The sequence below is a fragment of the Microbacterium pollutisoli genome (assembly GCF_053586795.1).
Window position 1 is genome coordinate 56,292 of sequence record NZ_JBNYWT010000003.1, and the last position, 54,941, is coordinate 111,232.

Here is a 54,941-nt window from a genome sequence, read left to right on the forward strand (position 1 = left end):
CCGCGGCATCGTGACCCACGCGAGCCTGTGGGCGCTCGACCAGTTCAGCGGCACGACCGACCACGCCGACTACTGGAACGAGATCTTCACCCCGAAGGCGATGATCGCCAACTCGCCGCACCGGTTCGTGGCCGACATCGTCACGCCGATGCTCGTCATCCACGGCGACCGTGACTACCGGGTCCCGATCGGTGAGAGCCTGCGGCTGTGGGCCGAGCTCAACGAGCACTTCGCCGCCGATGACGGGTCGAGCCCGCACCGCTTCCTCTACTATCCCGACGAGAACCACTGGGTGCTCGCGCCGCAGCACGCGAAGGTCTGGTACCAGACGGTGTTCGCGTTCCTCGACGAGCAGGTGCACGGGCGGGAGTTCACCCGGCCCGAGCTGCTCGGCTGAGGCTCACTCCTCGGCGGGGATGGGCTCGGCCGGGAGCTTGCGCACGCGCGCCCGCCGACGTCGACGCTCGGGGATCATCGAGCGCATCTCGTCGAGCTTGCCGAAGCACAGCATGCGGTCGCCGGCTTCGAGCGTGACGCCCTTGCGCGGGTTGGGGATGACGCTCGTGCCGCGGTGCAGCGTGAGCACGGTGATGTCCCGCTCCCAAAGCCCGGCCTCGCCGAGTGTCTTGCCGACGAACTCGCCGTTGCCGTGCATGACGAGCTCGGCGACGCCGTAGCCGGTCGACACCGACAGGCGCTGCCGCACGTCGATCTCGGGGAAGGCGACCTGGGCGGCGATGTGGTCGATGATGGCGCCGGCCACGTCGAGCTGCGTCGCCGCCTCGATGCCCTGCAGTCCGGGGGAGGAGTTGACCTCCATCACGAGCGGCCCGTCGGCGCCCTCGAGCATGTCGACGCCCGCGACGCGCAGGCCCATGATCTGCGCCGAGCGGACCGCCGCCTGCTGGTACTCGGTCGACAGTTCGACCGGCTCGACCGAGCCGCCGCGGTGCACGTTCGAGCGGAACTCGTCACCGCGGGCGGTGCGCCGCATCGCGGCCACCACCCGGTCGCCCACGACCAGAGCCCGGATGTCACGCCCGCGGCTCTCGGCCACGAAACGCTGGATGAGCACGTTCTGGTTGGTGGAGTGCAGGGTCTCGATGATCGCCTCGGCGACCTTCACCTCGGGGGCGAGGATCACGCCGATGCCCTGCGTGCCCTCCAGCAGCTTGATGACCACCGGCGCGCCCCCGACCTGCTCGATCGCGGGTCGCACATCGGCGCGGTTGCGCACGAACGCCGTGGCCGGCATGCCGATGTTGTGCCGCGACAGGATCTGGTTCGCGCGCAGCTTGTCGCGGGCGTTCGAGATGCCGTTGGCGGTGTTGGGCGTGTACACGTCCATCTGCTCGAACTGGCGCACCACGGCGGTGCCGAAGTACGTGATCGACGCGCCGATGCGGGGCAGGATCGCGTCGTAGTCGCTCAGCTGCTTGCCGCGGTACTGCAGGTCGGGCAGCTCACCCGACAGGTCGATCGCGAAGCGCAGGGTGTTGAGCACCTTCACGTCGTGACCGCGTTGCAGTGCGGCGGCGCGCAGGCGCTGCGTCGAATATGCCCGTGGGGCGCGCGAGAGGATCGCGAGCTTCATGGAAAACCCCTGCCAAGATGGTGCGGTGAGCGAATCCACCCATTCAAACACCCTCGCGGGCTGGCGAGAGTGGGTTCAGCTGCCCGACGTCGGCGTGCCGTGGATCAAGGCGAAGCTCGACACCGGCGCCCAGACCTCCTCGCTGCACGCCTACGACGTCGAGGCATTCGACCGGGACGGCACCGCGTGGGTGCGGTTCGGCATCCGCCCCTGGCAGCGCTCGGACGCCGACGAGGTCGAAGTCGAATTGCCCGTGCTCGACGTGCGCCGGGTGCGCAGTTCGTCGGGCCATGTCGAGGAGCGCTTCGTGGTGCTCATGCGGCTCATCCTGCTGCGGCGCGAGGTCACCGCCGAGGTCACGCTGAGCAACCGTGACGCGATGGGCTTCCGGATGCTCATCGGCCGGGAGGCGCTCAGCCGCGGCTTCGTCGTCGACTCGGCGCGGTCGTTCCTCGGCGATCGCGCACCGCGGCCGATGCGCCGGCGCAACCGCGGGACGGCGTAGCGAATCGGGCCGGGGGTCGGGGGCGCCGCCGGGTTCAGGATGCCGCGTCGGCGGCGAGCCACTCGTCGAACGTCTGCGTGCCGATGACGGCGCCGGCACCGGGCAGGTTGAGTCCTGCGCGCATCCCCTTCATCTGCTTCGTCGGCAGCGACACCGACGGGATCCAGCCGCGCGCGCCGTGGGCCCGCGCGTAGCGGCGCACCATGTCGTCGAGCCGCTCCTCGCGCGGCCCGGCCAGCTCGACCATCGGCTGCGGGTCGCCGGCGGCGATGCGGGCGAGGTGGGTGCCGACCTCGGCGGCGGCGACCGGCTGCGTACGGGCGCGCGGCGCGAGCTGCAGCGGACCGAACTTCGCCCGTGCCGCGACCTGTCCTGCGAACTCGTGGAACTGCGTGGCCCGCACGATCGTCGACGGCACACCGCCGGCGGTCAGCGTGCGCTCCTGCGCGAGCTTGCCGGCGTAGTAGTCGTGCGGGTTGCGGTCCACGCCGACGATCGACAGCAGCACCACGTGCCGCACCCCCGCCGCGTAGGCCGCCGCGGCGAGGTTGCCGGTCGCGGTGGTGAAGAAGGTCGTGGCGGCATCGGCCGACAGGGTCGAGATGTTCACGGCGTCGATCACGGCATCCACCCCGGTGAGCGCCTCCGACAGGCCCGACCCGGTCACCAGATCCACCCCGGACCCGCGGGTGAGCGGCACGACCTCATCGCCGCGGGCGCGCACGGCCGCGGCGATGTGGGTTCCGACGGTGCCGGTGGCCCCGGCGACAGCGATTCTCATGTGTTCCTCCGTGGGGGCCGGCCGACGGGCGTGAGCGGGTCGGCCCGCGGCCACGCGCTCACGCCGTCGGCTCGGCGGTCAGGATGCCGGGCGCACCTCGCAGTCGCTGCCGGGAGACAGGATCGCCTCGTGCCCGTCGTCATAGCGGACGACGAGCAGCGGCGTGTCTTCGTGGCCTCGGATCTCGATCACTTCGCCGGTCCGTTCGGGCGTGCCGACCGTACGACCGTGGATGACGACGCGGTCACCGACACGGGCTCGCATATCGATCACCTCCTGCGGCCAGGATACGAAACGACCGCAGGGTCCGGTAGATGCCGTCAGAGCTGGGCGCCGTCGTCGAAGGGATCGTCGAGGCCGGGCGTCTTTCCGCGCCACGACTCGTAGGCGATGAGCCAGCCGACCGAGATGATGATCGCCAGCAGAAGTCCCAGCCACACGTTGTGGAGGATCAGCCCGGTCACCAGACCGAGGGCGAGCAGCACGACCGTGCCGCCGATCCACCCGATGCGGCCCTTGGGCCAGCCCGTCTTCGCCATGGCATCCACCCTACGCGGGGCCTCGCCCGCTGTGGAGGAGCCGGAGCGGGGCGGCCGTTCTCGGCCGGGACATCAGCGGTCGCGGTGGTCTTCGGGGTGCAGTCGCGGTCCACGCCGGGGCTCACGCGCGCCGCTCAGCCCGATGAGCCGGATCACCCGTTGCCGGTGGCCGCGCCACGGCTCGAGCAGTTCGAGCATGCCGTCGTCATCGGTGCGGTGACCGGTCAGGGCGAAGCCGACCTCGTGCGCGACGTGGTAGTCACCCACGCTCACGGCATCCGGGTCGCCGAACGCGCGGATGCGGGTCTCGGCGCTGGTCCACACGCCGACACCGGGCAAACTCGTGAAGATGCGGTCATGGTCGGCCCCGGGCGTGGTGGCCGCTCGCTCGATCGACCAGCGGCGCCGGGCGGCGGCGACGATCGTGCGGGACTGCGGCGGTTCGAGGCCGGCGCGGTGCCATGCCCAACTCGGGATCCGGTGCCAGTCCGCCGGCGGCGCGAACATCGGGCGGGGCGTCGGACCCGGGGCGCGCTCGCCGAACCAGGTCAGGATCATGCGCCACGCGCCGAACGCCTGCAGGCCGGTGACCTTCTGCTCGAAGATCGCGCCCGCAAGGGCGTCGAACACCAGGTCGGTGCGCCCCAGCCGCAGGTCGGGGTGCCGCCGGTGGACGGCGGCGATGAGGGGATGCCGGGACGCGTCGAACCCGGTCGGGTCGTCGTCGGCGCCGCACAGCCGCGGCAGCTGGTCGAGCGCCCAGTCGGCGCCCGGACCCCAGGCGGCTCCGCGCACGCGGTCGCGGGTCGGTCGGATCGCGAGGGTCGCGACGCCGGCCGGGGTGCGCATCGCCCGCCAGATCACGGATCCCGCGACGGCGTGCGCGGGATCGTGTGCGCCCTGCTGCTGGGCCATGACGGCGCGGCGCGCATCGATCGGGGTACCGGGGCGGTACTCGGTCTCTAGCGGCCGCCCGTCCGCGGGTCGCGGGTCGCGTGTCGGGGCTGCTGCCGGCGATGCGTCGCGTGTCGGACCGTGCGGCTGCGACCTCGCCGGGGCGCCGGTGCGCGGCATCCCCGTCTGCGTCGCCGATCCCATGCCGTCACCCTACGTGACGACCTCCGACATCCCTCGGTCCGCGCTCTGCCGTTCCGCTGACGCGAAGTGCGGGTGCGAGCGACGAGTACCCGCGATTCGCGTCAGGCGAGCGAACCCTGGCCGCGCTCCGCTGACGCGAAGTGCGAGTTCGAGCGAGGAGTACCCGCGATTCGCGTCAGGCGAGCACCCTGGCCTCGCTCCGCTGACGCGAAATGCGGGTTCGAGCGCCCAGTACCCGCGAATCGCGTCAGGCGAGTGGATGCCGGGGCGCCGACGTCAGAACCGGTCGGGCGAGGGGGTGCCGTGGCCGTAGCGGATCACGACGTCGGCGTGCCGGTCGAACCGGTAGCCGATGCCGCGCACGGTGCGCACGATGTCCTCGTAGCGGCCGAGCTTCGAACGCAGCCGGCGCACGTGCACGTCGATCGTGCGCTCGCCGGGCACTTCGTCGCCCTCTGCGTGGCTCCACAGCGACGACACCAGCTCGGTGCGCTCGATCGTGCGGCCCTCGCGCAGCACGAGGTACTGCAGCAGCTCGAACTCCTTGAAGGTCAGCGCGGCGGTCTCCCCGTCGATGTGCACACGGCGGCGCGAGATGTCGATCGTGACGCCGCCGGCGACGTGGTCGTCGACGGGCTCCTCGGGCTTGGTGCGGGCCACCGCGCTGGGCTCGTGCAGGGCGAGGCGCACCACGTCGACGTCACGGCCGCCGGCGCCGGCCGGAGCCAGCGCGACGGTGGCGTAGGTCTCGGCGCTGGGCGCGAGCTCGCTGAGCGTGCGGCGCAGCGCCGACACGATCGTCGACAGTGAGACGCCGTCGGCGGCGGCCTTGATCTCGTCGAGGCCGACGTACAGGGCGAAGCCGCGCGGCGCGGTGCCCACCGGGATCGTGCCGGCGGCGGGCGCGGCCGGGGCGATGTCCTCGACGGCGCGGAGGTGACGGGTGGTGGTCGGGCGGGTGAGAAGAGCGGTGTTCGACATGGAGATGTCCTTCGAGGAGGAACCCGGGCTCGAAGCCGGAAGCGGGTTCGGAGGTGTTGCGCGGCGGCCTTCGATCGGCCGATGTGCGAGGCAGGCGGGTTCCGCGGGGTGGGCGGACGACACCGCTGGCTCGGGGGTCGTGGGGTGCGGCATTCAGAAGCTGCGGGACGACCCGGCGGGGATCACCGTGTCAGCGACACATTCGGCAACACATGACAACACGCTGCGGCATAATCACGCCACAGGTTCCGTTCGCCTCCCGGGCGGACAGAGCGAAGGTGTTGTCAGTCATGGGGTCGATTATGACGAAGCGTGTCCGCACATGTCAAACTGCACGGATGCCGGCGTCACAACGTGACGAAAAATGACAGAGTGCACAGTGGCGCCCGCAGGGCGGGCCCGCCGGAGATAATCGACGGATGTCTCTCGATCCCGCGGCCGCCCGCCGCATCCGCATCGTCGGCACCTCCGGGTCGGGCAAGACGCATCTGGCCAGTCAGGCCGCCCGCACGCTCGGTGTCGCGCACCTCGAACTGGACAGTGTCTTCTGGGATGCCGGGTGGACGCGCCGCGACCCCGACCAGGCCCGTGAGATCGTGCGCCGCTTCGCCGCCGGAAACCCCGACGGCTGGGTCGCCGACGGCAACTGGACCAGCCTGCTGGCGGGCCTGCTCGACCCCGGCACGGCCGGCGGTGCGGACGCGATGGTGTGGATCGACCATCCCCGCCGCGTCGTGATGTGGCGCGTGATCACACGGACGCTGCGCCGTGGCATCCACCATGAGGAGCTGTGGCACGGCAACCGCGAGCGTCCCTCGTCGTGGCTGCGCTGGGACCCCGAGGAGAACATCGTCCGATGGGCGTGGACGTCCTACCCGCGGGTGCGCGAGCGCATGCTCGCCCGCATCGCGGCGGGCGAGAGGATCATCCGCCTGCGCGGGCAGCGCGAGGTCGACGCGTGGCTGGCCTCGCTGGCCGAAAACCGACGTAGCGTGGAGGGATGACCGACTTCATCTTCGCGAATCAGCCCGATGCCTCGCGATACACGCTGCACCGCGGCGACGACCTCGTCAGCGTGCTCGACTATCGCGACGACGGCCGCACGGTGGCGTTGACCCGTGCGTACACGGTGCCCACCTTCCGCGGCCACGGCTATGCCGGCGAGATCGTCGCGCGTGCCGTCGCCGACATCGCCGAGCGCGGCGACCGGGTCGTGAGCCCGGTGTGCTGGTACGTGGCCGACTGGTTCGCCGAGCACCCCGAATACGGCGACCTGCTGGCCCGTCGCGCCGGCTGACACCTGTCGCCCGGCGGCGCCGCGACGTACCGTGTGGGCATGTGCCGCAACATCCACACTCTCCACAACTTCGAACCGGCCGCGACCGACGACGAGGTCCACGCCGCCGCCCTGCAGTACGTGCGCAAGATCGCCGGGACCACCAAGCCGTCGAAGGCCAACCAGGCCGCCTTCGACCGCGCCGTCGCCGAGGTCGCGCACGTCACCCGGCACCTCCTCGACGACCTCGTCGCCGTCTCCCCGCCGAAGAACCGCGAGGAGGAAGCTGCCAAGGCCCGCGCCCGCGCCGAGAAGTCCGGCCGCTACGCCCCGCGCCTGGCATCCTGACGGCCGGCTGACCTCACTGTTGCGGCCGGCGCTCGGCCGCGAACGCGCGCAGCAGGCCGGCCGCGGGCCCGGCATCCCGGATCATCGTCTCGTGCCCGTGTCCGTCGATCTCGGCCAGATGTCCGTCGGCGACGGTGCGGGCGATCTGGTCGCACCACTCGCGCGGGGCGACGATGTCGTTCTCCCCGCGGACGACGAGGGTGGGCACGGTCACCCGGTCGAGGATCCGCTCGGGCCGGTGCACCAGCATGGCCCGCAGCTTCGCCCGCAGATGCGGACCGGCGCGCAGGTATTCGCGGCCCCCGCGCACGATCACCTTCGGGCTCTCCACCGCGATGTCTCGCAGCAGACGCCACAGCTGGGCCCGCGCGGAGCGCGCGGCCGGGTCGCCGGACGGCCCGAGCAGGGCGATCCGGGCGACGACGTCGGGATGCCGCACGGCGACCTCGAGCACGATCTGCGCGCCCATGGAGTGCCCCACCAGCACGACCGGACGAGTCGTGTGCGCGCGCAGGTAGGCGGCGACGAGGTCGGCGGTGCGCTCCATCGTCAGGACCCGTTCCGGTTCGGGCGCCGCGCCGTAGCCCGGCAGGTCGAACGTGACCACCTCGGCGGCGTCGTCGAGGTGGTCGATGAGGTCGCCGAACACGCCGCGGCCCATGCCGATGCCGTGGACCAGCACGAAGGTCGGGCTGCCGGTGCCGTGGCGCTCCGCCAGCAGCGTCGCACCCCCGAACGAGAAGGCCTGGATCGCAGTCACGCCTCCGAGCGTAGAGGGTGACGTCGGACCCGTCGGCTGTGGCGCGATGCGGGCCATCCCCGGTGGGCCTCACGGCGATGTCGGCGGCCGAACATACCGTGGAGACATGCGGATCCTGCACACCTCCGACTGGCACATCGGGCGCACCTTCCACGGGCACGCCACCCTCGATGCGCTGCGCGGCGTGCTCGACGCGCTCGTCACGCAGGTGCGCGACCGTGAGGTCGACGTCGTCATCGTGGCCGGTGACGTCTTCGACTCCGCCACCCCCGCCGCGGCCTGCTACACGCTGCTGACGGACACCCTCCGGGCCCTGGCCGACACCGGCGCGCAGGTCATCGTCACCAGCGGCAACCACGACTCCGCCGCCCGCCTCGGCTTCCAGGCCGGTCTGCTGCGCGAGGGCATCCACGTGCTCACCGACCCGCACGCGATCGGCCAGCCCATCACCGTCTCCGACGCGCACGGCCCGGTCCACTTCTACGGCATCCCGTACCTCGAACCGGCGCTGCTGCGTCACGTGTGGCCCGACGTGCGCACCCAGCACGCCGCGCTCACCCAGGCGATGGGTCTCGTGCGCGCCGATCTCGCCGCACGTGGAGGCCGCTCGGTCGCCATCGCGCACTGCTTCGCGGCGGGCGTCGAGCCCACGCCCCATCTCGAACGCGACATCCAGCAGGGTGGCCTCGACGTCGTGCCGCTGGCGGCGTTCGAGGGCGTCGACTACATGGCGCTGGGGCACATCCACGGGCGGCAGGAGCTCGCCCCGGCCATCCGCTACGCCGGGGCGCCGTTGCATTACACGTTCGGCGAGGGCGACAAGCCCCGCGGTGCGTGGCTGGTCGAGTTGGATGCCACGGGCTTCGCCACCGCCGACTGGGTCGAACTCCCCGTCCCGCGGCGCCTGGTCACTCTGCGCGGCCCGTTCGACGAACTGCTCACGGACGAGCGTCACACCGCGGCCGAGGACGCCTGGGTGAACGTCGAATACACCGATGCGCTGCCGCAGCGCGATGCCATGCGCCGCCTGCAGGAGCGCTTCGCGTATTGCGCGAAGGTGGCGCACACCCCGGCCGTCGCCCCCGCGCGCGACGACAGCACGTACGTCGCGCGCGTGCGCGCCGCGACCGACGACCGCGACCTGGTCGACACCTTCCTCCGCCACGTGCGGGAGGGCGAAGGTGCCGACGAGCGCGAAGCCGAGCTGATCGCCGAGGTGTTCGCCGAGCGCACCCGTGCGGAGGCGGCGGTATGAAGCTCCACCGCCTCGAACTCACCGGGTTCGGGCCGTTCCTCGACACCCAGGTGGTCGATTTCGACGCGTTCGACGCCGACGGGGTGTTCCTCATCTCCGGGCGCACCGGTGCGGGCAAGTCCAGCATCCTCGACGGGGTCAACTTCGCGCTCTACGGATCGGTGCCGCGCTACGACACGGGCGAGCGGCGTCTGCGCAGCGACCACTGCCACCCCGGCGACCCGACCGAGGTGCGGCTGGAGTTCACGACCGGTGACACCCGCTGGCGGGTCACCCGCGCGCCCGAGTACGAACGGCCGGCCAAACGCGGCGACAAGCTCACGACCGAGCCGCCGCGCGCCGTGCTCGAAGAATGGGTGGACGGCCAGTGGACCGGCCGGGCGGCGAAGCCGCGCGACGTGGGCGTCGAGCTCGACGCGATCCTGGGGCTGAACGCGCAGCAGTTCCAGCAGGTGATCCTGCTCGCACAGAACAAGTTCTCGCGCTTCCTGCTGGCGGCCAACGACGAACGTCAGGCGCTGCTGCGCACACTGTTCGGCACGCGCCGGTTCGAGCAGTACAAGGAGGAGCTCGAGCAGCGGCGCCGCGACGCGCAGAAGCAGCTCGACACCGCCGGGGAGCACGCCCGCACGCTGCTCGACATGGCCGAGAAGCTCGTCGATGCCCACGCGCTCGGCGGCGAGGAGGAGCCCCCGGCCGATCTGCCCGGCCGCCGCGAGGCGGCGGCGCGCGCCGCGCAGCGCGCCGACTACCGGGTCGAAGCACGCTCGGCGGAGCGTACGCAGGCCGACACCGCGGCCCAGGCCGCCGCCGCCGCACACCAGGCGCTCGTCGACCGTGCCCGCCGGGTCGCCGAACGCACCGCCGCACGGGAGCGTGTCGCCGAGCTCGAGGCCCAGGCTCCCGCACGCGAGACCGACCGGGTGCGGCTGACGCAGGCGGGCGCCGCAGAGGCGCTGCGCGCCCCCCTCGAGGCCGCCGCCCGCAGCGAAGCGGCCCTGGCCGACGCGGTGGCGGTACGGGCCGGTGCCGCGCAGGCGTGGCTCGACCAGGGCGGTGCCGCCGACGACGATCTGGAGCAGATCTTCGACGAGCTCACCGGCGACCTGGCGCGATGGCACGCCGCCGGCGAGCGGGAGAGCGAGCTCACCACCGTGCGGGCCGAGCTCGAGGAATGCCGCCGCCGCGAAGCCGAGGCGCGTGACACCGTGGCGGCGCTCGATGAGCAGCTGGCGCTCATCCCGGACGAACGCGCGCGCCGCGAGGCCGAGCGCGCGGCCGCAGCCGACACGGCCGCGCGGCACGACGCCGTGCGTCAGCAGTGCGATCTGCTCGCCGCCCGCCGCGACGCGGCCCGGGAGGTCGCCCGGCTCGGACCCGAGGTGGAGGCCGCCGAAGCCGCGTACCTCGCCGCGACCACCGCCGCCGCGGACGCGGCGGCCGCCGTGACCGGCCTGCTGCAGCGGCGGCTCGCCGGCTACGCGGGGGAGCTCGCGCAGCGCCTTGTCGAGGGGGAGCCGTGCGAGGTGTGCGGGTCGGTCGCCCACCCGCATCCGGCCGCCGCGGCCGACGATCCCGTCACCGACGACGACCTCGCCGCCGCCGAGCAGACACGCGACCGGGCCACGGCGGCCGAAGCCGACGCCGCCGAGACCGCCCGCACGCTCCGTGAGCGTCGGGCCGCGGCGCAGGCGCGGAGGGGTGACGTGCCGGACGCGGAGGACGGCGATGTCGAGGCGCACCTGGGGGCCCGGCTCGCCGAGGCCGAAGCGGACCTCGCGGCGGTGACCGCGGCCATCGCGACCGCCGAGCGTCTCGCCGCCGAGTTGCGCGAGCTCGATGCGCTGGCCGCCACCGCGCGCGCCGAGCGCGAACAGCAGGCGGAGAGACTGACCGGGCACACCCAGCGCCGCATCGCACTCGAAACCACGGAGCAGACCCTCGAGAACGAGGTCGCCGAGGCGCGCGGCGCACACGCGACGGTGGCCGACCGGGTGGCCGAGGCGACCCTGCGTCGCGACCGTGCGCGCAGCCTGCGTGAAGCCGAGCGCGCCGTGGCCGACCGTGAGCGTGCCCGCACCGAGGCCGTCGCCGACCGCGACGACCGCATCGCGGCCTCCCCGTTCGCCGGTGTCGCCGAGGTGCGCGCCGCACTGCTCGACGACACCGAACGGGCCGCGCTGCAGACCCGCGTCGACGAGCACGCCGCGGCCATGAGCGCCGCCCGCGCACGACTGCTCGAACTCGAACTCGACGCGGACGACGACGTCACCGCCGACGAACTGGCCGCCGCCGAGCAGGCCGCCGCCGACGCCGACCGGGCCCGCAGCGCGGCCATCGGTGCCCTGCGCGACGCGGAGAACGTCGCCGCACGGCTGCGCGAGCTGCTCATCCAGGTCGACGACGCCTACGCCGCCGTGGCCGCCCAGGCCGAGGAGACGGCCGCGGTCACCCGCCTTGCCGACACCGTCGCCGGTCGCGCCCCGAACACCAAGAAGATGGACCTCGAGACGTTCGTGCTGGCCGCCGAGCTCGAAGAGATCGTCGCCCAGGCCAACGTGCGGCTCAGCGAGATGTCGTCGGGGCGCTACACACTGCACCACTCCGACGCGCTCCAGGCACGTGGCCGTGCGTCCGGCCTGGGCATCGAGGTGCTCGATGCGCATACCGGCCGCCTGCGCTCGCCGCAGTCGCTGTCGGGCGGGGAGACCTTCCTGGCCTCGCTCGCGCTCGCGCTGGGCCTGGCCGAGGTCGTCACCGGCCGCGCCGGCGGTCTGCGGCTGGACACGCTGTTCATCGACGAGGGGTTCGGGTCACTCGACCCGGAGACCCTGGAACTGGCGATGCGCACCCTCGACGATCTGCGGGTGGGCGGGCGCACCGTCGGGGTCATCAGCCACGTGGAGGCGATGAAAGAGCAGCTCCCCGCACAGCTGGTGGTCTCCGCGACCCCCGAGGGTCCGAGCGTCATCGCGCAGGACCTCCCGGCGATGGTCGGCTGACGGCGACCGCCGGGGCCTCACACCATCTTGTAGCCGACGCCGCGCACCGTCTCGATCCGACCCGATCCCAGCTTGCCGCGCAGGTAGCCCACGTACACGTCGACGACGTTGGAGCCGGGATCGAAGTCGTACCCCCACACCCGGCTGAGCAGCTGCTCGCGGCTGAGCACCTGTCCGGCGTGGCGGATGAACTCCTCGGCCAGGGCGAACTCGCGGGCAGACAGCTCCACCGCCCGGTCGCTCACCCGGGCTTCGCGCGTGCGGATGTCGAGGGAGATGTCGCGGTGGCTGAGCGTCGCCAGCGCCCCGGTGTCGTCGTCCCGGCGCATCCGCACCCGGATACGTGCCAGCAGCTCGTCGAAGCGGAACGGCTTGCCGAGGTAATCGTCGGCACCGCCCTCGAGGCCGGCCACCGTGTCGTGCAGCTCGACGCGCGCGGTGAGCATGATCACCGGCATCCGCGAACCACTGCCGCGAAGCTGCTCGAGCACCTGGAAGCCGTCCATCCGCGGCATGTTGATGTCGAGCACGAGCAGGTCGAACTCACCCGACTGCGCCAGGGCGAGCGCCTCGACGCCGTCGGCGGCGACGCGGGTGGCGAACCCTGCGGCTCGCAGCCCCTTGTCGATGAAGCCGGAGATCCGCGCTTCGTCCTCGGCGATCAGAATGGATGCCACGGGGTCACTCCTTCGAGGCGTCTGCCGGCATGGGCAGCGGGGGACGGGGCGGGATGGCGATGTCGGACAGGCCGGTGGCCGTCGGCGCGTCGGTGACGGCGCCCGGCAGCGTGATCGTGAACACGGCACCACCGCCGACGGCGTCGTCGACGCGTACCGAGCCGCCGTGCGCGCGGGCGATGACCTGGACGATGTTCAGCCCCAGGCCGCTGCCGTGCCCGGACTGGTCGGCGCGGTAGAACCGCTCGAACACCGCCTGTTTGCGCTCGTCCGGCACGCCCGGGCCGTGGTCGCGCACCCAGATCTCCAGATCACGGCCGCTCACGCGGCTGCCGATCTCGATGTCGCCGCCGCCGTGGGTCACCGCGTTCTGCGCGAGCTGCAACACCGCCTGGGTCACCCGATCGCTGTCGATGTCGGCGACGACGTCGGCGATCGCGCCGGCGGTGACCGCAGCGCCGGCGATCGCCCGCGCCTTGCGGATCACCTGGCGCAGCGTGTCACCGGCATCCACCGGTCGCGGGGTGATCGGAGACGGGCCGTGCAGTTTCGCGGCGTGGCCGAGGTCCTGGACGAGGTTGCCCATGCGGTCGAGCTCGTCGACCACGAGGTCGCGGGTCTCGGTGACATCACCGGGACTGGCGGGGTCCATCACCTCGAGATGGCCGCGGACGATGGTGATCGGCGTCTTGAGCTCGTGCCCGACGTCGCTGAGCAGCTGGCGCTGGGAGTCCAGCGCGGCGTCGAGCCGGTCGAGCATGTCGTTCATCGTCGCCGCCAGATCAGAGACATCGTCGTGCCCGTGGATGGGCAGGCGCTCCGACAGCGACTGCGCGGAGACGCGCTCGGCGGTCTGTCGCATCTGGCGCAGCGGGCGCAGCAGCCGGGTCGAGACGATGAGCGCGACCAGGGCGATGATCGCCAGCGCGATGGCGCCCGCGATCACATACGCCCGTGCGGGCGCGTTGATCTCGGCGAGCTCGGCGTTGATGTCGTAGACCATGGCGAACACGACGTGCTCGGCCTCGTCCCCGCCGGCCACCGCGATCGGGGCGGCGAGATACCGCCAGGCCGCATCGCCCTCGACGAACGTGCCGATGACGGGATCGCCGCCGGCGGACTGTTCCGCCACGTACCCGGCGAACGACGGCACCGACTGCAGATCGACGTCCAGGGGCACCCCCGGCACCAGGACCGCGCGCCCGTCGATGATGCCCAGCGCCCCGGTGTTGTCATCGGGGCTCATCCGCTGCACGACCGCTTTGAGCGCCTCGTCGGCGCCGGTCCACGTGCCCTCGCCGTCGGTGCCCTGCTGGACGAGGAACCGGCCCGACTCGAGGTTGTCCCGGAGCCGCTCGTCGATGCTCTCGAGGATGTTCGCGCGCTCGACGAAATACACCGAGGCGCCGACGATGATCAGGCCCAGCGCGGCGACGAGGGTGATCACCGCGACGATCCGCGTGCGCACCGAGATCGCCCAGCGGCGGCGGGTGCGCGAGGCGTCCATGGCCACAAGTATGGTCAACCGGAGGGGCGCGCGGAGGCCCGTGTAAGAGATGTCTCATCGTCGCGCCTGCCCGAACCCGGCCGGTTCGTGGTGGGATCGGACACGTGGACACCCCTTCTGCTCTGCCCGCCGACACCGAGGCACGCCTCATCGCCGACGCCCTCGACGTGCCACTGGAGGCGGTCACCCTGTTCTCGCGCGAGCCGCTCGGACCGGGCAGCGTCAGCGGATTCACGATCGCCGGCGACCCGCCCGTGCTCGCCTACGTCGACACGTCGCTGCACCGCGTGCCGCAGGAGACCGGAATGGTGCTCGGCGGCGAGGCGCGCGTGTGGATCCATCCCGCCGATCCGCACCTGCCGGCCCTGGCGCCGGCCGCGTTCGGGCACGCCGCCGAGGTGCTCCTGGGACGCGTGGGCATCACGGCGACCGGCGCACCCGAGATGGTCGGCTACCGGCCGGGTCGGCGCGCCGTACTGAAGGTGCCGACGGCGGAGGGCACCACCTGGGTCAAGGTCGTCCGGCCCCGGCGCATCGAGCGGGTCGTTCACGCGCACACCGCCCTGCGCGACCGGGGGCTGCCGGTGCCCGCCGTGCGCGGCTGGTCGCCTGAGGGCCTGCTCATCCTCGATCACGCCCCCGGCGTCGCCGCCACCGACGGAGGCTGGGTGCCGGAGGCCCTCATCGACGAAGTCGATCGGCTGCGTGCGCAGATCGCGTCGACCCGCATCGACGGCACCGCCCGCACGTCGCTCGCGACCCGGCTGCCCTGGTATGTCGACCGGCTGCGCGCCGCACGTCCCGACCGGGCCGACCTCATCGACCGGATCGCACAGCGCGCCGATGCCGAGATGACCCCGAGTGCGGCCGCGACCCAGACGATCCACGGCGACCTGCACCTCGGGCAGCTGTTCCTCGACGCCGACACCGGCGTCGTCACCGGACTGATCGACGTCGACACGGCCGGTACCGGCGACTCCGCCGACGACGCCGCGGCTTTCATCGGCCACGCGATCGCCAGTGCCGTGCTCACCGACGAGGGCGGGGATGCGGGAGCCGTGTGGGCGCTGGCAGATCAGGCGACCGCGCGATGGGCCGGCGAGCCCCGCACTCGCGCGCTGACCGCCGTGCATGTGCTCGGCCATGTGGTCGCCGCCGCCGAATCGGACGCGCAGGCCCGCGCCGACCGGCTGCTCGAGCGCGCGCGGGACCTCGTCGGAATCTAAGAGATCTCTCATCGGCGCCTTCATCGGCGCTTACCGCCCCTGATAAGAATGGATGCCAGACGACGAGACCCCCAGGACCGGAAGGAGCCGTGATGAACGCCAAGTGGATCACGTATTCGGTCTCGGGCGTCGTCGGCCTCGGGCTCCTGGCCGGAGGCGCCACCGCGGCGGCCGCGTCGATGGAACTGCGTACGACGGCGGGTGATGTGCTGCCGGGCGGCATCATCACCGGCAAGGACGGCGCCCTGCTCGATCGTCCGACCCTCCAGCTGAGGGTGACCGACACCTCGGTCACCGTCGTGTCGGCGCCTACCCCGGTGGCGCTGACCAGCGTGGCGTCGGCTGTCACCGCGGCGTCGGTTCCCGCTCCGGTGTCGGCGCCCAGTCCGGTGTCGGCGCCCAGTCCGGTGTCGGCCCCCGCCCCGGCGTCGGCTCCGAGCCCGGCATCCGCCCCCACCCCGGCCTCGGCTCCCAGCCCGGTGTCGGCCCCCACTCCGGTGTCGGCGCCCACCCCGGTGTCGCCCCCGACACCGGCATCACCGGCGACGCCCCCCAGCGCCGCATCCGCCGCCAGCTCCGGATCGGTCGTGTCGGCGAGCTCCTCCTGACCCCCCCCGCAGCGACGGGGCTCCTCCTGGGGAGCCCTGTCGCTGTGTGTCAGCGCGGCCGCCGAGGGTAAGAGATCACTCACGAACGTCTTCGAGGGGCCTTACCCCGGTTGATCAGACTGGAAACAGTAAGCCCCCCGGACGCCCGGACGAAAGGAATCAGAGATGAAGAAGAAGTGGATCGCTTACGGTGTCACCAGCCTCGTCGGGATCGGCGTGATCGCCGGCGGCGCGACCGCGGTCGCCCAGAGCATGGACCTGCGCACGACCGGCGGCGACGTCGTCCCCGGCAGCACCGTCACCGGCAAGCAGAGCACGCTTCTCGATGACTCCGCCGTCAAGCTGCGGGTCAGCGACACCTCGGTGTCGGTGGTCTCGGCGAACAGCCCCGCCGCACAGGTGAGCACGGTCTCGGCCGTTTCGACCCAGACCGCGGTGTCGGCTCCCAGCCCCGTCTCCGCCCCGAGCCCGGTGTCGGCGCCCAGCCCGGTGTCGGCTCCGAGCCCCGTTTCCGCCCCGAGCCCGGTCTCCGCGCCCAGCCCGGTGTCGGCCCCGAGCCCGGCATCGGCCCCCAGCCCGGCCAGCCCGGCGTCGCCGAACAGCCCCGCGTCGGCGAACTCGCCCGGTTCGGTCAACTCCGCGAACTCGAACTGACCGGATCGCGTGGAAGGGCCCCCGAAAGGGGGCCCTTTCGTGTGTGCCCCGGCGTCGGCGCCACACCGTAGGCTGGCGGAGTGAGCAAGAACACCCTCTGGACCATCCTTGCCGTCGTCGCTGCCATCGTGATCGCCTGGATCCTCGTCGACGTCGTGTTCAAGCTCGTCTGGTTCCTGGCCAAGATCCTGGTCGTGGCGGTGGTGGCCCTCGTCGTCTACGGCATCATCCGCCTAGTCATGCGCTCGTCCGATTGACACGGTCGGCGCTCTCCCGGCTCGGGGAGATCTGGGCCAGGATGGAGTCACGGACAAGGGAGCGTGACATGAGCCTGCAGAGCGTAGTCCTCGACACACCCGACGGAATCTCGGCACGACTGGGATGGGACCCCGCCACGACGGTGCATGATCGCCGTCGGATCCTCGCGAAGGAGCTGATCGCCGAACGGCTGGGCTGCGACGTGAAGGACATCTCCGTCGTCCGTGAGGAGCCCCGCGGGTTCGGTTATCACACGCAGCTCATCGCCTCGCGCGACGGCGTCGAGCTGCCGATCGCGATCAAGACCGCGAGCTACCGCGCTGCCACGATCGTCGCGATCTGCGATCCGGGCCTCCCGCTGGGCATCGACATCCGCGACCTGCACCCCGACGCGGACGAACTGCGCCGCATGCGCAAGCACTCGCATCTGCTCGACGAATCCAACGTGCCCGTGCTCGTGAAGCACTGGACGAACGCGCAGGCCGTCCTCGAGGCCGACGGGCGCAACAACCGTGTCGCCCCCGACCATGTGCGTCTGAACTCGACCCACACCAAGGGATGGATCCCCGACCGCTCCATGCAGTACGCGCTCGTCGACGCCTCGCGCGACGCGTGGGTCATCACCCTCGCCTACGGCCTCCTGCCCAAGGAGTAGCCGCGCCGCGCCACGCGCGGCGCGGTCACTCGGCGTACTCGGGCAGCGCGGCGTCGAGCTCGGCCAGCCACGCCCGCGCGTTGCCGTCGGACGGAGCGCGCCAGTCGCCGCGCGGGGACAGCGACCCCGCCGGCAGCACCTTGGGGCCGTTGGGGATGGCCGAGCGCTTGAACTGCGCGAAGCCGAAGTAGCGTTTCAGGAACACCCGCAGCCACCGCACGATCTCGGCGCGGTCGTAGCCGTACCGGTCGGCGTCGGGGAACCCGGGCGGCCAGGCACCGGCCTGCGGGTCGGCCCAGGCGTGCTCGGCGAGGAAGGCGATCTTCGACGGTCGCAGCCCGTAGCGCAGCACGTGGAACAGGGTGAAGTCGTGCAGCGCGTAGGGGCCGATGGTCTCCTCGGTCGACTGCACCTTGCCGTCCTGGCCCGCGGGCACCAGCTCAGGGCTGATCTCGGTGTCGAGCACCGACTGCAGCACCGCCTTCGCCTCGTCGCTGAGCGACGTGCCCGATTCGTCGGAGGCGCTGTGTGCGATGACCCACCGGATGAGGTGCTGGATCAGCGTCTTGGGCACGCCCGCGTTGACGGCGTAGTGGCTCATGTGGTCGCCGACGCCGTACGTCGCCCACCCCAGTGCGAGCTCGGACAGGTCGCTGGTGCCCACCACGAACCCGCCGTTCTGGTTGGCGAGGCGGAACAGGAAGTCGGTGCGGGCGCCGGCCTGCACGTTCTCGAACGTGACGTCGTACACCGGCTCGCCGTCCGCGAACGGGTGGCCGATGCCGGTGAGCAGCTCGGTCGCCATCGGCCGGATGTCGATCGTCGAGATCGTCGCTCCGATCGCCTCGGCCAGTCGGACCGCGTTCGACTTGGTGTGGTCGCTCGTGGCGAAGCCGGGCATCGTGTAGGCCAGGATGTCGCTGCGCGGCCGGCCCATGCGGTCCATCGCCCGCGCGACCACCAGCAGCGCATGGGTCGAGTCGAGGCCGCCGGAGACACCGATCACGGGCTTGGGCGCCCCGATCGCGCGCATGCGCTGCTCGAGCCCCGACACTTGGATGTTGAACGCCTCGTAGCAGTCCAGGTCGAGGCGTGCCAGGTCGTCGGGGACGAACGGGAACCGGTCGAGCGGGCGGCGCAGGCCGATGTCGGACGTCGGCGGTGTGAGAACGAACCCGACCGTGCGGAACTCGGCATCCACCGACTCGACGCGCACGTCGCGGGCGCGGCGGTTGTCGTCGAAGGTGCCCTGGCGCAGGCGGTCCTGCCGCAGCCGGTCCAGATCGACGTCGGCGGTCGACCGGCGCGGCCCCTCCGGGAAGCGCTCGGTCTCGGCCAGCAGGTTGCCGGTCTCGTAGATCATGGTCTGGCCGTCCCACGACACGTCGTTGGTGGACTCGCCCTGCCCTGCGGCGGCGTACACGTACGCGGCCAGACACCGCAGCGACTGCGACCGGCAGAGGTCCTTGCGGTCCTCGGCGCGGGCGACCGTGATGGGGCTGCCGGACAGGTTCACAAGCACGGTGGCACCGGCCAGCGCCGCGCGCGACGACGGCGGGATCGGCACCCACACGTCTTCGCACACCTCGGCGTGCACGGTCAGGCCCGGCACGTCGACGGCGTCGAACAGCAGGTCGGGGCCGAACGGGGCTGACAGCTCGCCGCGGTCGAACCACTGCCCGTGCGTGTCGTCGCCCGGGGCGTACCAGCGGCGCTCGTAGAACTCGCGGTAGGTGGGCACGTAGGACTTCGGCACGATGCCCAGCACCTCGCCGCGGTGGATCGCGACGGCGCAGTTGTAGAGCCGGGAGCCGTGACGCAGCGGCGCGCCCACGAACATCAGCGGCATCAGATCGGCCGTCTCCCGCGCGATCTGCAGCACCGCCTGTTCGACGGCGTCGAGCACCACGTCCTGCATGACGAGGTCCTCGATCGCATACCCGGTCAGGCACAGCTCGGGGAACACCGCCACCGCCACGGCATCGTCGTGGCACTCCCGGGCCGCCGTGACGACCGCCTGGGCGTTGGTCGTCGGGTCGGCGATCGCCACCGGGATCGTGCACGCCGCGACCCGCGCGAAACCGTGACGGTAGGCGCTGCCGAACTCGAAGGTGTCGCTCATCCCCTCAGTCTGTCAGGTGACCGACGCCGGCGATATCGGTGTCGTAGGTCGCGGCTAGGGTCGATGCCGAGAGGGGACAATGCGATACATCCACGATGAGGGCCGGATCGTCTGGAGCGCGAGCGATCTGAAAGCCGCCGCCGAATGCGAGTTCGCGTGGCTGCGGGCGATCGACGCGAAACTGGGGCGGGTGCCCGCGGTCGAAGACCCCGAAGACCTCACCCTGCAGCGCGCGGGGCGCCTGGGCACCGAGCACGAGCGGCGGGTGCTCGACGACTACCGCCGGCGGTTCCCGGGCCGGGTCGTCGAGATCGCCGAGACCCGATCGTCGGATGCCGCGGGCCTGGCGCGCGCGGTCGGCGAGACCACCGAGGCCTTGGCCTCCGACGCCGCCGTCATCTACCAGGCCGCGTTCGCGACCGAGGACTTCGTCGGCTTCGCCGACTTCCTGGTCCGCGACGACGCCGGCCGGTGGCTCGTCCAGGACACCAAGCTCGCCCGGCACGCCCGGGTGACAGCGCTCATGCAGCTGGCGGCATATGCGGATCAGCTCGACCGGCTCGGCGTCGCCGTCGCACCCGACGTCGAGCTGCTTCTGGGCGACGGCACCACCTCCACGCACGCGCTGCGGGACATCGCGCCGGTCTTCTCACTGCGCCGCGCCCGGCTGCGCGCACTGATCGCCGACCGCGACCTGTCCGCCGGCGCGGCCGGGGCGCCCATCGCCTGGGGCGACGAACGCGGCGCGCTGCGTATCGTGGCCTGCGGGCGCTGCCCCACCTGCGACCTCGAGGCGATCGCGCATCGCGACCTGCTGCTGGTCGCGGGCATGCGGCCGGTGCAGCGCGAACGGCTGCGCGCCGCCGGCATCCACACCATCGACGCGCTCGCCGAGGCGAGGGAGGCGCCCGACCGCATGTCGTGGGACACCTTCTCGAGCCTGCGCACCCAGGCCCGGCTGCAACTGGCCAGTCCCGCCGGCGGCCTCGCGCCGATCACCGCGGTGCCCACGGAGGTCGCGGCGGCGACAGCCACGGTCCCCGCGGGCGCGGTGGCGGCCGCATCGGCGACCGCCGTGGCCGTGGCCGATACGGAGACGGTGGCCGACCCGGCCGATGCCGTGGCGCCGCTGCCGCCGGTACCGACGTACGAGGTGGTCTTCGCCAAAGCGCTGGGGGCACTGCCCCGCCCGGATGCGGGCGACCTGTTCTTCGACTTCGAGGGCGATCCGCTGTTCACCGAAGGCGAGGGCCACCAGTGGGGCATCGACTACCTGTTCGGCTGGACCGACGTCCACGACCGGTACAGCGTGCTGTGGGCGCACACGTTCGCGGAGGAGAGGCAGGCGTTCGAGCGGTTCCTCGACATGGTGCAGGCGCAGCGCCAGGCGCACCCGGGCATGCACATCTACCACTACGCGCCCTACGAGCCGACCCACCTGCTGGCCATGGCGGCGAAGTACGGCGTGCGTGAGAGCGAGGTCGACCGGCTGCTGGCCGACGGCGTGTTCGTCGACCTGTACCCGATCGTGCGCCGTGCGCTGCGGGTCGGATCGCGGTCCTATTCGATCAAGAAGCTCGAACCCCTCTACATGGGCGCCGACGTGCGCACCAGCGACGTGCAGCGCGGCGACGACTCGATCGTGCAGTACGTCCAGGCCCGTGCGCTCACGGATGCCGGGGAGACCGAGGCCGCCCAGCGCATCCTCGACGACCTCGCCGATTACAACCGCTACGACTGCGTGTCGACCCGGCGGCTGCGCAACTGGCTCATCGACCGCGCCCGCGAAGCGAACCTGCAGCCCTCGCCCGACCTCGAAGCCGTCGAGAGCGCCTACGAGCCGTCCCCGCGCGCCGAAGCGCTGGCCCGACTGGCGGCCACCGCCCCCGATGAGGCGGCCGCCGAAGCGCTGCGGCTGGGCGCCGCCGCCATCGACTACTACCCGCGCGAGGCGAAGACCTTCTGGGCGACGCACTTCCTGCGACTGCGCGAACCGGTGTCGGTGTGGGAGGACACCCGCGACGTCGTGGTCATCGACCGCGACCGCTGCCGCGTGCTCACCGACTGGCAGCTGGCCGAGGGCGCTCGGGTCACCAAGCGGGTGGTCGAACTGCGCGGTGAGCTCGCCCCCGGCACGCGGCTGAGCGTCGGGGGTGGTCCCGGCGCCGTCTACGAGCTGCCCGCGCCGTTCCCCGTCGAGGCGCATCCCCGGTGGATCCACGTCTCCCGCACCGTCAAGATCGTCGACGTGCTCGACGACGGGGTCGTGGTGGAAGAGAGCGCGGTCCAGGGCTTCACCTGGGACCAGTGGCCGGTCGCGCTGGTCCCCGAGGCGCCGCCGCGGGCCGGCAGCCAGCAGGCGGCGATCGACGAGTGGGCCGACACGGTCATCGCCGCCGCGCCCGCGCTGCCCGCCGACCCGGCCACCGACCTGCTGCTGCGCCGCCGGCCGCGCACCCGCAGCGGCGCGCTCACCCGGTCCGGCGACGACGTGGCCGACATCACCGCTTCGCTGCTCGACCTCGACCGCAGCTACCTCGCCGTGCAGGGCCCGCCCGGCACCGGCAAGACGTACGTCGGCTCGCACGTGGTCGCCCGCCTCGTGCGCGATCACGACTTCAAGATCGGCGTCGTCGCGCAGTCGCACGCGGTCGTCGAGCACATGCTCGAGCGGATCGTGGATGCCGGCGTCCCCGCCGCCCAGGTTGCGAAGGCCCTGAAGAGCGGCACCGCCGCCGGCGGTCAGTCGTTCACCGTCATCCCGAAGAACGGCATGGCCGCGTTCATCGGCGAGCAGCAGGGCGGGTTCGTCGTGGGCGGCACCGCGTGGGACCTGAGCCATCCCGCGCGCATCGGCCGGGGGAGTCTCGACCTGCTCGTCATCGACGAGGCAGGCCAGTTCTCCCTCGCATCGACGATCGCGGTGTCGGTCGCCGCGCAGCGGCTGCTGCTGCTGGGCGACCCGCAGCAGCTGCCGCAGGTCAGCCAGGGCACGCACCCCGAGCCGGTCGACACCTCCGCGCTGGGCTGGGTCATGGGCGGGCTCTCGGTCATCGCCGAAGACCGCGGCTACTTCCTCGCGCAGACCCGCCGCATGCGCCCCGAGGTCGCCGAACCGGTGTCGCACCTGTCCTACGAAGGCCGGCTCGCCGCGCACCCTTGCACGGCCGAGCGCACGCTCGAGCACGTCCCGCCGGGGGTGGTGCCGGTGCCGCTGACGCATTCCGGCAACGCGACCCAGTCGCCCGAGGAGGCCGCCGTCGTCGTGGAGCTGGTGCGCGATCTGCTCGGCCGCTCCTGGCACACGCCCGAGCTGGACCGGCCCCTCACCGCTGCCGACCTCATCGTCGTCACGCCGTACAACGCGCAGCAGGTCATGGTCGAAGAAGCGCTGCAGGCCGCCGGGTTCGGTGAGGTGCCGGTGGGCACCGTCGACCGGTTCCAGGGTCAGGAGGCCGTCGTGGCCATCGTGTCGCTGGCCGCGTCGTCCGGGCGGGAAGCTCCCCGGGGTCTGGAGTTCCTGCTGCTGCAGAACCGGCTCAACGTGGCTATCTCCCGGGCGATGCACACCGCCTACCTCGTGTATTCGACCGGGCTGCTCGATGACGTGCCGCGCACCCCGGACGGTGTTGCGCGACTGAGTGCCTTCGTGCGTCTCGTGGGCGCCGACGCCGACCTGCGTAGACTCGGCGACGACGAGAGGGGTGCGGTGTGACCGACGAGCAGCCGCGGCAGTTCGAGATCGACCTCCCGCCGGAACGGATCGCCGGCAGCTACGCCGACTTCGCGAACGTCTGGCACACCCCCGACGTGTTCGTGCTCGACTTCCTGTCGCTGGCCCAGCCGCCCCACGACGGGGTCGACGAGAACGGCGCACCGGTCACGGTCGTGCCCGCCCGGGTGGTGCAGCGCGTCCGGATCCCCCCGCAGCAGGTGTTCGAGCTCGCCAAGGCGCTCACCCAGCAGCTGGAGTTCTGGGAGCAGGAGACGGGCCGGCGTCCCGAGCACCCGCTGAACCCCGACGCACTCTGACGCCCGCGCGGTGCGACGGGCCGACCACGCCGGAGGGCCGGTCAGACGGTGCCGTAGAGCCGGTCGCCGGCGTCGCCCAGGCCCGGCACGATGTAGGCCTTGTCGTTGAGACCTTCGTCGAGCGCTCCGAGCACGAGCGTCACGTCACGGTCGCCGGAGCGGCTCTTGATCGCCTCGACGCCCTCCGGGGTGCCCAGCAGGCAGATCGCGGTGACATCCTGCGCGCCGCGCGCGAACAGGAACTCGATGGCCGCCCCGAGCGACCCGCCGGTGGCGAGCATCGGGTCCAGCACGAAGCACTGACGGTCGCTGAGGTCGTCCGGCAGACGCTCGGCGTAGGTCATCGGCTCGAGGGTCTCCTCGTTGCGCGCCATGCCCAGGAACCCGACTTCGGCGGTCGGCAGCAGCGTCACCATCCCCTCCAGCATCCCGAGGCCGGCCCGCAGGATCGGCACCACGAGCGGCCGCGGCTCGTCGATCTTCACGCCCGTCGTCGCGGTCACCGGGGTCTCGATCTCGATGGACGCCACCCGCACGTTGCGGGTCGCCTCGTACGCGAGCAGCGTGACGAGCTCCTCGGTCAGCTGGCGGAAGACCGGCGACGGGGTGCGCTTGTCGCGCAGAACCGTGAGCTTGTGGGTGATGAGCGGGTGGTCGGCGACGTGCAAGCGCATGGGAAAAGGGTACCCGGGCATAGTCTGATCCCGTGACTCTGCCCGCACCCGCCGCCGACCTGGCGTCGATGGACCGTGCGCTCGAACTGGCCGCGCACGCCGCCGCCGCCGGCGACATCCCCGTCGGCGCGGTCGTGGTGGATGCCGGCGGGGTGATCATCGCCGAGGGCGCAAACCTGCGGGAGCAGAGCGCCGATCCGCTCGCGCACGCGGAGATCGTGGCGCTGCGGGCGGCCGCCGCGGCCGCCGGGTCGTGGCACCTCGACGACTGCACGCTCGTGGTCACCCTCGAGCCGTGCCTCATGTGCGCCGGCGCGATCCTGCAGGCGCACGTCGGACGTGTCGTGTTCGGCGCGTGGGACGTCAAGGCCGGCGCCGCAGGGTCGAAGTACGACGTGCTGCGTGATCGGCGCCTGCCGCACCGCGCCGAGGTCGTCGGCGGGGTGCGCGAAGCGGAGGCCTCCGCCCTGCTGCGCGCGTTCTTCGAGGCACGGCGCTGAGGACCGGTCGGCCGGCTCAGCGGGGGAGGAGCGGCAGCACCTCGGTGCCGAGGAACGCGACGTGGTCGACGTCGCGCAGATCCATCAGCTGGAAGTGCACCCGGTCGACGCCCAGCGCGCGCAGCCGCTCGACCTTCTCGGCGATGTCTTCGGGCCGCCCGACGATGTCGTGACCGGCTCGGGCCTGCGCGAGCGTGCGACCGACCGCCTCCGCGCGCCGGGACAGCTCGGCGTCGTCGGCGCCGGCCAGTGTGGGCAGCGCCACCGACAGCTTCAGCGTCGCCGGATCGCGGTCGATGCGCTCGCACGCCGCCCGCACCCGGTCGAACGCGGCGGCGATGCGGTCCTCGGGCTGGAACCCGAGATTGAACTCGGTCGCGTAGCGGGCGGCGAGCCGCGGAGTGCGGTGCCGTCCGCCGCCGCCGACGATCACCGGCATCCGCTCCTGCACCGGCTTGGGCAGCGCCGGCGACTCCACCAGCGTGTAGTGCGCACCCGCGAACGAGAAGGTCTCACCGACCGGCGTCGCCCACAGCCCGGTGATGATCGCGAGCTGCTCCTCGAACGGCCCGAACCGCTGGGCGGGGAACGGGATTCCGAGCGCACGGTGCTCCTGCTCGAACCAGCCGGTGCCCAGACCGAACTCGACCCGACCGTGCGACATCGCGTCGACCTGCGCGACCTGGATCGCCAGGACGGCGGGATGCCGGTGCGTGGCGGAGGACACGAGGGTGCCGAGCCGGAGGCGCGAGGTCTCCCGCGCCAGCCCGGCCAGCGTCGTCCAGGCGTCGGTGGGACCGGGCAGCGGGTCGCCGGCGCCCATGCGCATGTAGTGGTCCGAACGGAAGAACGCGTCGAAGCCGGTGCGCTCGGCGGTCTGCGCGAACGCCAGCTGGTCGTCGTACGAGAACCCCTGCTGGGGCTCGGTGAAGATCGTGTACTCCATGGGTCCCAGTGTGACAGTCGGGCCGGCTCGGCCCGGCGTGCGGACGTCAGTCCGACGAGCTCAGGATGATCGTCTCGGTGGGCGGTGCGGGCGAGGCCGGGTGCCCGATATAGCCGATGGTCTCCAGCAGGGCGCGGCGGAAGACCCCCGGCTGCTCGAGGTGCGGCGAGTGGCCGACGCCCTCCAGTTCGAGCTCGGTCACCTCGCCGCCGGCGGCGCGATAGGCGTCGAGCACGTCACGGGTCTGCGACACCATCTGCTGCGGCGGGGCGATCTCGTCACCGGGCCAGTCGGGGATCACGCCCAGCTTGCCGAGCTGGTTCAGATCGAACGACGACGCGTCCGAGACGATGGCATCCAGCGTGCCGTGCACCCACAGCACCGGCGGCTTGACCGGCAGGTCGACGATGCCCGATGTGTCGAAGTACTTCGGCGCCATCGTGTTGAGCACGCCGATGGTGCCGGCGGCGAAGCCGGGCCAGTTCTCGCTCGAGACGCTGTCACCGGGATAGTTGCCCTCGGCGGTCGAGGTGGACAGCATCGACTCGACCCAGATGTCCTCGACGGTGGTGACGTAGCCGGGCGCGACGTAGGTCGCACGGAAGACGCTGCGCGGCGAGGTGGGCTCATCGTCGGTCGTGTCGCCGTCGTTGAGCCGACGGACGAAGTCCGGGTTGGCGCCGCCGCCACCCACGCCCGCGTCGTCGTCGGTCAGTCGCGTGCCGTCGCGGCGGGTGCCGCCGAACCCATAAGGGGAGACGGGTGCCTGCAGGGTCATCGACAGCACCGGGTGCTCGAGCGCGTACTGCATCACGACACCGCCGCCCATCGACCAGCCCACCAGGTGCGCGGTCTGGATGTCGAGGGCGCGCAGGGTGGCGTGCACGTCGTCGCTGTAGTCACGCACGCCCCGCGTGGCGTCGACGGGCAGGTTCTCGGAGTCGCCGAACCCGCGCAGGTCGATCGCGATGACCCGCAGATCGCTGGGCAGGTCCTGCATCAGCTCCTGCCAGAACAGGCTCGACGACACGTTCCCGTGGATGAGGATCACCGTCCTCTCGGCGGGCGTGCGCGGGTCGTCGCCGTCGCGCTCGAGAATGCCCACCGTCAATCGATCCGTGTCGACGAGGCGGCGGGTGATGCCGTCGAGAAGGGTCATTTGCGCTGTCCTCCCGGGTGCCGCGGAGACCTCGACGCCTCCGCTGTCTCGACTATAACGCGGGCGTCCGGACGCTCACCGGGTGCCCGCGGCGGCCGCCCGTAGGATGGCGGCATGAGCGCCTCACTGCCCTCCCTCGCGATCCTCGGTGCCGGCTCGATGGGCGGGGCGGTGCTGCAGGGCGTCGTCGCCTCCGGGCGCGGGGGGCCGGTCACCGCGACCAACCGCACCGCCGCGAAGGCGCGGACGCTCGATGGATTCGCAGGGGTCACGAGCATCGCGCTCGAAGAGCACCCCGACGGCAATCGCGCGGCGGTGGCCGAGGCGGAGGTCGTGCTCGTGGGGGTCAAGCCCGCGATGGTGCCCGATCTGCTGCGCGAGATCGCGCCGGCGCTGCGTCCGGGTGCGATCGTGGTGAGCCTGGCGGCCGGGGTCACCCTCGCGACGTTCGAGCAGATCCTCGGGGCCGACGTCGCGGTGCTGCGGTCGATGCCGAACACGCCGGCGGTCGTGGGCAAGGCCGTCACCGGCCTGGCATCCGGAACCGCGGTCACCGCCGAGGACCGTGCCCGCGTGCGCTCGGTGTTCGAGACCTGCGGCGCCGTCATCGAGGTCCCCGAGGCGCAGATCGATGCGCTGTCGACGATCTCCGGGTCGGGACCGGCCTACGTCTTCCTGCTGATCGAGGCGCTGACCGAAGCCGCGCGCGACAAGGGCTTCTCCGACGCCGACGCGCGCCTCATGGCCGAGCAGACCTTCATCGGCGCGGCGGCGCTGCTGGATGCCACGGGCGACGACCCGGCCGAGCTGCGACGCCGCGTCACCAGCCCCAAGGGCACGACCGAACGCGCGATCGCGGTGCTGGACGACGCGGGCCTGCCCGCGCTGTTCGCCCGCGCGACCGACGCCGCCCTCGCCCGCGCGCGCGAACTGGCCGCCGGGGCCTGACCGGCCGCCTCAGCGGTCGAGCGCGGCGAACCGTTCGATGTCGGAGTTGGTGCCCGACACGATGATGAGGTCGTGGTTGGTCACGACGGTGTCGGCCTCGGCGTAGCGGAACGGCTTGCCGGGGCTCTTCACGCCGACGACCGTGACGTGGTACTTGGTGCGCACGCCGGACTGGTTCAGCCCCACGCCGCGGATGAACTTCGGCGGGTACATCTTGGCCAGCACGAAATCGTCGTCGAAGCGGATGAAGTCGAGCATGCGGCCGCTGACCAGGTGCGCGACGCGCTCGCCGGCCTCGCGCTCGGGGTAGATCACGTGGTTCGCGCCGACGCGGGCCAGGATCTTGCCGTGCGACTGGGAGACCGCCTTCGCCCAGATCTGCGGCACCTTCAAGTCGACGAGGTTGGCCGTGATGAGCACGGATGCCTCGATGAGCGAGCCGACCGCGACGACGGCGACCTGGAAGTCCTGCGCGCCGATCTGCCGCAGCGCGTCGATGTTGCGGGCGTCGGCCTGCACCGTGTGGGTGACCCGGTCCGACCACTTCTGCACGAGTTCGAGGTTCTCGTCGATCGCGAGCACCTCGCGGTCGAGTCGGTCCAGTTCCCCGGCGCAGGCCGCGCCGAACCGTCCGAGGCCGATGACGAGGACGGGGGCGTCGCTGCGCAGCTGCTCAACCAACGATGGGCCTTTCCACGGGCAGCGAGTAGTGCTGCGAACGGGATGTCGCGGCCACGGCCGCGGCGAGTGTCACTGTACCAACGCGCCCCATGAACATCGTCAGCGCCATGACGAGCGACGCCGAGTCGGGCAGGGTGGCGGTCAGCCCCGTGGACAGACCGACCGTGCCGAAGGCGGAGATGACGTCGAACAGCACGTCGGCGATGGGCGCCTGGGTGATCTGCGCGATGGTGATCGTGGCGATCGCGATGATGGTCGCGCCCCAGGCGACGACCGACAGCGCCACCCGCTGCACGTCGCTGGGGATGCGGCGGCCGAACGCCTCGACGCTCTGCCGGCCGCGGGCCTCCGACCAGACGGCCAGCGCCATCACGGCGAGGGTGGTGACCTTGATGCCGCCGGCCGTGGACGCCGAGCCGCCGCCGACGAACATGAGCATCGAGCCGACCACGAGCGACGAGCCGTGCAGGTCGCCGATCTCGACGACGGAGAATCCGCCCGATCGGGTCATCGCCGACAGGAAGAACGCCTGGAAGGTGGTGTCCCACGCGTCCATCGACCCGAACGTGGCGGGGTTGTCGAACTCGAGCAGGAGGAACACGCCCGCCCCGCCGAAGAACAGGGCCATCGTCGTGATGAGGGTGAGCTTGGCGTGCAGCGACCAGCGGTGCACGTGCCAGTGGTGGCGCCACAGGGTGAAGATGACCGGGAATCCGATCGACCCCAGGAACACCCCGGCCATGAGCACGGTCATCAGGAAGTAGTTGTCGGCGAACGGCTCGAGGCCACCGGCGTTCGGGGTGAAGCCGGTGTTCGTGAAGGACATGGCCGCGTAGTAGGGCGCCTCCCACAGCGCCGTGACCGGGTCGACGTCCGACAGCAGCAGTGCGGGGTACAGCAGGAGCGCCAGGGCGGCCTCGATCACGAGGGTGGACAGGGCCACCGTCGACAGCAACTGACCCACTTCGCCCAGGCGCACGGTCTGGCCCTCGTTGACGGGGCCGCCGCGCGCCCGCAACGGGTTGGAGTCGCCGGCGGCCAGCAGCTTCGCGCGCAGGCCGAGCTTCTTCGAGATGACCAGACCCAGGATCGAGGCCAGCGTCAGCACGCCGAGCGCTCCGACGTTGACCCCCAGGTACACCAGCACGTGGCCGAACGGCGACCAGTGGGTGCCCATGTCGACCGTGGACAGGCCCGTGACGCAGATGGTCGACACGGCCGTGAACAGCGCGTCGGGCAGGGGCGTCGGCGTGCCGTCGGCGGAGGCGGCGGGCAGCGAGAACAGCGCCGTGAACACCAGGATCAGTGTGGTGAAGATCAGCACGGCGAACCGCGACGGCGACGCCGTGATGGGTCGGCGCAGACCGTGCCACACCGTGCGCGCCGCAGCGGTCATCGAGCGCGGCGGGCGCCCACCGACGGTCGGACCCGCCATGTCGCCGCCCCCTTTCGCCGCAGAACCGTTGTCATGGTACTCCGGCATCCCGGCGGGCTAACCTATCGTCATGGCGGACATCTTCGACGTGATCGCCGACGGTACCCGTCGGGACATCCTGCAGCTCCTGCTCGACCGCTCCGCCGATGGTCATGACGGCACCAGCGTCTCGCAGATCGTCGCGGAACTCGGGGTCAGCCAGCCGACCGTGTCGAAGCACCTCAAGGTGCTGCGGGAGGCGGCGCTCGTCTCGGTCCGCGAAGAAGGCCAGCACCGCTTCTACAGCCTTTCGCCGGAGCCCCTCGAGACCGTCGAGGACTGGCTCGTGCCGTTCCTCGACGACGGGGCCGTGGATGCCGCCGTCTCGGTCGCGCTGTCGGAGTCGGCCGCGCAGGCCGCCGACCGCCTGGGCCGGGTCGCGGCCTCGGCCAAGCACGCCTTCGAGAGCGCGTTCAAGAAGCTTCCCGGTCGCTGACTCAGCCGCCCGCACGCAGGCGCGCATCGCCGCACGCGCCGCCCGCGAACGGCTGCGCTGACCCGCGCGTGCACCGATCACAGCAGTCACGCAGGTTTACACGTGTCGCGCTGACCCCATAGGATTCTCAGAACAAGAAACGGAAGCCTGGGGGGACACGATGTCGGAGCTGCCTGACGTGCGCTTTCTGACGGTTGCCGAAGTGGCCGAGCTCATGCGCGTGTCCAAGATGACCGTGTACCGGCTGGTGCACGCCGGCGAACTGCCCGCCGTGCGGTTCGGTCGCAGCTACCGCGTGCCCGAGACGGCCGTCACCGACGCCCTGCGTCGGCCGATCGCGGATGTCGGCTAGAATAGCCCGAGGCATTTTTTCGGTTTGCCCGTTCCCGGGCGCGTCCACCACGCGTCCAGACCCCAGACGATGTGAGGTTATCCGTGGGTTCTGTCATCAAGAAGCGCCGTAAGCGCATGGCGAAGAAGAAGCACCGCAAGCTGCTTCGCAAGACTCGCCACCAGCGCCGCAACAAGAAGTAAGCGGCACATGCACTGAGCGCCTGTCCCCGGACGGGCGCTTCGTGTCTGCGCCCCCGCAATGCGCGAAGATGGACCCGTGACCACCCTCACCCTCATCTCCAAGCCCGACTGCCACCTGTGCGACGTCGCACGCGAGATCGTGGAGACGGTCGTGGCCGACCTTCCCGAGGGGACCGTCGAGATCGAGGAGCGGTCCATCCTCGAGGATGCCGCGCTCTACGACGCGTGGTGGGAGAAGATCCCGGTCGTGCTCATCGACGACCGCCTGCACGCGCACTGGCGGCTCTCGGCCGACCGGCTGCGCGCCGCCCTGACCCAGGAGCCACACCGATGATCCGTCATATCGTGACCTTCCGCCTCTCGGCCGCCGACGCCGAGACCCGCGCCGCGCAGGCCACCGAGGCCGCCCGGCGCCTGAACGCCCTGCACGGGGTCGTCCCGACCCTGCGCGCGATGCAGGCCGGCGCGAACGTGCTGTATCCCGACGCCAACTGGGACCTCGTGCTCATCGCCGACTTCGACGACGAGGCGGGGCTGGACGCTTACCAGGTGCACCCCGCCCACGAGGAGGTCGCCGCGTACATCGGCACCATCCGCGCCGACCGGGTCGCGGTCGACCTGGAGATCTGAGCCGCTAGACCCAGGAGCGGCGCACCGCCTCGGCGCCCGCCGCCGGTGTCACGTTCACACAGCAGACCGAACGCGCGGAACGAGAGCAGCTGAGGCCCGGACGATCTCGTCCGGGCCTCAGCCATGCACTCACGGGGCCAGGCGCGTCGGCCCGCGGAACAGGTAGGTGACCTCGCGGATCGAGTCCTGCCCGAGCAGCAGCATCATCACGCGGGCCAGACCCATGCCGAACCCGCCGTGCGGCGGGGCGCCGTAGCGGAAGAAGTCGAAGTAGAAGTCGAGGTGCTCGGGCTCGAGCCCCTTCTCCTTGGCCTGCTCGACGAGCACGTCGACGCGGTGCTCGCGCTGGGCGCCGGTGGTGATCTCGACGCCCTTGTAGAGCAGGTCGTACGACTTGGTCAGCCCGGTCTCGGGATCGCGCATGTGGTAGAACGCGCGGATCTCGGGGTGGTAGTCGGTGATGAACACGAACTCGTGGCCGTAGGTCTCGAGCACGTGGGCGGCGATCTGACGCTCGCCCTCCGGGTCGAGGTCGCCGTCGGCGCGGGGGATCTCGTACCCGCGCGCCTTCACGATCTCCCGGGCCTCGGCCAGCGGGATGCGCGGGAACGGCACCGTCGGCACGACGATGTCGAGGTCGAACAGCTCCTTGATCTCGGCGCCGTGCTTGTCGGCGACGGCCTGGATCGCCGTGGCCAGCAGCTCTTCCTGCATGCGGGCGACGTCCTCGTGCGAGTCGATCCAGCTGATCTCGGCGTCGATCGAGGTGAACTCGGTCGCGTGCCGGCTGGTGAACGAGGGGTCGGCGCGGAACGCCGGCGCGATCTCGAAGATCTTGCCGAAGCCGGCGACCTGGGCCATCTGCTTGAAGAACTGCGGCGACTGCGCCAGGTAGGCGGTCTGGTCGTCGAAGTAGTCGAGCGAGAACAGCTCGGCGTTCGACTCCGAGGCGCTGGCCATCAGCTTGGGGGAGTGCACCTCGATGTAGTCGCGCTCGATCCAGTAGGTGCGCATCGCGTGCTCGAGCGTGGTCTGCACGCGGAAGATCAGGTTGTTGCGGCGCTGACGCAGGTCGAGGAACCGCCAGTCCATGCGCTTGTCGAGGCCCGAGTCGGCGGCGATCGGCGTCTCCGGCAGGGCCGCGGCCGCGACATCGAGGGCGCCGATCTTGATCTCGACGCCGCCGAGCTTGACGCGCTCGTCGTGCTTGAGCTCACCGGTGACGGTGAGGAAGGTGCCGTGGGTCAGCTCGGAGATCAGCGCCGTGAGGGCCAGGGCCGCGGCATCCTGCTCGGAGCCGTCCTCGGCGGGACGTGTCGCCGGGTTGACCAGCTGCACCGAGCCGGTCTCGTCCCGCAGGATGACGAACTGCACCTTCTTCTGATCACGGACGGTCTCGACCCATCCCGATACCGAGACGGGGCCGTCTTCCCGTGCATGCAGCTGCTGGACCAATACGCGTTCGCTCACGAGCAGACAGTCTACGTGGGGCGCCCGCGCGGACCGGGCGCCGGCGCGGAGGCGGAAGCGCCGTTCGCGCAAGGGGGCTGACAACACGCGCCGGTGTGCGCAGGCTCGGGACGCACACCCGCTCTCAGAAAGGTGCGAACCATGTCCCTGGTCATCGAACACGAACCCCCGTACCGGGTGGGCTACTTCGTGGGCAGTCTCGCGAAGGCCTCCATCAACCGGACGCTGTCGAAGGCCCTGATCCGGCTCGCGCCGGACGACCTCGAGTTCACCGAGATCCCCATCGGCGACCTGCCGCTGTACAGCTACGACTATGACGACGACTATCCGCCGGTGGCCCGCGAGCTCAAGCAGGCCATCGAAGCGTCCGACGCGATCCTGTTCGTCACCCCCGAGTACAACCGGTCGATCCCGGGCGGGCTGAAGAACGCGATCGACTGGGCGAGCCGGCCGTGGGGCGAGAACTCCCTCGCCCGCAAGCCGTCCGCGGTCATCGGTGCCTCGCCCGGCGCGATCGGCACCGCCGTGGCCCAGTAGAGCCTGCGCAGCGTGCTGTCGTTCTGCAACTCGCCGCAGATGAACGCCCCCGAGGCCTACATCTCGATGACCCCCGGCCTCATCACCGACGACGGCGAGGTGACCGACGAGGGCACCGCCGAGTTCCTGCGCACCTTCATGACGGAGTTCGACACCTTCATCCGGCGGGTGCTCACGGTCGTGCCCCGCGACTGACGCGATCGAGGCGCCGGACGTCGCCGTCGCGTTCGGGATACCCCGCGTCCGGACCGGGGGACACCTCCCATGAACCGTTCACCCATGTCCTCTACCGTGGACGGGTGACTTCATCTGCAACCGACGGCTCCTGGCTGAGCACTCTGGTCGACGGGATCGTCTCACTGATGGAGGTCATCGGACCGGTGGGGGCGGGCATCGCGATCGCGCTCGAGAACCTCTTCCCGCCGCTCCCCAGCGAAGTGATCCTGCCGATGGCGGGCCTCGCGGCCGGCCAGGGGTCGTTCTCGCTGCTCGAAGCACTGCTGTGGACCACGGCCGGCTCGGTCGTGGGCGCCCTCGTCCTGTACGGGCTGGGCGCCTGGCTGGGCCTGCGCCGGGTGCGCGCCATCGCCGACCGGATGCCGCTGATCAAGGTGCAGGACGTCGACCGCACCGTCGAATGGTTCGGCAAGCACGGCGGCAAGGCCGTGTTCTTCGGGCGGATGATCCCGATTTTCCGCAGCCTCATCTCCATCCCCGCCGGCGTCGTGCGCATGCCGCTGTGGCGGTTCACCCTGCTGACCCTGGCCGGCTCGGCCATCTGGAACTCGGTCTTCGTGCTGGCCGGCTACATCCTGGGCGACCAGTGGCACATCGTCGAGACCTACGCCGACGTGCTGCAGTACGTCGTGATCGCCGTCGCGGTCATCGCCGTGGTCGTGTTCCTCACCGTGCGGGTGCGGCAGCTGCGCGCCGGCCGCGGTGCCCCAGACGCCGACGCCGCCTGACCGCCCGCCACCGGCATCCACCCAGCCTGCACTCAGGCCGCCCATAGCGACCGCCCACGTAGACTGGTGCGGTGCCCGCCGCCCGCCTTCATCTCGTGCGCCACGGAGAGGTCCACAACCCTCGACGTGTGCTCTACGGACGGCTCCCCGAGTTCCGGCTGAGCGCCGCCGGTCGCCAGATGGCGCGCGCCGCCGCCGAGCACATCCATGCGATGGAACGCCCGGTCGGCGCGCTGGTCTGCTCGCCGCTGGAGCGCACGCGCGAGTCGGCGGTGCCGTTCACCGAGCTGTTCGGCGCGGAGCCGGTCATCGACGCCCGCGTGATCGAGCCGACGAACGTGTTCGAGGGCAAGCGCATGAAGCGCGCCCTCATGAATCCGCTCAACTGGCGGCACCTGCGCGCCCCCGAGCTGCCCAGCTGGGGCGAGCCGTACGCACAGGTCGTGGCCCGCATGGATGCCGCGATGCGCGACGCCTGGCACCGCACGGCCACCGGCGACGTCGTCATCGTGTCGCACCAGCTGCCCATCTGGATCACCCACCTGGCGATCGCGGGCAAGCCGCTGCGGCACGATCCGCGCCGGCGACGCTGCGCCCTGTCGAGCGTGACGAGCTTCGAGCTCGCCGACGACGTGTGGCGCGAGCTGGACTACGCCGAACCCGCGCAGACGGCCTCCGCCGTGGATGTGGGGGCGGTATGACTGTTCTGCGCCGAATCGCGGCGGCCGTGGCCGCGGCCGCGCTCGCCGTGTCGCTCGCCGCCTGTACGAGCGAGAACGACGACCTGGCCTCGCAGTACAAGCAGGGCAGCAACAAGGGCTTCATCTCCAGCGACGGACGGCTCGAGGAGATCCCGGCGTCCGAGCGCGGCGAGCCGGTCGAGTTCACCGCCACCGCCGTGGACGGCTCCACGATCACGAGCGCCGACTACGCCGACCAGGTGCTCGTCCTCAACTTCTGGTATGCGCAGTGCGGGCCGTGCCGCGCCGAAGCCCCGTTCCTCGAAGAGGCGTATGAGGCCACCGCGCCCGAGGCGGCGTTCCTCGGCGTGAACATCTACGACGGCCCCGAGCAGGCGCGCGCGTTCGAGGAGACCTACGGCATCAGCTACCCGTCGGTGCTCGCGCGCGGCGACACCGACCTGAAGCTCTCGTTCGTCGCGTGGACCTCGCTGCAGGCGGCCCCGACGACCCTCGTGCTCGACAGTCAGGGCCGGGTGGCCGCGCGGTTCTTCGGGCAGCTCGACAGCGGCTACGCCCTGCGCGAGATCGTCGAAGACGTGATCGCGGAGGCGTCGTGAACCCCGGCGACGTCGTCTTCGACGGTGCGCTGTGGATCGCGATCCCGATCGCGATGCTCGCCGGCCTGGTCTCGTTCCTCTCGCCCTGCGTGCTGCCGCTCGTGCCCGGCTATCTCGGGTTCCTCGGCGGCGCGGCCGCCGGCCGCGGCACCCGGGATGCCGAGGGTGCGAACGACGCCGAAGTTCGGACAATCGCGTCATCTTCGGACCGATCCGCCGATCCGGTCCGAACTTCGCGCGAGTCTCCGAACCTCGTGGCCTCCGCGCGGGGGCAGAGGCCGGATGCCGCCGGTCGCGGCCGCCTGCTGCTGGGCGTGGCGCTGTTCATCGCCGGCTTCACCATGGTGTTCGTCGCCATGGGCGTGTTCGCCGGCACGGTCGGCCGCGTCTTCCTGGAGTACCAGGACCCGATCACCCGCGTGCTGGGGGTCGTGGTCATCGCGATGGGCCTCGTGTTCATCGGCGTCTTCGGGTTCGCGCAGCGCACCTTCCGGCCGCACATGCGCGAGAACCTGGGCCTGGTCGGCGCGCCGCTTCTGGGCCTGGCGATGGGGCTCGGCTGGGCGCCGTGCATCGGCCCCACCCTGGCCGCGATCCTCACGATGGGCTACAGCCAGGCCGACCCTGCCCGTGCCGGGGTCCTCGCCGTCGCCTACTCGCTCGGCCTCGGCCTGCCGTTCCTGCTCCTGGCCGTCGGCTTCGGCTGGGCGACGCGGTCGGTGGCCTTCTTCCGGCGGCACATCCGCACGATCAACATCGTCGGCGGCATCCTGCTCATCCTCCTCGGCATCCTGATGGTGACCGGGGTGTGGACGGCGGTCATGTCCGAGCTGATGGGGGTGATGAGCAGTGTCGAACTCCCGATCTGACGTCGCGGATCCGCTGCGTCCGACCGACCACGCCGACGCTCCGGCATCCAGCCCCCAGATCACCCAGCCGCAGCTCGGGCTCGTCGGGTGGCTGCGCTGGGGCTGGCGGCAGCTGACCAGCATGCGCACGGCCCTCGTGCTCCTGCTGCTGCTCGCCATCGCCGCCGTGCCGGGGTCGCTCGTGCCGCAGCGCAGCGCCGACCCCAACGGGGTCACCCAGTACCGCGCGGACAACCCCGACCTGTTCCCGGTCCTCGACGCGCTGCAGCTGTTCGACGTCTACACCTCGGTGTGGTTCTCGGCGATCTACATCCTGCTGTTCATCTCACTGATCGGCTGTGTGCTGCCGCGCACCAAGCACCACTTCAAGGCGCTGCGCTCCCGCCCGCCGCGCACGCCCGCGCGGCTGTCGCGCCTCGACGACCATGCCGAGGCCACGGCGCGCCCGGCGCAGGGGGTGGATGCCGGGGCGGCGGCCGCCGCGGCTGTCGACCTGGCCGAGGGGCAGCTCAAGAAGGCCGGATACCGCGTCGAACGCTACGACGCCCGCGGCACGGCGTCGGTGTCGGCCGAGCGCGGCTACCTGCGGGAGACCGGCAACCTCGTCTTCCACGGCGCGCTGGTCGGCGTGCTGGTGGCGGTCGGCATCGGCGGCGGGTTCACCTACACCGGGCAGACCGTGATCACCGAGGGGGAGGGGTTCGTGAACTCCCTGGGCCTCGGGTACTCGTCGTTCAACCCGGGCCGCTTCGTCGACACCGAGAACCTCGCCCCCTACTCGATCACCCTGGACCGGTTCGACGTGTCGTACGTCGAGGTAGGCCAGGCCGGTCAGGGGCAGGCCGGCGACTTCGCCGCGCACGTCACCGTGCGCGAGCCCGGCGGCGAACCGGTCGACGAGGTGGTGCGGGTCAACCACCCGATCACGATGCTCGGCGACCGCATCTACCTCATGGGCAACGGCTACGCCCCGACGATCACCGTGCGCGACGCCGAGGGCGAGGTCGTCTTCCGCGAGTCGGTGCCGTTCCTGCCGCAGGACGGCAATATGACCTCGCAGGGCGTCGTCAAGGTCGCCGACGGGCTGGCCGAGCAGGTGGGGCTGGTCGGGTTCTTCTACCCGACGGCGGTCAACGCCCACGGCGGCGCCATCGCGTCGGGATACGGGGATCTGCTCGCCCCACTGATGACCTTCTGGGTGTACGAGGGCGACCTCGGCATCGATGACGGCACCGCACGGTCGGTGTACACGCTCGACCCGACCGGCATGACCCAGACCGCGGGCGGCGACAGCGAGAACCCGGCGCTCGAGCTCGCACCGGGCGACACCGTCGACCTGCCGAACGGGCTCGGCACCCTCACCTTCGAGGACGCGACCGCCGACGGCGCCGATGAGGTGGTCAAGCGCTACGTGTCGCTGTCGATCCACCGCGACGTGAGCGCGCCGTGGGTGCTCGCCTTCGCGATCCTGGCCGTGGCCGGACTGCTCGTGGCGCTGTTCGTGCCGCGCCGCCGCCTGTGGGTCAAGGCCACCCCTGACGGGGATGCCGTGCGCCTCGAGTACGCGGGCCTCGCCCGCGGTGAGGACCCCGCGATCGCGATCGCCGTCGCCGACCTCGCGCGCGACCACGCGGCGGCGCTGGAGCGTGCCGGGATGCCGGTGGACGCACCCGCCGACCCCACCCTTGAGACCGCTGACGACCGAAAGTAGGATGTGGCCATGCCTGAAACGGGAATGACGCTCGAGGAGATCTCGGTGCTGCTGGTGTGGACCTCGCTGGCGATCTACACGCTCGCGTTCCTGGCCTACGCCATCGACCTCGCCCGCCGCTCGGACCAGGCGATCAAGCAGAAGGATGCGGCTCAGGCGAAGGTCCTGGTCTCCGCGGGCGGTTCGGCGATCGACGACATCCGTGCCGAAGAGGCCGCCGCCCTGGCCGCCCTCGAGGCCGCGCCGGCGCAGCGGGTGCGCTACCTGTGGGCGCGGCTGGGCACTTCGCTGACCGTGCTGGGGTTCCTCTTCCACGTCGGCGCCGACGTCACGCGCGGTGTGGCCGCGGGCCGGGTGCCGTGGTCGAACAACTACGAGTTCGCGCTCACCGGGACGATGCTGATCGTCGCCGTCTACCTCGTCGTGCTGTTCCGCTACGACCTGCGGTTCCTCGGGGCGTTCATCACCGGGATGACGGTGGTGCTGTTGGGCGGCGCGGCGATGGCGTACTACGTCGAGGTGACCCCGCTGGCCGACCCGCTCAAGAGCGTGTGGCTGGTGATCCACGTGTTCGTCGCGTCGCTGGCCAGTGCCTTCCTCGCGCTGGCGTTCGCGCTGTCGGTGCTGCAGCTCCTGCAGGCGCGACGCGAACGGCTCGCGATCGCCGCGGCATCCGCGCGTGACGCCGGCGCCGAGCCCGTGAAGACCGGGCTGCGCTTCCTGCGCACGCTGCCGTCGGCCGACGCGCTCGAGTCGCTCGCGTACCGGTTCGCGATCATCGGGTTCGCGTTCTGGACGTTCACGCTCATCGCCGGTGCCATCTGGGCCAACGATGCGTGGGGCCGCTACTGGGGCTTCGACACCAAGGAAGTGTGGACCTTCGTGATCTGGGTCCTCTATGCCGGCTACATCCACGCCCGCGCGACGCGCGGCTGGCGCGGTACGCGGTCGGCCTGGCTGTCGATCATCGGCTTCGCGGCCGTGATCTTCAACTTCACGATCGTGAACCAGTTCTTCAAGGGCCTCCACGCCTACAGCGGCTTGAGCTGACCCGCGCGGCGCAGGGCGTTCCGGCGCGTCCGCGCCACGCACCGTGCCGGCGCGTCCGCGCCACACACCGACGCTGTGCGCCCGACGGGTCAGGCGGGGGAGGCCAGGAGCACGGCGCGCGCGGTCGTCGAACGGCGGCGGGCGACGGCGAAGATCGTGGCGATGAAGGCCAGGGCGGTCCACCCCAGCATCCCGACCACCGCGGCCCCCACGCCCCCGGCCTCGGTGAGCACGCCCAGCAGCGCCGTGTACACGGGCGTCGTCGGCATGAGCGTCGCGATCGAGGTCAGCACCCCCGGCACGGTCGACACGATGCCCGTGGCCACCGCCAACACGCCGACCAGCGCCGCGATCCAGCGCCCGGCCCCGCCGAACACGGCCACCAGCGCCTGGTTCACCGCGGCGAACGCGATCCCGGCGACGACCGCCAGGCCCGTGAACGCGAGCCAGGCCCCGGTGTCGTAGGCGGCGGCGAGCTGGATGACGCCGGCGACCAGCAGCCCCTGCGCGGCGCCGATCGCGGCGGCGGGGGCGAGGCTGCGCGCGGCCAGCAGAGCCGACGGGCGCCGCGAGCTGAGGGCGTGCCGTGGCACGGCCTGCAGGGCGACGAACGAGGCGAGCCCGCCGAACCACAGCGCGAGCATCGCCAGCAGCGGGATCGCCGACGCGCCGAACAGGTCGGTGCCCACTCCGCCGGCTGACACCGGTTCGGCGACGACGGATGCCAGGTCGGTGGCCTCCTCGTCGGTGTAGGACGGCAGTTCCTCGACCGCGGTGCCCAGGCCGTCGGCCAGGGTGTCGACGCCGTCGCCGAGCTGTCCCACACCGTCCGACAGGTCGCGCGCGCCGTCGGCCAGCTGCCCGATCCCGTCGGCGAACTCACCCGCGCCGTCGGCGGCGGTGCCGGCGCCGGCGGCGAACGACCCCGCGCCGTCGGCGAACTCGGTGGCGCCGTCGGCCAGCTGCCGGGCGCCGCCGGCCAGGTCGGACATGCCGCCTGCCAGCTGCCCGGCACCGGCGGCCGTGGCGGTGGCACCGTCGGCCAGCTCGGTCATGCCCCCGGCCAGCGCGGCGGCGCCGTCGGCCGCATCCTGCAGTCCGGCGGTGAGCGCCGGCCCGAACTGGGCGAGCTGCTCGACCTGGGTGGCGAGCTCGCCGGACTGGTCGATGACGCCGGTGATCGTCGACAGCGATTCGTTCGCGCGCGCCGAGATCGCCGCCAGCGCCTCACACAGTTCGGCGGAGCCGCCCTCGACCGCACACGCGTCCGCGGCCTCCTCGAGCCGGGCGGCGGCGTCGGCGACGGCCGTGTTGATCTCACCGCTGTTGTCGGCGATGCCGTTGACACCGTCGATGATCTCCTGCGGCACCGTCGGCAGCTGCCCGACCTGGTCGGCCATCGTCTGCAGCCCCTGGGCGAGGTCGGTCGTGCCCGCGGAGATGTCGCGCGCGCCCGCCGCCCACGTGTCGAGCCCGTCGGCGGTGGCCCGGGTGCCGGCCGCCAGCTGCGCAGACCCGTCGGCCAGGCCCGCGGCCCCGTCCGCGATACCCGCGGCCCCGTCGGCCAGACCGCCCGCACCGCCGGCCAGCGCACGGATGCCGTCGGCCAGGGAGAGCGCGCCGCCGGCGGCCTCGTCGGCGCCGTCCGCCCACGCGTCGGCCCCGTCGGCCGCCTCACCGGCGCCGTCGGCGATCTGCCGGGCGCCGTCCGCCGCATCGCCCAGCTGGTCGCCCAGCGTCGTGAAGCCCAGGAACACGTTCTCGAGGTACACCGACGACAGCTCGCGGCCCATCAGCGCCGCGGCCGCCTGTGCCACCTGCGCGGTGATGGCGTCGTCGACGATCAGGCTGTCGGGTGCCGTGGTGACCTCGATGGTGGCGCGTTCGGGCGTGCCGCCGGGCGCGGTCGAGGTGGCGGCCGCCGAGAAGTTCGAGGGGATCGTGACAACGGCGTTGTAGGTGCCGTCGGCCAGACCGGCCGCGGCGTCGTCGTCGTTGGAAATCGTCCACGTGAGGTTGGAGTCGAGCTCGTCCGATCCCTCGACCAGGCCCGCGGTCAGCTGGCGGCCCAGCGGCACCATCTGCCCGTCGACGGTGACCGGCTCGTCGTTGTTCACGACGGCGGTGTTCATGGCATCCAGCCGCTCGACGGGGTTGTACAGCGCGGCCACGAGGACGCCGCCGATGAGCACGGGCAGCAGCAGCACGCCGATGACCGTGAGCCAGGTGACAGGCTTGCGCGAGCGTGCGCGTTCGATGGGGAGAGTCATGCGGAGATCACCTGCGAATCGGTGGTGGGGGTGGATGCCGCGTGCGCGGCCAGTGCGAGAGTCGACACGCTCGGACGGTGCGCGTCGGCGAACAGTTCGAGGGCGCCGCCATCGCGCCGCGCGGTGGCGACGATCGTGAGCGGCGTCGGTGCAGGGCTGAGCCGGTCGGCGGCGTCGCGCAGCAGCGCGGCGGCCTGGTCGCGGTCGGCACCGCTGAGCGCGTCGACGCCGTCGACGACCACGAGCCGGGTGTCCCCGGCGAGCGCGCGGCGGAGTTCGGCGACCGGATCGGCGGCATCGTCGAGCAGCGCGAGCCCGACGTGGGCGCGCACCCAGGCGGCACGGCCCGGCAGCAGATGCCCGGCCACCCGCAGGCGGCCCTCGTCGGTGGCCAGGCGCCCGGCGACGGCGAGCGCGAAGGCGCGGGTCGCGCGCGGGTCGGGGCTGGTCGCCACGAGCGTCTCGCCGTGGCGCACCCGGAAGGACGCGCCCTCGAACAGCGTGATCTCGCCGACGCCGCGTCCCCCGTCGACCCGCACCGCGAGGTCGTCCCCGGCCAGCGGTTCGATGTAGCCCGGCTCGGGCCAGTCGGCCAGCTGCAATTCGCGCTCGACGGCCTCGCCCTCGATGTCGAAGTGGGGGAGGATCCGGTCGAGCCAGCGCGGCATCCACCACGCCTTCTCGCCCAGCAGCGCCATGACGGCCGGCACGAGCGTCATGCGCACGATGAACGCGTCGACGGCGATGCCGACGGCGAGGCCCAGGGCGATCGGTTTGATCGACGAGTCGCCTTCGGGCACGAACGCGGCGAAGACGGCGAACATGATCACGGCGGCCGCGGTCACCACGCGGGCCGAGGCGGTGAACCCGCTGCGGACGGCCGCGACGGCGGTGTGCCGGTCGGCGCGGCCGCGCCGGGCGCGCCGCGAGTGGACGTAGTCCTCGCGCATGCGCGAGACCAGGAACACCTCGTAGTCCATCGCGAGACCGAACAGCACGCCCATGAGGATGATCGGCATGAAGCTGATCACCGGTCCGGTGCGGGTCACGTGCAGCAGGTCGGCCATCCAGCCCCACTCGAACACGGCGGCCACGACGCCGAACGACGCGAGGATCGACAGCAGATAGCCCGCGGTGGCCTTCAGCGGCACCCAGATCGAGCGGAACACGATCATCAGCAGGATGAACGAGAGTCCGACCACGAAGACACCGAACGGCAGCAGCGCGGCGCCCAGCCGGTCGGAGATGTCGATGCCGACGGCGGTGAATCCGGTGACCTTGAGGTCGACGCCGTACTCCTCGAGCCACTCGTCGTGGTGCGACCGCAGCTCGCGGACGAGGTCGGCCGTGGCCGGGTCGTCGGGGGCGGTGGTGGGCACGATCTGGATGAGCCCGGTGTCGGCCGTCTCGTTCGGGGTCGACATCGCGACTTCCTTGACGCCGGGGATCTTCTCGACTTCGGCCTGCAGGTCGGCCATCAGGCCCAGCGGGTCGGTCGAGGTCACGATGGTGCCGGTCATGACCAGTGGCCCGTTGAAGCCCGGGCCGAAGTGCTCGGCGGTCAGGTCGTACGCCTGCCGCGCTTCGCTCTGCACCGGCTGCACGCCGGCGTTCGGGAGGGCCAGGGTCAGGCTTGCGGCAGGCACCGCCATCACGCCCAGGCCCACGACGACCGCGACCGTGGTGAGCACCGGATGCCGGGTCACGCCCGTCACCCAGCGCTCCGCGAATCCGCGCTTGGTCCGGGCGGGCCGCTTCGTCGCCGCCGCGGTGCGCGCCGGCTCAGCGGTGCGGTCACCGGCATCCGCCCGCGGCGCGCGGCGCCCCACCCGGATGCCGGCGCCCAGCACCTTGCGCGGCCACCCGGCGACGCGGGGTCCGGCGAAGCCGAGCAGGGCGGGGGTGAGGGTCACGGCCACCAGCACCGCGATGGCGACGGCGACGGCCGCGGCGACGCCCATGGTCGTGAGGAAGGGGATGCCGGCGAAGCCCAGGCCGATGAGGGCGATGAGCACGGTGACGCCGGCGAACACGACGGCCGAACCCGCGGTGCCGGTTGCGCGCGATGCGGACTCCTCCGGGTCCATGCCGATGCGCACCTGGTCCTGATGGCGCGCGACGATGAACAGGGCGTAGTCGATGCCGACCGCCAGGCCCAGCATCACCGCCAGCATGGGGGTGACCGAGGAGATGTCGGCGAACGCGGTCGACAGGTAGATCAGGGCGACCGCGAGTCCCACGCCGATCAGGGCGCTGACCAGCGGGAACCAGGCGACGGCGAACGACCGGAACGTGATGACGAGGACGAACAGGGCGATGAGGACGCCGACCGCCTCGATGATCGACAGCGCCGGCACCGACATCGAGAACAGGTCGCCGCCCATGACCGCCCGCGCGTCGGCGGGCAGCGCGTCACGGGCCTCGTCGGCGATGCCGGTGAGCTCGTCCTTGGTCGCGTCGCTGACGTCGGTGGCCTGCCCGTCGAACTGCAGCTGGATGATGGCGGCGGCGCCGTCTTCGGAGACGAGGCCGTCGACCAGCTCGCTGAAGGGACTGGTGACGGCGGTCACCCCGTCGACCGCTTCGAGGTCGGCCACGGTGTCGTCGATGACGCCGGCCACCGGGTCGTCATCGACGCGCTGGCCGTCGGGAGCCACGACGATCAGCTGCGCACTGGTGCCGCTGGCCTGCGGGAACGTGCGCTCGAGCAGCTCGATGCCCTCCTGGGCCTCGGTGCCCGGGATCGTGAAGGTGTTGCTCGTGCCCTGCATGAACGTGAGCGCGCCGCCACCGGCCAGGCCCAGCAGCACGAGCCACGCGACCAGAACGCGCCAGGGGTGGCGGAAGGACCAGCGGCCGAGCGAAGACAGGATGGTGGACACAGTGACTCCGTACGGTGATCAGGACGATTCGATACAGCGCTGTATCCAATACATTGTTGTATCGTAACGGCGTATCGACCGCCAATTCTGGAGAGTCGGTGTGAATATCTGATGAGCGGATGGCATCATCCGTGACCGGCGACGGAAGGGAGGCGCGCAGCATGAGCGAGACGGCGGCGCGGCCGATGAGTCGTCGGCGCGAGCAGACCCGCACCCGGCTGCTCGACGCCGCCCATGAGATCTTCGGCGAGGTCGGCATGGACGGCGCCTCGGTCGAGGTGATCTGCGAACGCGCGGGGTTCACCCGCGGCGCGTTCTACTCCAACTTCGAGTCGAAGGAAGAGCTGTTCCTCGCCCTCGTCTCCCGCATGGCCGAGGCGAAGATGGACGAGGTCGCGGGGCGCGTGCGCGGACTCAGCCCCGACGCCGGCCTGGCCCCGGCCGCCCTCGTGCGTCAGGTGATCGGCGTCTCGCTGGGCGAGCACCTGGAACCGCAGCTGGTCAGTGAGATCCGCACCCAGGCGCTGCGCGACCCGCGCATGGCGGCCGCCTACCTGGCCTGGCAGGAGCGCATGAGGCGGCGCGTCGAGGTGATCATCGCGACGGTCGTCGAGTCGCACGGCATGCGGCTGCGGCTGAGCGTGGCCGAGGCGGCGCAACTGCTCCTGGTCACCTCGATCGAGGCGTCGATGGCCGCGGCGATCGAGGGGCGCAACCGGCGCGAGAGCGGCGAGCTGCTGGCCGAACGGCTCGAGAAATTCGTGACCCTGCTGGTCGACGTCAGCTGACTCTCGACGTCAGCTGACGCCCGCGAGCACGCCGTGGCAGCGCGTGGCCCGGTCGAGCCACCACTGCCGCCGGTCGGGGGAGGCCGCGTGCGCCTGTAGCAGTGCGGGATCGGCCTCGACGCGCCCCACGGGGAGGACGCCGCCGCGGGCGCGCAGCGGGTCCGGTGTGACGTCGGCGGTGAACAGCGATGCGGTGCCCAGGCCGCAGTCGTAGTCGAGTTCGGGCAGGGATGCCGCCAGAGCGACCCCCATGGCCAGGCCCACGCTCGTGTCGAGCGCACTCGAGACGACCGCGGGCAGGCCCGCCTCAGCGACGATCTCGAGGGCGCAGCGCACGCCGCCCAGCGGCTGGGCCTTGACCACGAGCAGATCCGCGGCCCCGGCGCGGGCGACGGCGAGCGGGTCGGCCGCCTTCCGCACGCTCTCGTCGGCGGCGATCGGGATCCCCATGTACTTCACGCGGCGGCGCAGCTCGGCGAGCTCGTCGACGGTTGCGCACGGCTGCTCGGCGTACTCCAGGTCGAACTCGGCCAGGCGGTGCAGGGCCCGCTCGGCCTCGTCGAGGTTCCAGCCGCCGTTCGCGTCCACCCGGATGCGGCCCTCCGGTCCCATCTGCTCGCGCACGGCGCGCACCCGCGCGACGTCGTCGTCGAGAACCTGACCGCGTTCGGCCACCTTCACCTTGGCCGTGCGGCATCCGTCGAACCGCGCGAGCACCTCGCCGACGCGGGCCGCGGGCACCGCCGGCACCGTCGCGTTGACCGGCACCGTCTCCCGCACCGGCGCGGGCTGAGGCGCCCACCCGTAGTCGATCGCCGCGGCCAGCCAGGCGGCGGCCTCGGCGTCGTCGTACTCGGCGAACGGCGAGAACTCGGTCCAGCCCTCCGGGCCGCGCAGCAGCAGCGCCTCGCGGACCTCGACGCCGCGGAATCGGGTGGCCATCGGCAGGGCCACGACGTGCGCGTCGGCAAGCAGATCGGTCAGGGGCGGGAGCGCGCTCATGTCCTCATCCTCTCGCGTTCGTCCCGGCGGGACCTCCTTGATAATGTGCCTCTTGTCATAGTGTGTGAGACACAGTACAGTGTGAGTCATGACCGGTACCGAAGCGCTCGAGACGCACCTGCAAGAGCTGCGCCGCGGCACCGTGGTGCTGGCCTGCCTGCGACTGCTCGAGGATGCCGGGTACGGCTACGCGCTGCTCGAGGAGCTCACCGCCCGCGGGTTCGACACCGACGCCAACACGCTGTACCCGCTGCTGCGCCGTCTGGAGAAGCAGGGCCACCTCACCAGCGAGTGGAACACCGACGAGGCCCGGCCCCGCAAGTTCTACCGCACCAGCGACGCGGGCCGGCGCCTGGCCGCGGCGCTGTCCACCGACTTCACCGCGATCGCGGCGGCGATCGCCGCACTGCCCGGGGAGGGCTGACATGACCATGAGCCTCACCGACCGCTACATCGACGCGGTCACCCGCTCGCTGCCCGAAGCGCAGCGCGCCGACGTCGCCGCCGAACTGCGCGCGTCGGTCGCCGACCAGATCGACGACCGCACGGCATCCGGCGCCGACCCCGACGCGGCCGAACGCGAGGTGCTCACCGGCCTCGGCGACCCCGACGCGCTCGCCGCCGGCTACGCCGACCGGCCGCTGCAGCTGATCGGCCCGCGCTACTACCTCGACTGGCTGCGCCTGGTGAAGCTGCTGCTGTGGATCGTGCCGGCGTGCGCGGCCTTCGGCGTCGCCCTCGGCCAGGTGCTCAGCGGCGCCGCCCCCGGCACCGTGATCGGCACGACGATCGCCGTCACCCTCAGCGTGATCGTGCACGTCGTGTTCTGGACCACCCTCGTCTTCGCGATCGTCGAGCGGCATGCGGGCGGCGCCGCACAGCCGTTGACCACCTGGACGCTCGACCGTCTGCCCGAACCGCGCGCCGGGGGCACCACGTTCGCCGACATGGTCGTGGTCATCCTCATGCTGCTGGTCGGGGCCGGCGCGGTGCTGTGGGACCACTCCTTCGGTTTCGTGCCCGGGATGCGGCTGTCGGTCCTCGCCGAGGGGCTGTGGCCGTGGTGGATCACCGGCCTGTTCGTCGCCATGGCGCTGGAGGCCGTGCTCACCGTCGTCGACTTCGTGAGGGGTCGCTGGACGGTGTCGCTCGCGGTCGCGAACGCCGTGCTCACCCTGGCCGTCGCCGTGCCCGCGCTCTGGCTGCTGATGACCGGTCAGCTGCTGAACCCGGAGTTCTTCCCGACGCTGATCACCGACGGCGAAGGCCCGAAGGTGCAGCAGATCTTCGAGGTCATCACCGGCTTCGTCATCGCCGGCATCGCGGTGTGGGACATCATCGACGGGTTCCGCAAGGTCCGCCGCTGACGGGTGCGCTCAGGCGATCTTCTGTCCGCACATGCCGCATACGCCGGACGGCGGCACCTCGATGAAGCAGTCCGGGCACAGCACAGCCGGCCGCTCGGGAACACTAGGGGCGGCCGGCTTGCGCGGTGCCGCGGTGCGCGGGCGCCGGGCCCGGGGCTCGGTGGTGGCCGAGGAGGGCTTGGGCAGCGGCCGGTGGGCGCCGCAGTAGAGGCGCACGAAGCCGGCGGGGTTGTTCGGGTGCCGCAGCTTCACCGCCCACAGCTCGGACCGGTCGTGCACCGGAGCCTCGACGGGACAGCCTCCGCACCGCGCCGGCTCGCCGGGCACCGCCTCGGCCGCCGGGACCGGGGTGTCGAAGGGGAGGGCGTCGCGCCAATCGGAGGAAGTTCGGATCTGCACGGCACGGCCCCTCTCCGGCATCCACTCGGAAAGGACGCCGTCCCTTCCAGGATCGCACGGCCGGCTGGGTGCGGCCTGCCCGCGGCGTAGGCTGGACCGGTGACCGTTTCCGAGCTGTTCGACCCCGCCGAATGGATGCCGGCGCCCGGCGCCGAGCACTACACCGACATCACGGCGCACACCTCGATCGACGGGCGCATCGCCCGCATCGCGTTCGATCGCCCCGAGGTGCGCAACGCCTTCCGGCCGCACACCGTCGACGAGCTCCACCGGGCCCTCGACCTCGCGCGGCAGGACCCGAAGATCGGCGTGGTGCTGCTGACCGGCAACGGCCCGAGCCCGAAGGACGGCGGCTGGGCGTTCTGCTCGGGCGGCGACCAGCGCATCCGCGGCCGCGACGGCTACAAGTACTCCGACGACGAGGCCTCGGTCGCCGACCCGGCCCGGGCCGGGCGACTGCACATCCTCGAGGTGCAGCGGCTGATCCGCTTCATGCCGAAGGTCGTCATCGCCGTGATCCCCGGGTGGGCGGCCGGCGGCGGGCACTCGCTGCACATCGTGTGCGACCTCTCGATCGCCGGCGACCGTGCGCAGTTCAAGCAGACCGACGCCGACGTCGGGTCGTTCGACGCCGGCTACGGATCGGCGTACATGGCCCGCCAGGTGGGGCAGAAGGTCGCGCGCGAGGTGTTCTTCCTCGCCGAGGAGTACTCGGCGCAGCGCGCCTACGAGATCGGCGCGGTCAACCGCGTCGTGCCGCACGCCGAGCTCGAGCGCGAGGCGCTGGCGATGGCGCGCACGATCCTCGGCAAGTCGCCCACGGCGATCCGGATGCTGAAGTTCGCGTTCAACGCGATCGACGACGGCATGGTCGGCCAGCAGGTGTTCGCCGGCGAGGCCACGCGTCTGGCCTACGGCACCGATGAGGCCGTCGAGGGCCGGGATGCGTTCCTCGAGAAGCGCGCCCCCGACTGGTCGTCCTACCCCTACCACTTCTGACCATGGGCGGCACGCGGTCTCTGGGCGCGCCCGGTGCGCGGAGTCCGCTCATGCCACCGGACATGTACCGTTCGCAGGACTTTTTGGCGCGGGCGGCGTGTCGCGGGGCTCGACACGCCGTGCGGACGAAAATCCCCTGCGAACCGAACGGGGCCGCGGCGTGAAGCTCGAGGTCGCCGCCTCGGCGGATCCACGCGATGTGCTGCGGGCGCTGCGCCAGGCCGTGCTCGGCGCCGGGCCCGCCGTCGCTCTCGGTGCGTCGCCTGGCCCGCCCGGCGCGGCCCCCGACCCGCCCGGTGCCGCCCTCACCTCCCAGGACACCACCTCCGGCGCGCACGGGGCCGCTGTTGCCGAACCGGGCCATGCCCCGGCGCGCCTGCCCGCCGAAGTGCCCGCCGGCACGGCCGTCGTCCTGACCACCTCCGGCTCGTCCGGCTACCCCAAACGGGTCGTGCTCAGCCGCGCCGCCCTCACCTCCAGTGCCCTCGCCACGGCCGACCGCATCGGCACCGGCGCCTGGCTGCTCGCCCTCCCGGCCACCTACGTGGCCGGCGTGCAGGTGCTCGTGCGCGCACTCGTGGCCGGGCGTGAGCCGAGCATCCTCTCGGGGTCCTTCAGTGCCCAAGCCTTCGCCGCGGCCGCCGCCGGCATGGCCTCGAGCCGGGGCGGGCACCGCATCCCCAGCTACACCTCCCTGGTCCCCGCGCAGCTGCAGACGCTGCTGGAGGCGGAGGACGCCGGCCTCCACACCGGGCTCGACGCGTTCGAGGCCATCCTCGTCGGCGGGCAGTCGCTCCCGCCGGTGCTCGCGGAGCGGGCGGCCGCGGCCGGGGCCCGGATCGTCCGCACCTACGGGTCCACCGAGACCAGCGGCGGGTGCGTCTACGGCGGTCGTCCGCTGAACGGAGTCGGCCTGCGGGTCGAGGACGGGGAAGTGCAGGTGTCGGGGCCGACGCTCGCGGACGGTTATCTGGGCGACCCGCAGCGCACCGCCGACACCTTCGTGCACGGGGCGGACGGCACCCGCTGGTATCGCACGGGTGACACCGGTGAGATCGCGGACGGCGTGCTGCGCGTGACAGGGCGCCGCGACAACGTCATCATCTCCGGGGGCGTCAACGTGTCCCTCGACCGGGTCGAGCACGTGGTGCGCGGGCTTCCCGGCCTGGCCGGCGCCGTCGTCGTCCCGGTCGCCGACGCCCGGTGGGGGCAGGCGTCGGTCGTCGTGGTCCCAGGCGGTTCCGCGCCGGGGGATGAGCGCGACCCTTCGGGCGTCGCAGGGCTGGCCGAGGTGCGTGCCGCGGTCGAAGCCCGTCTGGGCGCCCCCGCGCGTCCGCGCGACCTCGTGCACATCGACCGGCTGCCCCTGCTGACCAGCGGCAAGCCCGACCGCGTCGCGCTGCGCCGCCTCCTGGACGGCTGAGCACTCCTTCTTGCGCGGATGTTGACGGCTTGACTACGGGCGCGGCGCGGGATGTTGGCGTGTATGTGGGGTATCCGGCATCCATTCCCCCTGTTTGCGCCAACTTGAGGGCGCGCCCCGCCCCGCTACCCCTCCGCGTAGGGGCCGGTCTGCACCACGCAGAACCGGTTGCCCTCGGTGTCCTCGAGCACCACCCAGTCCGCGCCCTCGGGGTACTTATGCCAGTCCACCTCGCGCGCGCCGAGCGCGAGCAGACGCGCGACCTCGGCGGCCTGGTCCTCCGCGTACAGGTCGAGATGGATGCGGGGCGGGTAATGCTGCGGGTAACCGGTGACCGACAGGGCGATACTGGCTTCGCGTCCGCTCCAGTGCGTCTTCTCGGGCGGATCCAGAACCGTCCAGTCGTCTGACGGCGTGCCGCGGTGCCGATAGCCCAGGGCGCCGATCCAGAACGCGCTCGCGCGCTCGATGTCTTCGACGCTCAGGACGACGGTGCCGATGCGCAGCATGCTGCCAGTGTGCACCCGTCACCGACGCCGCGCCACGGGTGCCGCCCGCTGCGGGCCTAAGATGACTGGTCGTGGCACGTCATACCCGAAAGCGCGCGCACAGCGCCCCGAAGCACAAGCCCCGCGGCAACCCGCAGAAGCCGCAGGTCTCGCGGGATCCGCGGACGATCGAACCGGCGACGCTGCGCGACTGGATCGGCGCCGCGCGCCTGCGCACCCTGCCGCTCGCGGTGACCCCCGTGCTCATCGGCACCGGCGCGGCGCTGATCATCGACAACCGCTTCCACTGGGTCATCGCCCTGTGCTGCCTGGCCGTGGCCGTCGCCCTGCAGATCGGCGTGAACTACGCCAACGACTACAGCGACGGCATCCGTGGCACCGACGCCCACCGCGTGGGACCTGCCCGCCTCACCGCCTCGCGCAAGGTGCGCCCCCGCACTGTGCTGATCGTCGCCTTCGTCTTCTTCGCCCTCGCCGCGGTGGCCGGCGTGGCCCTGGTCGTCCGCACCCAGCATTGGTGGATGCTGGCGGTCGGCGCCGCGTGCATCGCCGCCGCCTGGTTCTACACCGGGGGCAAGCGCCCGTACGGCTACGCCGGGCTGGGCGAGGTGTTCGTGTTCGTGTTCTTCGGTCTCGTCGCCACGGCCGGCACCACGTTCGTGCAGGTGTCGGCGGTGCCCCAGGAGGCGTGGTTCGGCGCGGTGGCGGCCGGCGCCCTGGCCTGCGCGGTGCTGCTGGCCAACAACCTGCGCGATATCGACCAGGACCGCGTGGCCGGCAAGAAGACCCTGACCGTGTTCATCGGTCGCCGCTGGACGCAGGTGCTCTACACCCTGCTCATGGTCGTGCCGTTCGTCATCGCCGGCGTGCTCGCGCTGTTCTACCCGATCGCATGGCTGGCGCTGCTGGCGCTGATCCCCGCCGCGGCCGCGATCCTCATCGTGTGGACCTACCGCCAGCCGCGCGAGCTCGTCGTCGCGCTGGGCGTGACGTCCTTGACGTCGGTGCTGTACGGCGCGTTCCTGTTCTGGGCGTTCGCCGGCTGACCTGTCCTCAGCCCGCCTGACCTGGCCTCAGCCCGCGGGGTCGCCCTCACACCGAGTGTCGCGCGGGCCGCCTTCAGCCCGCGAGCGCCGGTCTCACTCCGGACGGGTAGGAGCGTCCCCGGTGTCACCGACCGCGGCATCCTCGACGTCCTCATCGGTCGCCTGGGCGCGCGTTGACTGGGCACGCGTGCGCCGCGCGGCCAGCCCGGTGGTGACCTCGTCGAGGGGACGGCGCAGCAGCAGCACCGACAGGCTCAGCCCGATCAGCGCCGCGAAGATGGCCGCCAGCCAGTAGTGCTCGCGCAGGATGGGGAACAGCATCATGATCCCGAACGGCACGAGGAAGCACAGCAGTCGCAGCACCGTGTAGACGAGAACGGAACGGGCGCGCATGCTCCCAGTCTATGCGCGGGTTCGGCGGGGCCCGGCCCCGGTCGCGGCGACTTAGGATGGATGAATGGCGCGGGTCTTGATTCCACTGGCTCTGCTGCTGATCGCGTTCTGGGTCTTCAGCATCGTCGACTGCGCTCTGCAGCCGCCCACGCGGCACCGCGGGGTCAGCAAGCCGGCGTGGATCCTCATCGTCGTCCTGCTGCCGGTCGTCGGCGGTGCGCTGTGGTTCGTCATCGGACGCAGCCGCCCGGTCACTGTGAACGGTCACCGCGCTCCCGACGACGACCCGGAGTTCCTGGGCCGGTTGGGTTGGTTCAGCGACCAGGACGAGCGCATCCGCCGGCTCGAGGCGGAACTGGCCGCTCTCGACGCCGAAGCCGACGACCCGCCGCAGCCGGATCCGCAGGACCCGCCCGTGCCCCGGCCACGCGACCGCTCGGCCGACGGCGACACCGACGACCGCAGCTGAGATGACCGACACTGCAGACCGGCCGCGGCCCGTCGCCGAGGTCGACAGTGCCCGTGCACCGGCGATGGATGCCGCGGCGGCCCTGCTCGCGCAGTTGACCGGCCTGGGGGTCGAACACGTCGTCGTGAGCCCCGGCTCGCGGTCGCAGGCGCCGGCCCTGGTCGCCGCCGAACTCGAACGCCGCGGCCGCATCCGCGTGCACGTGCGCATCGACGAGCGCGTGGCGGGTTTCACCGCCCTGGGCATCGCGCGTGAGACCGGCATCCCTGCCGCCGTGATCTGCACCTCGGGCACCGCCGTCGCCAACCTCCTGCCTGCCGTGCTCGAAGCGCATCACGCCGGCATCCCACTGCTGCTGCTGACCGCCGACCGCCCGCCCGAACTGCGCGGCGTCGGAGCCAACCAGGCCACACGGCAGCCCGGCTTGTTCTCGTCGTTCGTGCGGTTCGAAGCCGATCTCGCCGTCCCGGACCGCGACGGCACCGGCACCGACGAGGCGCGGCAGGCCGCACGGGACGCGTTCGCCGCCAGCCTCGGCACCGCCGGGGCGCCGGCCGGTCCCGTGCACCTGAATCTGCCCTACCGGGAACCACTCGCCGGTGCGCTGCCGCCCTGGCTCGACGACGCGGCAACACCGGCATCCCTTCCGCCGACGCCGGGGCCGACGGTCACCGAACTGCCGCGCGGGCCGCGCACGATCGTGGTGGCCGGCGCCGACGCGGGCGGCGCCGCCGAAGAGCTCGCCCATGCCGGCGGCTGGCCCCTGGTGGCCGAGATCGTCAGCGGCGCGCGCTTCGGTCGTCATCTCGTGCACGGCTACCGCACCCTGCTGCGCGACGCCGACCTCGGCGGCCGCGTCGAGCGCGCCGTCGTGTTCGGCCACCCCACGCTCAGTCGGGAGATCGTCGCGCTGCTGTCGCGGCCGGACGTCGAGATCATCGCCGTGCGCGGACCCGGAGAGACTCTGAACCTCAACGGTGCGACCCGTCCGGTGGATGCCGCGACGCCCGGCCCGGGGGAGACCGACCGGGAGTGGCTCGGCGCCTGGATGCGCGCGTCGCGCGCCGCCGCGGTCGACTTGAGTCCGGCTGCCCCCGACGCGGACGGTCTGAGCTCCGCCGAACCCGGGCGCCGCCTGCCGGCGATCGCCGCCGAGCTGCAGGTGCTGCGCGCCCCCATCGACCGGGAGACGCTCGTCGACGCCGTGTGGCGGGCGACCTGGCCGCACGACCGGCTCATGTTCGCGTCCTCGCGGCTGGTGCGGGTGGCCGATGCGGTGCTCGGCGGCAAACGCGTCCCCGTCCACGCCAATCGCGGGCTCGCCGGTATCGACGGCACCATCGCCACGGCCACCGGCATCGCGGTGGCCAGTCAGGCCGCTGGTGCGGCGGGCGTGACCCGGCTGCTCACCGGCGACCTGGCGTTCCTGCACGACGTCGGCGCCCTGTTGCTGCCGCCCGGGGAGGACGAGCCGCGCCTGCAGGTGATCGTCGGCAACGACGGCGGCGGCACGATCTTCGACGGGCTGGAAGTGGCCGCCGTGGCCCCGGCCGACGCGATGACGCGCGTGCTCTACACGCCGCAGACGGCCCGGCTCGAACAGCTCGCGCTCGCCTACGGCTGGGAGTACCA

General features: G+C 71.9%; 57 protein-coding genes and 1 pseudogene (2 of these 58 cut by a window edge). 36 read left to right on the top strand and 22 right to left on the bottom strand.

Going from position 1 to position 54,941, the window contains the following annotated elements:
* Positions 1–397, top strand: the final stretch of a protein-coding gene (locus ACQ143_RS08140; RefSeq protein ID WP_449570192.1) for a S9 family peptidase. It extends 1,685 nt beyond the left edge of the window; only the last 397 of its 2,082 coding nucleotides appear in the window; the start codon falls outside the window, past its left edge; it ends in the stop codon at positions 395–397.
* Positions 398–400: 3 nt separating this feature from the next.
* Here ACQ143_RS08140 and ACQ143_RS08145 read toward each other — a convergent pair whose 3' ends face one another.
* Positions 401–1,594 (bottom strand): RimK family alpha-L-glutamate ligase, encoded by a 1,194-nt coding sequence (locus ACQ143_RS08145; RefSeq protein ID WP_449570193.1) that lies wholly within the window; start codon positions 1,592–1,594, stop codon positions 401–403.
* Between ACQ143_RS08145 and ACQ143_RS08150 the strand changes: the two genes are divergently transcribed.
* Positions 1,593–2,099, top strand: coding sequence for an ATP-dependent zinc protease family protein (locus tag ACQ143_RS08150; RefSeq protein ID WP_449570194.1), 507 nt, complete (start codon positions 1,593–1,595; stop codon positions 2,097–2,099). The genes ACQ143_RS08145 and ACQ143_RS08150 overlap by 2 nt on opposite strands.
* Positions 2,100–2,133: 34 nt before the next feature.
* Here ACQ143_RS08150 and ACQ143_RS08155 read toward each other — a convergent pair whose 3' ends face one another.
* From ACQ143_RS08155 to ACQ143_RS08175, 5 genes are all read right to left on the bottom strand, one after another.
* Positions 2,134–2,880 carry an SDR family oxidoreductase gene (locus ACQ143_RS08155; protein ID WP_449570195.1) on the bottom strand — a complete coding sequence of 249 codons (747 nt, stop codon included), beginning with the start codon at positions 2,878–2,880 and terminating at the stop codon, positions 2,134–2,136.
* Between the two features lie 78 nt (positions 2,881–2,958).
* Entirely contained in the window at positions 2,959–3,144 is a 186-nt protein-coding gene (locus ACQ143_RS08160; protein WP_449570196.1) for a DUF1918 domain-containing protein, read from the bottom strand.
* 56 nt (positions 3,145–3,200) lie between these two features.
* Positions 3,201–3,419 carry a hypothetical protein gene (locus ACQ143_RS08165; protein ID WP_449570197.1) on the bottom strand — a complete coding sequence of 73 codons (219 nt, stop codon included), beginning with the start codon at positions 3,417–3,419 and terminating at the stop codon, positions 3,201–3,203.
* Between the two features lie 72 nt (positions 3,420–3,491).
* Positions 3,492–4,334 (bottom strand): DNA-3-methyladenine glycosylase family protein, encoded by an 843-nt coding sequence (locus tag ACQ143_RS08170; protein ID WP_449570198.1) that lies wholly within the window; start codon positions 4,332–4,334, stop codon positions 3,492–3,494.
* 459 nt (positions 4,335–4,793) lie between these two features.
* Positions 4,794–5,498 carry a winged helix-turn-helix domain-containing protein gene (locus tag ACQ143_RS08175; RefSeq protein ID WP_449570199.1) on the bottom strand — a complete coding sequence of 235 codons (705 nt, stop codon included), beginning with the start codon at positions 5,496–5,498 and terminating at the stop codon, positions 4,794–4,796.
* 419 nt (positions 5,499–5,917) lie between these two features.
* On the opposite strand from ACQ143_RS08175, the gene ACQ143_RS08180 reads away from it, so the two are divergent.
* From ACQ143_RS08180 to ACQ143_RS08190, 3 genes are read left to right on the top strand one after another with little or no spacing between them, the layout of a single operon-like run.
* A complete protein-coding gene (locus ACQ143_RS08180; protein WP_449570200.1) occupies positions 5,918–6,502 on the top strand; it encodes a toxin in 585 nt (194 codons plus the stop codon).
* A complete protein-coding gene (locus ACQ143_RS08185; protein WP_449570201.1) occupies positions 6,499–6,795 on the top strand; it encodes a GNAT family N-acetyltransferase in 297 nt (98 codons plus the stop codon). Before ACQ143_RS08180 ends, ACQ143_RS08185 begins: the two co-directional genes overlap by 4 nt.
* Positions 6,796–6,834: 39 nt before the next feature.
* Positions 6,835–7,122, top strand: coding sequence for a DUF2277 domain-containing protein (locus ACQ143_RS08190; RefSeq protein ID WP_449570202.1), 288 nt, complete (start codon positions 6,835–6,837; stop codon positions 7,120–7,122).
* A 13-nt stretch (positions 7,123–7,135) separates the two neighbouring features.
* Here the strand turns inward: ACQ143_RS08190 and ACQ143_RS08195 are convergent, their stop codons facing one another.
* Positions 7,136–7,882, bottom strand: coding sequence for an alpha/beta fold hydrolase (locus ACQ143_RS08195; RefSeq protein WP_449570203.1), 747 nt, complete (start codon positions 7,880–7,882; stop codon positions 7,136–7,138).
* Between the two features lie 106 nt (positions 7,883–7,988).
* Here ACQ143_RS08195 and ACQ143_RS08200 point away from each other — a divergent pair, with 106 nt between their 5' ends.
* Positions 7,989–9,137: an exonuclease SbcCD subunit D gene (locus tag ACQ143_RS08200; RefSeq protein ID WP_449570204.1), complete on the top strand. Its 1,149-nt coding sequence runs from the start codon at positions 7,989–7,991 to the stop codon at positions 9,135–9,137.
* On the top strand, positions 9,134–12,139 hold the full coding sequence (locus ACQ143_RS08205) for an AAA family ATPase (protein WP_449570205.1): 3,006 nt from the start codon (positions 9,134–9,136) through the stop codon (positions 12,137–12,139). Before ACQ143_RS08200 ends, ACQ143_RS08205 begins: the two co-directional genes overlap by 4 nt.
* 17 nt (positions 12,140–12,156) lie before the next feature.
* Here ACQ143_RS08205 and ACQ143_RS08210 read toward each other — a convergent pair whose 3' ends face one another.
* Positions 12,157–12,816 carry a response regulator transcription factor gene (locus tag ACQ143_RS08210; protein WP_449570206.1) on the bottom strand — a complete coding sequence of 220 codons (660 nt, stop codon included), beginning with the start codon at positions 12,814–12,816 and terminating at the stop codon, positions 12,157–12,159.
* A gap of 4 nt (positions 12,817–12,820) precedes the next feature.
* A complete protein-coding gene (locus ACQ143_RS08215) occupies positions 12,821–14,323 on the bottom strand; it encodes a sensor histidine kinase (RefSeq protein WP_449570207.1) in 1,503 nt (500 codons plus the stop codon).
* A gap of 104 nt (positions 14,324–14,427) precedes the next feature.
* Between ACQ143_RS08215 and ACQ143_RS08220 the strand changes: the two genes are divergently transcribed.
* The 5 genes from ACQ143_RS08220 to ACQ143_RS08240 all read left to right on the top strand — a co-directional run bounded on the left by ACQ143_RS08220 (position 14,428) and on the right by ACQ143_RS08240 (position 17,724).
* Positions 14,428–15,549, top strand: a complete 1,122-nt coding sequence (locus ACQ143_RS08220; RefSeq protein WP_449570208.1) for a phosphotransferase family protein — start codon at positions 14,428–14,430, stop codon at positions 15,547–15,549.
* A gap of 92 nt (positions 15,550–15,641) precedes the next feature.
* Positions 15,642–16,157: a hypothetical protein gene (locus ACQ143_RS08225; RefSeq protein ID WP_449570209.1), complete on the top strand. Its 516-nt coding sequence runs from the start codon at positions 15,642–15,644 to the stop codon at positions 16,155–16,157.
* A 165-nt stretch (positions 16,158–16,322) separates the two neighbouring features.
* Positions 16,323–16,811, top strand: coding sequence for a hypothetical protein (locus ACQ143_RS08230; RefSeq protein WP_449570210.1), 489 nt, complete (start codon positions 16,323–16,325; stop codon positions 16,809–16,811).
* An 80-nt stretch (positions 16,812–16,891) separates the two neighbouring features.
* Positions 16,892–17,068: a hypothetical protein gene (locus tag ACQ143_RS08235; RefSeq protein WP_449570211.1), complete on the top strand. Its 177-nt coding sequence runs from the start codon at positions 16,892–16,894 to the stop codon at positions 17,066–17,068.
* 68 nt (positions 17,069–17,136) lie between these two features.
* Complete coding sequence (locus ACQ143_RS08240; protein ID WP_449570212.1) at positions 17,137–17,724, top strand: hypothetical protein; 588 nt, start codon at positions 17,137–17,139, stop codon at positions 17,722–17,724.
* 25 nt (positions 17,725–17,749) lie between these two features.
* On the opposite strand, the gene ACQ143_RS08245 is transcribed toward ACQ143_RS08240, so the two are convergent.
* The gene (locus tag ACQ143_RS08245) at positions 17,750–19,846 is read right to left on the bottom strand and encodes an NAD(+) synthase (protein ID WP_449570213.1); all 2,097 of its coding nucleotides are present in this window, start codon (positions 19,844–19,846) and stop codon (positions 17,750–17,752) included.
* Positions 19,847–19,925: 79 nt separating this feature from the next.
* Here ACQ143_RS08245 and ACQ143_RS08250 point away from each other — a divergent pair, with 79 nt between their 5' ends.
* Together ACQ143_RS08250 and ACQ143_RS08255 are read left to right on the top strand one after the other, a co-directional pair.
* The gene (locus ACQ143_RS08250) at positions 19,926–23,561 is read left to right on the top strand and encodes a TM0106 family RecB-like putative nuclease (protein WP_449570214.1); all 3,636 of its coding nucleotides are present in this window, start codon (positions 19,926–19,928) and stop codon (positions 23,559–23,561) included.
* A complete protein-coding gene (locus ACQ143_RS08255) occupies positions 23,558–23,878 on the top strand; it encodes a DUF3467 domain-containing protein (RefSeq protein ID WP_449570215.1) in 321 nt (106 codons plus the stop codon). The genes ACQ143_RS08250 and ACQ143_RS08255 overlap by 4 nt, the downstream gene beginning before the upstream one ends.
* Before the next feature lie 41 nt (positions 23,879–23,919).
* On the opposite strand, the gene upp is transcribed toward ACQ143_RS08255, so the two are convergent.
* Positions 23,920–24,552: a uracil phosphoribosyltransferase gene (gene upp / locus ACQ143_RS08260; RefSeq protein WP_449570216.1), complete on the bottom strand. Its 633-nt coding sequence runs from the start codon at positions 24,550–24,552 to the stop codon at positions 23,920–23,922.
* Between the two features lie 68 nt (positions 24,553–24,620).
* On the opposite strand from upp, the gene ACQ143_RS08265 reads away from it, so the two are divergent.
* Positions 24,621–25,052, top strand: a complete 432-nt coding sequence (locus tag ACQ143_RS08265) for a nucleoside deaminase (RefSeq protein ID WP_449570518.1) — start codon at positions 24,621–24,623, stop codon at positions 25,050–25,052.
* 16 nt (positions 25,053–25,068) lie between these two features.
* Here ACQ143_RS08265 and ACQ143_RS08270 read toward each other — a convergent pair whose 3' ends face one another.
* Positions 25,069–25,998, bottom strand: coding sequence for an LLM class F420-dependent oxidoreductase (locus ACQ143_RS08270; protein ID WP_449570217.1), 930 nt, complete (start codon positions 25,996–25,998; stop codon positions 25,069–25,071).
* A 46-nt stretch (positions 25,999–26,044) separates the two neighbouring features.
* Entirely contained in the window at positions 26,045–27,157 is a 1,113-nt protein-coding gene (locus ACQ143_RS08275; RefSeq protein ID WP_449570218.1) for an alpha/beta fold hydrolase, read from the bottom strand.
* A gap of 114 nt (positions 27,158–27,271) precedes the next feature.
* Between ACQ143_RS08275 and proC the strand changes: the two genes are divergently transcribed.
* Positions 27,272–28,105: a pyrroline-5-carboxylate reductase gene (gene proC, locus ACQ143_RS08280; protein WP_449570219.1), complete on the top strand. Its 834-nt coding sequence runs from the start codon at positions 27,272–27,274 to the stop codon at positions 28,103–28,105.
* A 9-nt stretch (positions 28,106–28,114) separates the two neighbouring features.
* On the opposite strand, the gene ACQ143_RS08285 is transcribed toward proC, so the two are convergent.
* Both ACQ143_RS08285 and ACQ143_RS08290 read right to left on the bottom strand, forming a co-directional pair.
* Complete coding sequence (locus ACQ143_RS08285) at positions 28,115–28,786, bottom strand: potassium channel family protein (RefSeq protein ID WP_449570220.1); 672 nt, start codon at positions 28,784–28,786, stop codon at positions 28,115–28,117.
* Positions 28,779–30,221, bottom strand: coding sequence for a TrkH family potassium uptake protein (locus ACQ143_RS08290; protein WP_449570221.1), 1,443 nt, complete (start codon positions 30,219–30,221; stop codon positions 28,779–28,781). Before ACQ143_RS08290 ends, ACQ143_RS08285 begins: the two co-directional genes overlap by 8 nt.
* Before the next feature lie 70 nt (positions 30,222–30,291).
* Between ACQ143_RS08290 and ACQ143_RS08295 the strand changes: the two genes are divergently transcribed.
* The 5 genes from ACQ143_RS08295 to ACQ143_RS08315 all read left to right on the top strand — a co-directional run bounded on the left by ACQ143_RS08295 (position 30,292) and on the right by ACQ143_RS08315 (position 31,860).
* Positions 30,292–30,696 (top strand): ArsR/SmtB family transcription factor, encoded by a 405-nt coding sequence (locus tag ACQ143_RS08295; protein WP_449570222.1) that lies wholly within the window; start codon positions 30,292–30,294, stop codon positions 30,694–30,696.
* A 160-nt stretch (positions 30,697–30,856) separates the two neighbouring features.
* A complete protein-coding gene (locus ACQ143_RS08300) occupies positions 30,857–31,048 on the top strand; it encodes a helix-turn-helix domain-containing protein (protein WP_449570223.1) in 192 nt (63 codons plus the stop codon).
* Between the two features lie 83 nt (positions 31,049–31,131).
* A complete protein-coding gene (locus ACQ143_RS08305; RefSeq protein WP_003792170.1) occupies positions 31,132–31,230 on the top strand; it encodes a 30S ribosomal protein bS22 in 99 nt (32 codons plus the stop codon).
* A gap of 76 nt (positions 31,231–31,306) precedes the next feature.
* Complete coding sequence (locus tag ACQ143_RS08310; protein WP_449570224.1) at positions 31,307–31,564, top strand: glutaredoxin family protein; 258 nt, start codon at positions 31,307–31,309, stop codon at positions 31,562–31,564.
* Positions 31,561–31,860 carry a Dabb family protein gene (locus ACQ143_RS08315; protein ID WP_449570225.1) on the top strand — a complete coding sequence of 100 codons (300 nt, stop codon included), beginning with the start codon at positions 31,561–31,563 and terminating at the stop codon, positions 31,858–31,860. Before ACQ143_RS08310 ends, ACQ143_RS08315 begins: the two co-directional genes overlap by 4 nt.
* 129 nt (positions 31,861–31,989) lie before the next feature.
* Here the strand turns inward: ACQ143_RS08315 and aspS are convergent, their stop codons facing one another.
* On the bottom strand, positions 31,990–33,330 hold the full coding sequence (aspS, locus tag ACQ143_RS08320) for an aspartate--tRNA(Asn) ligase (protein WP_449570226.1): 1,341 nt from the start codon (positions 33,328–33,330) through the stop codon (positions 31,990–31,992).
* A gap of 141 nt (positions 33,331–33,471) precedes the next feature.
* On the opposite strand from aspS, the pseudogene ACQ143_RS08325 reads away from it, so the two are divergent.
* From ACQ143_RS08325 to ccsB, 7 genes and pseudogenes are all read left to right on the top strand, one after another.
* Positions 33,472–34,062: pseudogene (locus ACQ143_RS08325) on the top strand (NADPH-dependent FMN reductase).
* Positions 34,063–34,229: 167 nt separating this feature from the next.
* Positions 34,230–34,832, top strand: a complete 603-nt coding sequence (locus ACQ143_RS08330) for a DedA family protein (protein ID WP_449570519.1) — start codon at positions 34,230–34,232, stop codon at positions 34,830–34,832.
* A 71-nt stretch (positions 34,833–34,903) separates the two neighbouring features.
* Positions 34,904–35,533, top strand: coding sequence for a histidine phosphatase family protein (locus ACQ143_RS08335; protein ID WP_449570227.1), 630 nt, complete (start codon positions 34,904–34,906; stop codon positions 35,531–35,533).
* Positions 35,530–36,132, top strand: a complete 603-nt coding sequence (locus tag ACQ143_RS08340) for a TlpA family protein disulfide reductase (RefSeq protein ID WP_449570228.1) — start codon at positions 35,530–35,532, stop codon at positions 36,130–36,132. The genes ACQ143_RS08335 and ACQ143_RS08340 overlap by 4 nt, the downstream gene beginning before the upstream one ends.
* Positions 36,129–37,001, top strand: coding sequence for a cytochrome c biogenesis CcdA family protein (locus ACQ143_RS08345; protein WP_449570229.1), 873 nt, complete (start codon positions 36,129–36,131; stop codon positions 36,999–37,001). The genes ACQ143_RS08340 and ACQ143_RS08345 overlap by 4 nt, the downstream gene beginning before the upstream one ends.
* On the top strand, positions 36,982–38,712 hold the full coding sequence (gene resB / locus ACQ143_RS08350; RefSeq protein ID WP_449570230.1) for a cytochrome c biogenesis protein ResB: 1,731 nt from the start codon (positions 36,982–36,984) through the stop codon (positions 38,710–38,712). Before ACQ143_RS08345 ends, resB begins: the two co-directional genes overlap by 20 nt.
* Positions 38,713–38,721: 9 nt before the next feature.
* Positions 38,722–39,762: a c-type cytochrome biogenesis protein CcsB gene (gene ccsB / locus ACQ143_RS08355; RefSeq protein ID WP_449570231.1), complete on the top strand. Its 1,041-nt coding sequence runs from the start codon at positions 38,722–38,724 to the stop codon at positions 39,760–39,762.
* 89 nt (positions 39,763–39,851) lie between these two features.
* Here the strand turns inward: ccsB and ACQ143_RS08360 are convergent, their stop codons facing one another.
* The gene (locus ACQ143_RS08360) at positions 39,852–42,032 is read right to left on the bottom strand and encodes a YhgE/Pip family protein (RefSeq protein WP_449570232.1); all 2,181 of its coding nucleotides are present in this window, start codon (positions 42,030–42,032) and stop codon (positions 39,852–39,854) included.
* Positions 42,029–44,914, bottom strand: coding sequence for an MMPL family transporter (locus tag ACQ143_RS08365; RefSeq protein ID WP_449570233.1), 2,886 nt, complete (start codon positions 44,912–44,914; stop codon positions 42,029–42,031). Before ACQ143_RS08365 ends, ACQ143_RS08360 begins: the two co-directional genes overlap by 4 nt.
* A gap of 161 nt (positions 44,915–45,075) precedes the next feature.
* On the opposite strand from ACQ143_RS08365, the gene ACQ143_RS08370 reads away from it, so the two are divergent.
* Positions 45,076–45,702, top strand: a complete 627-nt coding sequence (locus ACQ143_RS08370; RefSeq protein ID WP_449570234.1) for a TetR/AcrR family transcriptional regulator — start codon at positions 45,076–45,078, stop codon at positions 45,700–45,702.
* Positions 45,703–45,711: 9 nt separating this feature from the next.
* Here ACQ143_RS08370 and ACQ143_RS08375 read toward each other — a convergent pair whose 3' ends face one another.
* Complete coding sequence (locus tag ACQ143_RS08375) at positions 45,712–46,704, bottom strand: o-succinylbenzoate synthase (RefSeq protein ID WP_449570235.1); 993 nt, start codon at positions 46,702–46,704, stop codon at positions 45,712–45,714.
* 88 nt (positions 46,705–46,792) lie between these two features.
* Here ACQ143_RS08375 and ACQ143_RS08380 point away from each other — a divergent pair, with 88 nt between their 5' ends.
* Together ACQ143_RS08380 and ACQ143_RS08385 are read left to right on the top strand one after the other, a co-directional pair.
* Positions 46,793–47,128: a PadR family transcriptional regulator gene (locus ACQ143_RS08380; protein WP_449570236.1), complete on the top strand. Its 336-nt coding sequence runs from the start codon at positions 46,793–46,795 to the stop codon at positions 47,126–47,128.
* A gap of 1 nt (position 47,129) precedes the next feature.
* Positions 47,130–48,071 carry a permease prefix domain 1-containing protein gene (locus ACQ143_RS08385; protein WP_449570237.1) on the top strand — a complete coding sequence of 314 codons (942 nt, stop codon included), beginning with the start codon at positions 47,130–47,132 and terminating at the stop codon, positions 48,069–48,071.
* Positions 48,072–48,080: 9 nt separating this feature from the next.
* Here the strand turns inward: ACQ143_RS08385 and ACQ143_RS08390 are convergent, their stop codons facing one another.
* A complete protein-coding gene (locus tag ACQ143_RS08390) occupies positions 48,081–48,470 on the bottom strand; it encodes a glucose-6-phosphate dehydrogenase (protein WP_449570238.1) in 390 nt (129 codons plus the stop codon).
* 99 nt (positions 48,471–48,569) lie between these two features.
* Between ACQ143_RS08390 and ACQ143_RS08395 the strand changes: the two genes are divergently transcribed.
* Entirely contained in the window at positions 48,570–49,469 is a 900-nt protein-coding gene (locus ACQ143_RS08395; protein WP_449570239.1) for a 1,4-dihydroxy-2-naphthoyl-CoA synthase, read from the top strand.
* 160 nt (positions 49,470–49,629) lie between these two features.
* Positions 49,630–50,892 carry an AMP-binding protein gene (locus tag ACQ143_RS08400; protein WP_449570240.1) on the top strand — a complete coding sequence of 421 codons (1,263 nt, stop codon included), beginning with the start codon at positions 49,630–49,632 and terminating at the stop codon, positions 50,890–50,892.
* A gap of 125 nt (positions 50,893–51,017) precedes the next feature.
* On the opposite strand, the gene ACQ143_RS08405 is transcribed toward ACQ143_RS08400, so the two are convergent.
* Positions 51,018–51,401, bottom strand: a complete 384-nt coding sequence (locus tag ACQ143_RS08405) for a VOC family protein (RefSeq protein WP_449570241.1) — start codon at positions 51,399–51,401, stop codon at positions 51,018–51,020.
* A gap of 71 nt (positions 51,402–51,472) precedes the next feature.
* Between ACQ143_RS08405 and ACQ143_RS08410 the strand changes: the two genes are divergently transcribed.
* Complete coding sequence (locus tag ACQ143_RS08410) at positions 51,473–52,447, top strand: 1,4-dihydroxy-2-naphthoate polyprenyltransferase (protein WP_449570242.1); 975 nt, start codon at positions 51,473–51,475, stop codon at positions 52,445–52,447.
* A gap of 93 nt (positions 52,448–52,540) precedes the next feature.
* Here the strand turns inward: ACQ143_RS08410 and ACQ143_RS08415 are convergent, their stop codons facing one another.
* Positions 52,541–52,840 carry a DUF4229 domain-containing protein gene (locus ACQ143_RS08415; protein ID WP_449570243.1) on the bottom strand — a complete coding sequence of 100 codons (300 nt, stop codon included), beginning with the start codon at positions 52,838–52,840 and terminating at the stop codon, positions 52,541–52,543.
* A 64-nt stretch (positions 52,841–52,904) separates the two neighbouring features.
* Here ACQ143_RS08415 and ACQ143_RS08420 point away from each other — a divergent pair, with 64 nt between their 5' ends.
* Together ACQ143_RS08420 and menD are read left to right on the top strand one after the other, a co-directional pair.
* Positions 52,905–53,309, top strand: a complete 405-nt coding sequence (locus ACQ143_RS08420; protein WP_449570244.1) for a PLD nuclease N-terminal domain-containing protein — start codon at positions 52,905–52,907, stop codon at positions 53,307–53,309.
* Between the two features lies 1 nt (position 53,310).
* Positions 53,311–54,941, top strand: the 5' portion of a protein-coding gene (gene menD / locus ACQ143_RS08425; protein WP_449570245.1) for a 2-succinyl-5-enolpyruvyl-6-hydroxy-3-cyclohexene-1-carboxylic-acid synthase. The gene runs 88 nt beyond the window's last position; 1,631 of the gene's 1,719 nt are visible here — the first part of the coding sequence; its start codon is at positions 53,311–53,313; its stop codon lies beyond the right edge, outside the window.

Bases quoted from the DNA above. Each gene is read 5' to 3' on its own strand.
- ACQ143_RS08165 (WP_449570197.1), bottom strand. From the start codon at position 3,419: ATGGCGAAGACGGGCTGGCCCAAGGGCCGCATCGGGTGGATCGGCGGC.
- ACQ143_RS08270 (WP_449570217.1), bottom strand. From the start codon at position 25,998: ATGGAGTACACGATCTTCACCGAGCCCCAGCAGGGGTTCTCGTACGAC.
- proC (WP_449570219.1), top strand. From the start codon at position 27,272: ATGAGCGCCTCACTGCCCTCCCTCGCGATCCTCGGTGCCGGCTCGATG.
- ACQ143_RS08190 (WP_449570202.1), top strand. From the start codon at position 6,835: ATGTGCCGCAACATCCACACTCTCCACAACTTCGAACCGGCCGCGACC.
- ACQ143_RS08405 (WP_449570241.1), bottom strand. From the start codon at position 51,401: ATGCTGCGCATCGGCACCGTCGTCCTGAGCGTCGAAGACATCGAGCGC.
- ACQ143_RS08225 (WP_449570209.1), top strand. From the start codon at position 15,642: ATGAACGCCAAGTGGATCACGTATTCGGTCTCGGGCGTCGTCGGCCTC.
- ACQ143_RS08150 (WP_449570194.1), top strand. From the start codon at position 1,593: ATGGAAAACCCCTGCCAAGATGGTGCGGTGAGCGAATCCACCCATTCA.
- ACQ143_RS08385 (WP_449570237.1), top strand. From the start codon at position 47,130: ATGACCATGAGCCTCACCGACCGCTACATCGACGCGGTCACCCGCTCG.
- ACQ143_RS08375 (WP_449570235.1), bottom strand. From the start codon at position 46,704: ATGAGCGCGCTCCCGCCCCTGACCGATCTGCTTGCCGACGCGCACGTC.
- ACQ143_RS08175 (WP_449570199.1), bottom strand. From the start codon at position 5,498: ATGTCGAACACCGCTCTTCTCACCCGCCCGACCACCACCCGTCACCTC.
- ACQ143_RS08180 (WP_449570200.1), top strand. From the start codon at position 5,918: ATGTCTCTCGATCCCGCGGCCGCCCGCCGCATCCGCATCGTCGGCACC.
- ACQ143_RS08330 (WP_449570519.1), top strand. From the start codon at position 34,230: ATGGAGGTCATCGGACCGGTGGGGGCGGGCATCGCGATCGCGCTCGAG.
- ACQ143_RS08185 (WP_449570201.1), top strand. From the start codon at position 6,499: ATGACCGACTTCATCTTCGCGAATCAGCCCGATGCCTCGCGATACACG.
- ACQ143_RS08215 (WP_449570207.1), bottom strand. From the start codon at position 14,323: ATGGACGCCTCGCGCACCCGCCGCCGCTGGGCGATCTCGGTGCGCACG.
- ccsB (WP_449570231.1), top strand. From the start codon at position 38,722: ATGCCTGAAACGGGAATGACGCTCGAGGAGATCTCGGTGCTGCTGGTG.
- ACQ143_RS08200 (WP_449570204.1), top strand. From the start codon at position 7,989: ATGCGGATCCTGCACACCTCCGACTGGCACATCGGGCGCACCTTCCAC.
- upp (WP_449570216.1), bottom strand. From the start codon at position 24,552: ATGCGCTTGCACGTCGCCGACCACCCGCTCATCACCCACAAGCTCACG.
- ACQ143_RS08240 (WP_449570212.1), top strand. From the start codon at position 17,137: ATGAGCCTGCAGAGCGTAGTCCTCGACACACCCGACGGAATCTCGGCA.
- ACQ143_RS08420 (WP_449570244.1), top strand. From the start codon at position 52,905: ATGGCGCGGGTCTTGATTCCACTGGCTCTGCTGCTGATCGCGTTCTGG.
- ACQ143_RS08275 (WP_449570218.1), bottom strand. From the start codon at position 27,157: ATGACCCTTCTCGACGGCATCACCCGCCGCCTCGTCGACACGGATCGA.
- ACQ143_RS08360 (WP_449570232.1), bottom strand. From the start codon at position 42,032: ATGACTCTCCCCATCGAACGCGCACGCTCGCGCAAGCCTGTCACCTGG.
- ACQ143_RS08300 (WP_449570223.1), top strand. From the start codon at position 30,857: ATGTCGGAGCTGCCTGACGTGCGCTTTCTGACGGTTGCCGAAGTGGCC.
- ACQ143_RS08370 (WP_449570234.1), top strand. From the start codon at position 45,076: ATGAGCGAGACGGCGGCGCGGCCGATGAGTCGTCGGCGCGAGCAGACC.
- ACQ143_RS08230 (WP_449570210.1), top strand. From the start codon at position 16,323: ATGAAGAAGAAGTGGATCGCTTACGGTGTCACCAGCCTCGTCGGGATC.
- ACQ143_RS08340 (WP_449570228.1), top strand. From the start codon at position 35,530: ATGACTGTTCTGCGCCGAATCGCGGCGGCCGTGGCCGCGGCCGCGCTC.
- ACQ143_RS08250 (WP_449570214.1), top strand. From the start codon at position 19,926: ATGCGATACATCCACGATGAGGGCCGGATCGTCTGGAGCGCGAGCGAT.
- ACQ143_RS08295 (WP_449570222.1), top strand. From the start codon at position 30,292: ATGGCGGACATCTTCGACGTGATCGCCGACGGTACCCGTCGGGACATC.
- ACQ143_RS08265 (WP_449570518.1), top strand. From the start codon at position 24,621: ATGGACCGTGCGCTCGAACTGGCCGCGCACGCCGCCGCCGCCGGCGAC.
- ACQ143_RS08290 (WP_449570221.1), bottom strand. From the start codon at position 30,221: ATGGCGGGTCCGACCGTCGGTGGGCGCCCGCCGCGCTCGATGACCGCT.
- ACQ143_RS08380 (WP_449570236.1), top strand. From the start codon at position 46,793: ATGACCGGTACCGAAGCGCTCGAGACGCACCTGCAAGAGCTGCGCCGC.
- ACQ143_RS08155 (WP_449570195.1), bottom strand. From the start codon at position 2,880: ATGAGAATCGCTGTCGCCGGGGCCACCGGCACCGTCGGAACCCACATC.
- ACQ143_RS08315 (WP_449570225.1), top strand. From the start codon at position 31,561: ATGATCCGTCATATCGTGACCTTCCGCCTCTCGGCCGCCGACGCCGAG.
- ACQ143_RS08145 (WP_449570193.1), bottom strand. From the start codon at position 1,594: ATGAAGCTCGCGATCCTCTCGCGCGCCCCACGGGCATATTCGACGCAG.
- ACQ143_RS08160 (WP_449570196.1), bottom strand. From the start codon at position 3,144: ATGCGAGCCCGTGTCGGTGACCGCGTCGTCATCCACGGTCGTACGGTC.
- ACQ143_RS08245 (WP_449570213.1), bottom strand. From the start codon at position 19,846: ATGAGCGACACCTTCGAGTTCGGCAGCGCCTACCGTCACGGTTTCGCG.
- ACQ143_RS08415 (WP_449570243.1), bottom strand. From the start codon at position 52,840: ATGCGCGCCCGTTCCGTTCTCGTCTACACGGTGCTGCGACTGCTGTGC.
- ACQ143_RS08170 (WP_449570198.1), bottom strand. From the start codon at position 4,334: ATGGCCCAGCAGCAGGGCGCACACGATCCCGCGCACGCCGTCGCGGGA.
- ACQ143_RS08205 (WP_449570205.1), top strand. From the start codon at position 9,134: ATGAAGCTCCACCGCCTCGAACTCACCGGGTTCGGGCCGTTCCTCGAC.